Below are 57671 nucleotides of genomic sequence, written 5' to 3'. Positions count from 1 at the left end.
ATATCATAACCTGCTTTTTCAAGTGCTTTTAAACCAACACAGCCAATATCATGATAGGCAAATACTATTGCTTTCATTAGTCTTTTTCCTGATCTTCGTTGGGTTTATTAATACCAACCACTTTTTGGATAAAATACCGAGGACGCGCTCTTACATCATTATAAATTCGGCCTATATACTCACCTAATAAGCCCATTGCAACGAACTGCGCACCGATAAACATAAATAAGATTGCAAAAAGTGTGAATACACCTTCAGCAGCCCACATTGCACCGAAAATAATACGTAAAATAATCAACAGTAAGGCTAAGACAAAGCCAGATACAGCGATCACACTGCCGACAATGCTTAATAAACGTAATGGTGCCGTGGTTAGACAAGTTAATAGGTCGTACATTAAATTAATCAGCTTTAAAAAACTGTATTTTGAATCGCCATATTCACGCTCTGCGTGTGCAACATCAATTTCAATAGTACGACGAGCGAATGTGTTCGCAAGAATTGGAATAAATGTACTTCTTTCGTGACACTGTAACATCGCTTCAACAATATGGCGACGATAAGCACGCAACATACAACCGTAGTCTCCCATAGAGCGACCCGTTGCTTTAGTGATCATTGAGTTGATCATTTTTGAAGCGGTTTTGCGAAACCATGAATCTTGGCGGTTACGACGACGAGTTCCGACAACGTCATACCCTTCTTCAGCAGTCGCCACAAGTCTTGGGATCTCTTCAGGTGGATTTTGTAAATCAGCATCCAATGTGATCACTAAATCACCATCAGCCTGATTAAAACCAGCCATAATTGCGGAGTGTTGGCCGTAATTACGGTTTAAAATAATTGCAATAACGTGATTTTCTTCAATGGCAGCCGCTTCTTCTAACATCTTAGCTGAATTGTCACTACTACCATCATCAACAAGGATCAGTTCATATTCTTGTTCTAATTGTTTACAGCTTTTAATTGTACGTTCTAAAAGCTGAGGAAGGCTCTCTTCTTCGTTATAAACGGGGATTACAACCGATACTTTCTTGATTTTATCAAATGTTGACACTTAAATATGCTCCGAAAGAATTTCATTGATCGCATCTACAACGCGAATAACATCTTCATTACTCATATCAGGAAACAGCGGCAGCGAGCATAACGTTGCAGAGTTCCATTCTGATTGAGGAAGGGATAAAGAAGGATAGCGCTCACGATAATATTTTTGGGTGTGCGCTGCGCGGAAATGAAGCCCTGTACCAATATCTTTTTGCTTCAATTTCTCCATAAAAGCATCACGATCGATACCACAGGCATTTTTATCAACTCTCACCATAAACAGGTGATTTGCATGTAAATGTGAATATTCAGGGACACTCAACATTTCTAATGGAGAATCTTTGAGTTTTTCACGATACAGTGCAACCAACTCAGCACGTTTAGCATTCATTTCATCTAAACGCCCTAATTGCACCACAGCAATCGCCGCATGAATATCAGATAAGTTGTATTTATAGCCAGGTTCAACAACTTCTGCTTGAGGTTTACGACCTTGAATTTGTCTATCAAAGGCATCTACCCCTAAACCGTGGAATTTTAAGCAACGTACTCTATTGGCTAATTCGTCATTATCAGTAACAACTAATCCGCCTTCTGCACAAGTTACATTCTTAATCGCGTGAAAAGAAAAAATGGAGGTTCCTTTTTCACCAATCCATTCATTTTTATAGCGAGTACCAATAGCATGCGCTGCATCTTCAATAAGAGGAATGCCCGCATCTTGTGCAACTTTTCTTAATGCATCAAGATCGCAAGGTGCCCCCGCATAATGAACTGGAATAATTGCTTTCGTTCTAGGTGTAATCGCTTTTTTGACGTCTTCTGCACTCACCATCAAAGTATCACGGTCAACATCAATCATCACTGGCTCTGCACCAAGTAATGTAATGATGTTCATCGTCGAAACCCAAGTTTGTGATGGTGTGATAACTTCATCACCAGCGCCAATTCCCATCGCCATTAAAACAACATGCATACCCGCAGTGGCAGAGCAAATTGCGATAGCATGTTTGCTACCAAATTTTTCACAAAAATCTTGCTCTAATTGATGATTTTGAGGGCCTGTTGTAATCCAACCTGAACGCAGTACATCCTCAACGGCTTTGATTTCTTCATCGCCAATCGCAGGGCGAGAGAAAGGAAGGAAGTGACTCATAAAAATGTAGCCTAGTTAATGAATGAATAAAAAACAATTATATACAAACTATTGTTCGCCGACATCCGTCTTATTAAGAAAATATTAAAAAACCCTTAATAATTACTTGGGGATAAGCTTAACAATAGCCATATTATTGCAAAACCCGCCAATCAATATGATCAACATCATTGATGCACTTGATATTTGAATTAAATGTAGTTGATAATAATTTTTCGTCCAATAAGAGTGCAGATGCGCCAGAATTAACCAAATATCCATTTTTTATGAGCCAAACTCTGCCTGCTTTTTGATAAGAATGATTTAAATTATGTGTACTCATAATAACGGCACCACCTTGTTGGCAAAATTTATCAACCCATTTATCCAAAATTGCCAACTGTACGACATCTAAATTATTCGTTGGTTCATCAAGTAACATTAATTTTCCTTTTAAATCATAACTTGACCATAATTGGATAAATGCGCCAACAATTCTAACCCTCTGCCATTCGCCTCCTGATAAATGATGAATGTTTTTTGACAATAATTTGTCAATTTTAAAATCATTTAACAGCATATTTAATTGTTGAACATCCATTTTCGACAATTTATGATATAGCGAGAGATAATGAAAAACAGGCATAAATGACAAAGCTTCCAATTGTTGTATAACAATGCTCTGCATTCTAGAAAGATCATCATATTTATAATGTCTTATTGAAGTTTCGTTTAGAATGATTTCACCATTAAATGGAAGCTCTCCTGCGATTGCCATTAAAAGTGTGCTCTTTCCTGCGCCATTTGCGCCAATTAAGTGAACACGTTCGCCATAATTTACTTGTTCTGTAAATGCGTTAAGTCGATCATTAACACTTAAATTATCAAGTTTAAGTAACGCCATATTACAAACGCCCCATCTCTTTTGTTGCCAATAACCAGATAAATAAAGGGGCACCAAGCGTTGCTGTAATCACTCCTATCGGAACTTCTGCACCATTTAAAATCAAGCGAGATAGCAGATCAGCAAGCAATAACAATCCGCCACCAGCAAGCGCGCACGCGGGTAATAACGTTTTATAATGGGTTATTCCACATAGTCTTAATAAATGCGGTACAACAAGCCCTACAAAGCTTATAGCGCCCGCTAAAGCAACGCTCAACCCTATCAATATCCCAACGGCTAAAATAAACCAATTTCGCCATTGATTAACGGATATACCTAATTGCTTTGCCCTGAATGACCCCAAAGATAAATAATTAAGAACATCAGCTTGTAGAATAAGAATTAAGACAATAGGGATAAGAGCCCAAAATAAGATTTGATGACGCCAATCAATGCCACTAAAACTCCCCATCAACCAATACATTAATTGTCTTAAATCCAAAGCTGAACTGAAATAAACCAACCAAGTCATTATCGCGCTTGCCATAACACCTAATGCCACGCCAATTAATAATAACTGAGCATTAGACAGCTTTCTTATACGGGTAAAAAACATTAATAAGAGAGTGATCCCTAATGCACCGAGTATCGCCGCACTACTTATTAACCAAGGACTTAAACCAATTTGTAAAACAATGATTAATACAACACACACTCCCGCACCACTGCTTACTCCTAGTAATCCTGGCTCTGCGAGTGGATTTTGGAATAGTGCCTGCATAATAGCGCCTGCAATTGCTAGGCTGGCACCAATAGTCACTACTGCAAGTATTCTTGGTAAACGGATCTGCCAAACAAATAAATGGGCTTCATCTGTTAACCATTGATGTGGAAATAACGTAATCTCACCAACAGAGAGGGAAAAAACAAACAAGAAACATAATACAAATGCCATTAGAAACAGCTTTTTTCTGTCGTCAATGCGTTGTCTTTTAGTAAATTTAATCAGAGGATTTATTTCTTTATTCATTTCATTCCCTATCCATGCAACAACGGCTCTTACTGTTTTTATTTATAAAATAATTTTTTAGCAACATAACATGTTCGTATTCAATGATGAAAAACTAAATTTAGAACATGTAAGCCAGTCTCTAATAATAAAGAAAAAATTGGGATTAACTATCACAGTGTTGATATAGGCAAGAGATGAAAAGAAAGAGTCAAAATAAGAAATGAGAATAAAAAGAAAGATAACTAAAAAATAAAAACCTTCCATCCAAATAGAAATATCCATTCAGACTATATCGATAAATATAAACATCCTAATGCGTTTATCATCAAAATTAAATACAGACAATAATGATAAAAAAACGGCTTTCAAAGAAAGCCGTTTTGGATGTTTTTTAAATCTTATTCTTTTGGTGTTGCGCTCTCAACCCGGCTTTTTAACTTTTGTCCTGGGCGGAAAGTAACAACACGGCGAGCTGTAATAGGAATGTCTTCCCCAGTTTTCGGATTACGACCTGGGCGCTGATTTTTATCACGCAGGTCAAAGTTTCCGAATCCAGACAGCTTCACCTGTTCTCCATTTTCAAGAGAACGACGCACTTCCTCAAAAAAGGATTCTACAAGGTCTTTTGCATCGCGTTTGCTAACACCAAGTTTTTCAAACAGATTTTCTGCCATTTCAGCTTTTGTAAGCGCCATAGGTCTAGTCCCTCAAGGATGCTTGGAATCGCTGTTTCAATGCTGCTACACAGTTACTCACTGTTGCAGCAATCTCATCTTCTTCCAGTGTATGCTCGATATCCTGCAAGATTATGCTAATAGCGAGGCTTTTATAGCCCTCTGCTACTCCCTTACCACAATACACGTCAAATAAGTTTATGCCAACTATTTGATTTCCGCCAACTTTCTTACATTCGGCTAAAATATCCTCTGCAGCAACATCATTCGGAACAACTACAGCGATATCTCTACGATTCGAAGGGTAACGAGAAATTGCTTTTGCTTGTGGTAAACTGCGATTTGCAATTGCATTCCAACGTATTTCGAATACTACCGTACGACCGTTTAAGTCAAGTTTACGTTCAAGCTCTGGATGAACAACGCCAATACAGCCAATATATTCATTTCTCAGATAAATCCCAGCACTTTGTCCCGGATGAAGTGCTGAATGATTAGCTGGTTTAAATGTAATTTCATCTAGCTGGCCTGTCAATTCCAGAATTGATTCAATATTACCTTTCAAATCAAAGAAATCAACAGTTTGCTTCTCTAAACCCCAATGTTCTTCATTACGGTTGCCCGCGATCACACCAGCTAACATAAGTTCCTGACGTATTCCATATTCTGCTTGATTATCAGGAACAAAACGCAGACCTGCTTCAAATAACCTAACTCTAGATTGTTGACGGTTCTGATTATATACAGTCGTAGTCAATAATCCGGTTAATAAAGACAGTCTCATTGCTGACATATCCGCTGAAATTGGATTAGGCAGAATTAATGCTTCTTCATTTGGATGTAGTAAAGATTGGATCTTAGGATCAACAAAACTATAAGTAATTGCTTCTTGGAAGCCGTTGTCTACTAGCATTGTTTTAACGCGTTTTAATGACAAGTTCGCTTCGCGATGATTAGTCATCACCAAATCAGCGCGTAATGGTACATCTGGAATATTGTTGTAACCATAAATACGAGCAACTTCTTCAATCAAATCTTCTTCGATTTGAACATCAAAACGCCAAGAAGGAACTGTTGCTAACCAGCCATCATTTTCAACAGAAACGTTGAAACCTAAGCGAGTTAATGAATCCAGAACTTGTGCATCATCAATTACGTGACCTAATAAACGGTCTAATTTTTTACGTGTTAATTTAACTGGTGCAATATTTGGTAAATGTGCTTTATTGGTTACATCAATCACTTCACCAACTTCACCACCGCAAATTTCTAACAGTAACTTAGTTGCGCGCTCAATTGCGTTGTATTGCAGCTCAAAATCAACACCACGCTCAAAACGATGAGAGGCATCAGTATGCAAGCCATAACGACGTGCACGGCCTGTGATGGATAATGGAGAGAAGAATGCACACTCTAAGAAAACATTTTTCGTTTCTTCATTAACACCTGATGATTCACCACCGAAAATACCAGCCATACCTAATGCTTGTTTTTCGTCAGCAATAACTAATACATCTTCTTTTAATGTAATTTCATTGCCATCAAGTAAAGTCAGTTTTTCACCTTCTTTACCCATACGAACAACAACAGCACCTTCAACGCGATCAAGATCGAACGCATGTAGCGGTTGACCCATTTCAAGTAGGATTAAGTTGGTGATATCAACAATTGGGTCAATAGAGCGAATGCCACCACGACGTAACTTTTCTTGCATCCATAAAGGTGTTTTTGCTTTCACATTCATATTAGTGAAAACACGACCTAAATAACGTGGACACGCTTCTGGCGCTTCAACACGCACAGGGAATGTTGCTGAAGAAGTTGCCGCAACAGGCGACATATCAGGTACTTGGCATTCCATTTTGTTGATAACAGCGATGTCACGAGCAACACCTAAAATGCCTAAGCAATCCGCACGATTTGGTGTAATGCTAATTTCAATCGCATTATCATTTAATTTTAAGTATTCACGAATATCCATGCCAATAGGTGCATCAGCAGGTAATTCAATAATACCTTCATGATTTTCTGAAATAGCTAATTCAGAAAATGAGCACAGCATACCTTCAGAAGGTTCACCACGTAGTTTTGCTGCTTTAATTTTGAAATCGCCTGGTAATACAGCCCCAACAGTTGCAACTGCAACTTTTAGGCCTTGTCGGCAGTTAGGTGCACCACAAACGATATCGAGTAATCTGTCACCGCCTACGTTAACTTTCGTTACACGCAATTTATCGGCATTAGGGTGTTGTCCACATTCAACAACTTCACCTACAAACACACCGTGAAAATCACCGGCAACAGCTTCAACGCCGTCAACTTCAAGGCCAGCCATTGTCAGTTGTTCAGAAAGCGCCTCGCTACTAATCGCTGGGTTTACCCACTCACGTAACCAAAGTTCACTGAATTTCATGAGATAATCCCACCTTATTTAAACTGTTTGAGGAAACGAAGATCATTTTCGAAGAATGAACGCAAATCGGTGACACCGTAACGTAACATAGTCAGACGTTCCATACCCATACCGAACGCAAAACCTGAATAAATTTCAGGATCGATACCTACATTACGTAATACATTTGGGTGAACCATACCGCAACCCAACACTTCTAACCATTTACCATTCTTACCCATTACATCGACCTCTGCTGAAGGCTCAGTGAATGGGAAATAAGAAGGACGGAAACGAATTTCCATATCTTCTTCAAAGAAGTTTTTTAGGAAATCATGAAGTGTTCCTTTTAAATTGGTAAAGCTAATGTCTTTATCAACAATTAAGCCTTCAATTTGGTGGAACATTGGTGTGTGAGTCTGATCGTAGTCGTTACGATATACACGGCCTGGTGCAATGATGCGAATAGGCGGCTGTTTATCTTGCATGGTACGAATTTGTACACCTGATGTTTGTGTACGCAGTAAACGCTTCGCATCAAACCAGAAAGTATCGTGGTCGGCTCTTGCTGGGTGATGTGCAGGAATATTCAACGCATCAAAGTTATGATAATCATCTTCGATTTCAGGGCCAGATTCTACAGAAAACCCTAATTCGCCAAAGAAAGTTTCAATACGTTCAATTGTACGAGTTACTGGGTGTAGACCACCGTTTTCAATACGGCGACCAGGCAAAGACACATCGATTTTCTCAGCAGATAAACGTTCGTTTAATAATGCTGATTCAAGATAATCTTTACGAGTATTCAGCGCTTGCTGAACCTCTTGTTTAGCCTGATTAATGACAGCCCCTGCAGCTGGACGATCTTCCGCGGGTAAGTCGCGCAGCGTGGACATCTGAAGCGTTAAATGACCTTTTTTCCCCAAGTATTCAACACGAACCGAATCCAGCGCAGCAACATCCTGTGCCTCTTCGATAGCTGCTTTAGCTTGAGCAACGAGTTCAGCGAGATGTGGCATCGTTTCCTCTTCCTTTGACCTGATGAGGTCTATTAGTTGTTATCAATGATGACGAATAAAATTGCCCTTTTTGGTTTCTAACCCAGTATTGAGATCTGAAAACAAAAAAGCCTCCATATTGGAGGCTCAGGCGCTACTTTTCGTTTCTTTTCTTACGCGCAAAAGCCCTCTTGAATTAGGCGCTAAAGTAAAAAAAGAAACGGAAAAAAGCGATATTTAACATTGATAATGTCTCTTAAAATATTAACTTATTGAATTTATATCATTAAGCCACAAATTTAGACAAAATAAAAGAGGGAGAAAACTCCCTCTTCCATTGCTTAATAATAATTAAGCCAGAGCACCTTTCGCTTTTTCAACTAAAGCAGCGAATGCTACTTTGTCGAATACAGCGATGTCAGCCAGAATCTTACGGTCGATTTCAATGGATGCTTTTTTCAGTCCATTGATGAAACGGCTATAAGACATACCGTTCTGACGAGCTGCTGCGTTGATACGCGCGATCCACAGCTGACGGAACTGACGTTTTTTCTGACGACGGTCACGGTACGCATATTGACCAGCTTTGATAACAGCCTGGAAAGCTACACGATATACACGAGAACGTGCACCGTAATAACCTTTAGCTTGCTTTAAAATTTTCTTGTGACGAGCACGGGCGATAACACCACGTTTAGCACGAGCCATATTAAACTCCTAAATGTCTATATTCTGTTAAAAAAGTGATACTTATGCGTATGGTAAGCAAGCTACGACCAGACCTAAATCTCCTTTAGAGACCATGCCTTTTGGACGTAAATGACGTTTACGCTTAGTTGACTTTTTAGTCAGAATGTGACGGAGGTTAGCATGTTTGCGCTTGAAGCCACCACCAGCAGTTTTTTTAAAGCGCTTAGCTGCGCCGCGTACTGTTTTAATCTTTGGCATTTCTATAATCCACTTCGCATTGTTAATAACATAAAATAATAAGGCGAATAGCAATCAGCCTTTAAAGGCTGACGCTATTACTTGAATTGCCCGACTATTTCTTCTTCGGCGCTAACACCATGATCATCTGACGCCCTTCAATCTTATTAGGGAAAGATTCAACAGCAGCCAGTTCATCCAAATCTTCACGGATACGGTTAAGCATTTCCATACCGATTTGTTGGTGTGCCATTTCACGACCACGGAAACGCAGTGTGACTTTGGCTTTATCGCCATCTTCAAGAAAACGAATCAGGTTGCGTAGTTTGACCTGATAGTCGCCTTCATCTGTACCAGGACGGAATTTAACTTCCTTAACCTGAATAACTTTTTGTTTCTTTTTCTGTTCTTTGAGAGTCTTACTTTTCTCATAGAGGAATTTGCCGTAGTCCATAATACGACAAACCGGCGGCTCGGCATTAGGACTAATTTCAACTAAATCAGCACCTGCTTCCTCGGCTTTCTCAAGAGCCTCTTTCAGACTAACAACTCCAATCTGTTCGCCATCTAAACCTGTTAAACGAACTTCATGAGCGCGAATCTCACCATTGATGCGATTCTGACGCGTTGATTGAATTCTTTTTCCGCCTTTAATACCTTATTCCTCCAACTGATGAAGACTTCTGCTTCTAATTTCTTGCAGAAGCTTTTCTTTAAATTCGTTAACGTCGATACTGCCAAGGTCTTTTCCTCGACGAGTACGAACCGCCACTTTGCCTGATTCAACTTCTTTATCTCCACAGACAAGCATGTACGGAACACGACGTAAAGTATGTTCACGAATTTTAAAGCCAATCTTCTCATTTCTCAAGTCTGCTTTTGCACGAATTCCGGCATCTTGCAATTCTTTGACGAGTTTTTGTACATAATCAGCCTGTCCATCCGTGATATTCATCACGACAACCTGCTGTGGTGCTAACCAAGTTGGGAAGAATCCTGCGTATTCTTCTGTCAGAATACCAATAAAACGTTCTAAGGATCCCAGCACTGCTCGGTGTAACATAACAGGTACTTTACGCTCGTTGTTTTCGGCGACATAAGATGCGCCTAAACGACCTGGTAGTGAGAAGTCTAATTGTACTGTACCACACTGCCATGCACGATCTAAACAATCGTAAAGTGTAAATTCTATTTTAGGACCATAAAACGCCCCTTCGCCTGGCTGATATTCAAATTCAATATTGTTATCAGTTAAGGCTTTTGCTAAGTCTGCTTCAGCAACATCCCATAATGCATCTTCACCGATACGTTTTTCTGGGCGAGTAGACAGCTTAACAACGATTTTTTCAAATCCAAAAGTAGAATATACATCATAAATCAATTTGATGCAGTCATTTACTTCACTTAAAATCTGTTCTTCAGTACAGAAGATATGCGCATCATCTTGTGTAAAGCCACGAACACGCATTAAACCATGCAATGCACCTGATGGTTCATTACGATGACAACTACCGAATTCAGCCATTCGTAATGGCAAATCACGGTAAGAACGTAAACCTTGTTTGAAGATTTGTACGTGACCTGGGCAGTTCATTGGTTTGATACAATATTCACGGTTCTCTGAAGATGTTGTGAACATGTTTTCTTTGTAGTTTTCCCAGTGACCTGTTTTTTCCCAAAGAACACGATCCATCATAAATGGACCTTTTACTTCTTGGTAATCATATTCTTTTAATTTACAACGTACAAATGTTTCTAACTCACGGAAAATAGTCCAGCCATCATTATGCCAGAAAGCCATACCAGGCGCTTCTTCTTGCATATGATATAAATCAAGCTGTTTACCAATTTTGCGGTGGTCACGTTTAGCCGCTTCTTCTAAGCGATCTAAGTAAGCTTTTAACTGTTTCTTATCAGCCCAAGCTGTACCATAAATGCGTTGTAGCATTTTATTATCGCTGTTACCGCGCCAATATGCACCTGCGATTTTCTGTAATTTGAAGTTATGACAGAAACGCATGTTTGGAACGTGTGGTCCACGGCACATATCAACATATTCTTGGTGATGATAAAGACCTGGTTGAGAATCTTGGCTAATATTTTCGTCAAGAATAGCAACTTTATAGTCTTCACCACGAGAAACAAATGTTTCACGAGCTTCAGCCCAGCTTACGCGTTTTTTAATAACGTCATAATCTGTTTTCGCCAACTCTAGCATGCGTTTTTCTAGAGTGTCTAAATCTTCCTGTGTTAGCGAATGGTCTAAATCGACATCGTAGTAGAATCCATTTTCAATAACAGGACCAATCGCCATTTTGGTGTGTGGCCATAATTGTTTAATTGCATGTCCCAATAAGTGGGCACAAGAGTGACGAATAATTTCAAGACCTTCATCATCTTTTGCGGTGATAATCGCCAGATTTGCATCATGTTCGATTAATTCACAAGCATCTACCAGCTCACCATTAACACGGCCTGCAATACATGCTTTCGCAAGTCCAGGACCGATATCTGCAGCGACATCCATGACAGAAACTGCATTTTCAAATTGACGTTGGCTTCCGTCAGGAAGAGTAATAATTGGCATTTAAAATCCTTATTTACAGTGGTGACCCATACGCAAGATCACTTGTAAGCTTTTTATTTCATATATATTCAGTACGTTACGACAATTTCTCACTTTACCTCGCGAGGTTTGCACACAGTTATGTACACATATTTATTTTATAAATATCCATAGCATCACTGAGCCTTATCGTAACTCAGGGGGGATATTATCACAGACTATAAAGATTTATACATTTATCTCATCGGTAATTTTAACATCTCTTTTTTTAATACAGGGAGATAGATAGAATTTTTTCTTTAATTTGACTACCATAACGAGCAAGCGGAAACCGTGGCTTTTAAAATAACATTCTCTGGGGCGGACCAGAATCTTCATTGTTAATATAAAGGTGTGTAACGTGTTTTATCTAAAGCCCCGCTCTCGTAAATTAGTCTATGCCATTACCTTTGAAACTCTTGCGATTTTATTAAGCACTGTTTTACTAGCGATATTAAGCCAAAGCCAATCACATAATTCACTACCCGTTGCAATCGCTGTTTCTGTTATTGCCTTGATTTGGAATTATATTTTTAATTCTTTCTTTGAATTGATTGAATCAAAACTAAAAATCAAAAAGCGTACAGTTATGGTACGGCTTACTCATGCAATAAGTTTTGAATTAGGTCTGTTCTTCTTTACCATTCCACTTTATATGTGGTGGTATAACGTGGGTTTTATCAAAGCAATTAGTATGGAAATCACTATATTAGTGTTCTTCTTTGTCTATACCTATTTATTCACACTCGCCTTCGATAAATTATGCCCTCGAGTTTATTCAACAGGAAATAAAGTGGTGTAATGGCTTAATCTTGTCGATACTCAGTAGGACTTTTATTAAAGTATTGGCGAAATGCCTGACTAAAAGCAGAATGCGAGTCATATCCTACAACTAAAGCAATATTTTCAATATTTACTGATGTGTATTTTAATAATTCAGCGGCTTTGCTAAGTCGCTGTTGAGTGACATATTGCATCACAGATACTCCCACCTCTGCTTTCATTTTTCGTTGTAACGTACTCACTGACGTATTAAAAGCGCAAGCAATATCATATGTGGTTAATGGTGTATGTAATTTATTCACTAACCAAGCATCCAAACTATCGCGCCAACCTTTTTGTATTTTCATTTGAGCGAGTAATAAGCGTGTGATCGTTGAATATTGATCTGGAGGTTGAGGATATTGATGTAGCCACTCTAATAAACCAATGGCTGCTGGTGATAACACAAATTGTCCACCTTTCTCACTTAATTGCCATTGAGACGTTGCAGGGAGTTCTAGAATAAGATTTTTATTATCTATATTGCCTGAAAAGGCATGATGAATAGTTGGAGGGATAATCAAACAGTTTTGATTGGAAATCAGAAAATCTTCTCGATTGAAATTAACTTCCATCGAACCCGAAAGCCCGAAAATAATCTGCCATAAATTATCATGCTGATGAGATACCGTCTCTTGTGTATAACATCGCAAATGCAATTGAGGTAATAACAAAAGACACTCCTTTATATCCATCCTGCTATTGAATAATTACTATATCAAAACTCAGCCGAACATCACTATTTAAGAGTGTCTTATCAAGATACTTATTTACGCTAAACGCGAGCCATTTGGTAAAGGTAAGTTAAACTCAGTCAATACAATTGCTCCTGTTTCATCAGGTGCCCCTGTAATTAAAACTTCAGATTTTATACCTGCAATGCGTTTAACTGGAAAATTACATACACATAAAATACGACGTCCCACAAGCTCTTCAGGTGTATAGTTTACCGTAATTTGAGCACTTGAACGCTTTATACCTAATTCACCTAAATCAACTTCCATAACATAAGCAGGTTTATTCGCTTTTTTATTTATTTCTGCGCTAATAATCGTTCCTACTCTCATTTCTACTCGTAAAAAATCATCCCATTCAATTAAATCTGTCATTTTTTTACCAATCTATTGTGTTTATGGTTATATCACTATTACTGAATTATAGATTAACACGCATGATGCTGGCTCACCTGTGGCGAGACAGTCATTCTCTGTTGAGAAAGAGTCACTCACACTCTTTTTTCTCTATTTTCATCATTCTGAAATTTATCTACTTTTTAATAACTTTTTAAATAACCATATCAATTCATAAATTTGTTATGTATAAAAAGTATTCTTAAGAAATATGTTTTTATTCCCCCCAGAGAATATTTATGATGAAAAAAATAACAGAGTGGACAACATTAGAAGGAAAACTTGTGCGTTTAGTGCCCCTAAGTATGGAACACTACTCAGAACTCTATGAACTAATTGAAAAAGATAGACCCGATGAGCTTTGGTATACCACCGTTCCTTCAGTAACAGAATTACAACACGATATTGAGCATAAACTTCAGTTACAACAAAAAGGATTAATGTTACCTTTTACCATTATTTCTAAAGCTAATAGCCGTGTGGTTGGCATAACAACCTTTATGAATATTGATAGCCAAACTCCAAGATTAGAAATTGGTTCAACGTGGTATACCAAAGAAGTACAAAGAACAGGAATAAACACAGAAGCTAAATATCTCTTACTTAAATATGCCTTAGAAGACTTGCAATGCATTGCTGTTGAATTTCGTACTCATATATTAAATCAAACTAGCCGTAGAGCGATTGAACGACTTGGTGCAAAACTGGATGGTATTTTACGTAATCATAGATTAACGACGACGGGACAAAAAAGAGATACTTGCGTTTATAGCATTACTGATTATGACTGGGGATCGGTAAAAATGCATTTAGAATGGCTTATGAAAAAATACTAATAAACATTAAGAATATTACGAGGAAAATAACTTTTATCTCGTTTAATTTGTTATCATAATTACTCCTTAATTACCTGTTATTGGGAGCTTTTATATTCCATGCACTCTGTTTACCAGTTTTTTCAGGCTATCGGTCTTGGTCTTATTTTGCTTTTGCCTTTAACTAATCCATTAACGACTGTTGCTCTTTGGCTTGGCCTTTCAGGCAATATGACAAAGGAACAACGTAATCAACAATCCTTAATGGCATGTGTGTATATTTTCCTTATTATGACCATCGCGTTCTATGCGGGACGGATCATAATGACAACCTTTGGTATTTCGATCCCCGGTCTTCGTATTGCAGGCGGAATGATAGTTGCCTTTATTGGCTTTAGTATGCTGTTTCCAAATACACCTAATGTCGATGATCCTATTTCAGACGATAACAATCCACATCGTAATCCCAAAGAGCCTAATATTGCCTTTGTTCCTTTAGCAATGCCAAGTACCGCAGGCCCCGGAACAATTGCAATGATAATCAGTACGGCGGCTTCAATTCCCTCACGTACTGATATTGCACAATGGGTATTGTATATCGCCCCTGTGACAAGCTTCTTTTTAATTAGCGTTATTGTTTGGGTATCACTTCGCGGCTCCACCAGCATTATGAAGTATTTAGGCCACAGCGGTATTGACGCTATTTCTCGCGTAATGGGATTTTTATTAATCTGTATGGGCGTTCAGTTTATGATCAATGGCGTTCTTGAAATTATTGCTGATTTGCCAGCTTTATTAAAACAGGCTCAAGCCGCTGCTAATTTGCCAGATTAATTATCACCTGCATGGTAAGCCGCTCTCACTTTTGCTAAATAACGCGGCGCTTGAGAAGCTGGATGATTTTTTTCGACATAACGATAAAAATCATCCGCACTCATTGAATTAATTTTAGCGATGGCATTATCTCTATCTTTATCAAATGTTCTTAATAAAGCGCCTGCGCCATTCACATAAGCAAGGATAGTGGCGTAATAAAGAGTTTCAGGATCGGCAATACCAACAAGGTGGCGCTCTCTTAATAATTGAATATAAGCTGTACCCAAATCGATATTAATGGCGGGATCTTTTAGTTGAGCAGTTGTTGGCTGCCCTGCCTTACCTCTATTTTGGTAAACATCTCTTCCCGCAGTTGATGCTTTAATTTGCATTAATCCAACTGCATTTGATTTGCTAATAACTTCAGGTCTAAAGTTTGATTCAACTTGGATAATCGCCTTAATTAATGTTTCATCAACATCGTAACGGCTTGATGCTTGCTGTATATGGTTATCAAAAGGTGTTGATTTCCATTGTGCCGTTGAAATTGAAGCATTATTAACGCGGTTCTCTACTGGTTTTTGGCTTAAGAATCGTGATGTTTCTTTTTGAACAGGTTGACGAGCATGATCAGCACAACCAGCAAGAAGCAAAATTGCCAAAGAAAAGATGATGTTTACTTTCACGTTTTATCCTTTTGCATAAAGGGTTGTACGAAGACATGTTTTATATATCAATGATTTATAGATATATTATTCTATTTTCATGCAAAAATGCATGCTAAAATATGGCAAAACATGAGAAATAAATCAATCTATTACGACTTCTAGTGTGTGCGTTTTATCTCAAATCTATCCTATTCACAATATTATCTCCCAAATATATTAATCAGAATAGAATCTAGCCATAGCAGGTTTATATTGTGTTATTGCTTATTTTTTAATAAATAACGTGCGTTAAATGCAATGTAAAAGCGATATTGAAAGGTAGCGATAAAAACTGTAGAGACATAATCCACATTGGATTAATAAGGGAAAGTGTATTTTTATACGTAATAAAAATAACCTTTTACACAAATAGTTACGAACTATTGTTAATTTTTGTGACAAAACTCGACAATCTACTTAACATTTATTGGAATACATGTTGTTATCTTATTTCTGGTCGTTATCAAATGAAGCTTTTTACACAGAGATAACTTGACTTTTTTGAAATGATATTGATAATCATTATCAATTGAGAAAATAACTCTGCAACTATAAGGCAATAATAATATGGATATATTTCGCTCTGTAAACAAACTTTCACTTACGGCTTTATGCCTTATGGCATCCGTATTTTTAACAGCACCTACACAAGCAAAAGATAAACTAAAAGTCGTCACCACATTTACTATCATTCAAGATATCGCTCAAAATGTAGCTGGAGATGCAGCTATTGTCGAATCAATCACAAAACCTGGCGCTGAAATTCACGATTACCAACCTACTCCTAAAGATATTGTAAAAGCTCAAAAGGCTGATCTTATCTTATGGAATGGCTTAAACCTTGAACGTTGGTTTGAACGCTTTTTTAATGAGTTACGTAACGTACCTGCAGTTGTTGTCACTGAAGGCATCACACCAATGGCAATTAGGGAAGGTGCTTACAAAAACAATCCTAACCCACATGCGTGGATGTCACCGAATAATGCATTAATTTATATTGAAAATATTCGCAAGGCACTTGTTGAACACGATCCCGATAATGCGGCTATTTATAATCAAAATGCGGCACGCTACGCAGAAAAAATTAAACAGCTTGACGCACCATTAAGAGAAAGACTATCCCGTATTCCACAAGAAGCGCGTTGGTTAGTGACCAGTGAAGGTGCATTCAGCTATTTAACTAATGACTATGGCTTTAAAGAAGTTTATTTATGGCCCATCAATGCAGAAGAACAAGGCACACCACAGCAGGTTAAATATGTGATTGATACCGTTAGAGAACACAAGATCCCTGTTGTCTTTAGTGAAAGTACAATTTCAGATAAGCCAGCTAAACAAGTAAGTAAAGAAACTGGCGCAAAATACGGTGGTGTTCTTTATGTTGACTCACTTTCCGCTGAAGGTGGCGAAGTTCCTACTTATATTGATTTGATTACTATTACAGTAGATACAATTGCGAAAGGATTTGGGCAATGAACAATATAAAAGCTAATCCTACGTTGACTGTTGATAATGCCACAGTGACTTACAACAACGGTCATACGGCTATTTTCGATGCAAGTTTCTCTATCACTGGTGGTACTATTTGTGCCCTAGTGGGTATCAATGGTAGTGGTAAATCCACACTATTTAAAACCATTATGGGGCTGGTAAAGCCCTCTAAAGGAAAAGTGACGTTAAACGGTAGCCCAATCCAGCAGGCGTTAAAACAAAATATGATCGCCTATGTTCCACAAACAGAAGAAGTTGACTGGAATTTTCCCGTCCTCGTTTCTGATGTTGTAATGATGGGGCGTTATGGAAAAATGGGATTTTTTCGTATTCCTTCAAAACGTGACCATGAAGTTGTTGAAGCATCATTAGAACGCGTTGGCTTGTCAGGCTTAGGGCATCGCCAAATTGGTGAACTTTCTGGCGGTCAGAAAAAACGTGTTTTCTTAGCTCGAGCAATGGCTCAAGAAGGTACTGTTTTATTACTCGATGAACCTTTTACTGGTGTCGATGTTAAAACAGAAAATGCCATTATCGAGCTGCTGCGCAATTTGCGCGAAGAAGGCCACTTAGTTTTAGTTTCAACTCATAACTTGGGAAGTGTACCTGAATTTTGTGACCACGTTATTTTAATCAATAGAACAGTGTTAGACAGTGGTCCAACTGAAACGACATTTACACAGAAAAACTTAGAGCACGCATTTGGTGGTGTTTTACGTCACATTAGCCTATCGGGTTCTGATCTTCATGATGATGACGATCCTCGTTCACTCACTGTCATTACCGATGATGAACGTGCTGCTGTCTTTTATGGTCATCAAGAAGAACACACTCCAGCGCACCAAAGCCAGCGCAAACAAGGAGATTAGCCATGCTAGATTTACTCCTACAACCTTTTGAATATAACTATATGGTGAAAGCAATTTGGGTGAGTGCCTTAGTCGGTGCTGTCTGCGCTTTTCTTTCATCCTATCTTATTTTGAAAGGTTGGTCGTTAATGGGAGATGCCCTTTCCCACTCAGTTGTTCCCGGTGTTGCGGGGGCTTATATATTAGGTTTGCCTTATGCAGTCGGTGCTTTTTTTACGGGTTTGCTTGCCGCATTATCAATGACATTTATTCGTCATATCACACGCCTTCGTGAAGATGCCGTTATTGGTTTTATTTTCTCCACTTTTTTTGCCTTTGGCCTGTTGCTGGTTTCGCTTAAACCGACAGCCGTCAACGTTCAGACCATCATTCTCGGAAATATTTTAGGTATTGCTGATGAAGATGTATGGCAAGTTGTGATTATTACAGGTGTCTCTTTCTTAGTTTTATTTTGTATTTGGAAAGACTTGCTGGTGGTTTTTTTTGATGAAGTTCATGCAAAATCAATCGGCTTATCGCCACTAAAATTAAAAATTATCTTTTTTACTCTTTTGAGCGCATGTACTGTTGCGGCTCTTCAAACTGTTGGCGCCATTCTTGTCATTGCTATGGTAGTGACTCCTGGTGCAACGGCTTATTTACTCACAGACCAATTCAAACGACTTGCCATTATTGCTATCTGTATCGGCACAATCACAAGTGCAGTAGGCGCTTATCTTAGCTACTTCTTTAATGGTGCAACAGGTGGTGTGATTGTCACAATGCAAACATCACTCTTTTTGTTGGCTTTCTTATTTGCCCCTAAACACGGTATGTTAGCCGCTCGCCGTCGTGCTCGTCAGAGTTCACAACAGTTGATCACACAATCTCATCAGCATAAAGGATCAACAAAACCAGAAGAGGTGAAACTATGAATGAGTTGATGGAGTTTTTCATTGAGCCTTTTCAATACCCGTTTATGCAACGCGCTATTATTGCAGCCATTATCATAGGTATCGCCTGTGCAATTTTATCTTGCTATATGGTATTAAAAGGCTGGTCTTTGATGGGAGATGCAATCTCTCACGCTGTTTTACCCGGAGTTGTTCTTGCTTATGTCACCGCAATCCCGTTAACAGTAGGCGCCTTTCTTTCAGGTCTATTTTGCTCTTTTGCCACGGGTTATTTAAAAGATCACAGTCGCATTAAAGAAGATACTGTGATGGGAATTGTGTTCTCAGGTATGTTTGCAGTGGGTTTGGTCATTTTTGCCAGTGTCGATACAGACCAACATTTAATGCATATTTTATTTGGTAATATTTTAGGCATTACACCTGATGTATTAACTCAAATTAGTATTATCTGTGTAATCACCATCACTATTATGCTTGTTAAGCAAAAAGATTTTATGCTTTATTGCTTTGATCCTAACCAAGCAAGGATTGTTGGTTTACCTGTCACATTATTGCACTATGGATTGTTGTCTATTTTGGCATTAACTATTGTTGCTTCAATGCAGGCTGTTGGGATTATTTTAGTTGTCGCCATGCTTATTTCACCGGGGATCACCGCGTATTTATTAACACGCAGTTTTTCACGCATGATTATGTTAGCAATTGTATTTTCTGTCGCATCTAGCGTTATAGGGACATTTATTAGTTTCCATATTGATGGAGCAACAGGCCCATGTATTGTGCTAACGCAAGCTGTATTCTTTATTATTGCGTTACTCTGTAATCAGATAAAATTGGCAAAAATAAAGCGACAAACAAAACCCGCTAACGCCTGATAATATTCTTTATCTTAGCAAAAACGGGATAATCATCCCGTTTTTTAGCTTTATACTTTATTGGTTTAATTAAAGTGTTATTGTCATAGTATAAACATCGCTCGTTATTATTTTATTTGGGTCTACTAAGTAAACAACTTTGCGAGGTGTAAGTATGTGGCAGAATATAGGTCGTTTACTGGAATCAAACTTAGGATTTTCAGCAAAGATAAACGAAAAAATCCACCTTTCTAGTGGCGATATTCATCATACATGGAAAATTTATTATGGTGAAACGCCAGTTTTTGTGAAATCTAATTTGCGTGAATTTCTGCCTAATTTTAAAAATGAAGCAGAACAACTCGAAATGTTGGCAAAAAGTCAAACCATTCGAACACCTCGGGTTCTTGGTATCGGTAATAGTAAAGATGCCAGTTTTCTACTCCTTGAATTTTTGCCTGTTCAACCATTTACACCTCATAGCGCCTACTGTTTTGGACAACAACTAGCAAGACTACATCAGTGGGAAGATCAACCTAGCTATGGCTTTGATTTCGACACCCAAATCGATACAACACCTCAACTCAATAGCTGGGAAAAACGCTGGAATCACTTTTATTCAGAAAAACGTATTGGTTTTCAGCTACAACTAGCTTCTGAGAAAGGCATGATTTTTGGGGATATCGACGAGATAATTCAAATCATCAATCATCGCCTTGCTGATCATAATCCACAACCCTCTCTGCTTCACGGCAACTTATGGCCTAAAAACTGTGCTGCGATTGGTCAATCAGAAGGTACGGTATTCGATCCTGCTTGTTATTGGGGAGATCGAGAGTGTGATATCGCGATGTTACCACTTTGCACAGCAGTGCCTGCAAATATTTTCGATGGTTATCAAAGCGTTTGGCCATTATCAGATAAGTTTTTATCACGTCAGCCTATTTACCAACTCTATTTCTTCCTCAACCGTTGTAATTTATTTGGGGGCGAAGAAAATTATTTAGAAGTCAGAAAAATAATTGATGACCTATTAGCAACACCTTAATAGGAAAAGTGTGAAGTAGCTCTGAGACAAGATACATAAACTAAAAAATATAACCTCGCCAGATTCGGTTGTGCGAGGTTTATTTTTCCCTTCAGTTAATATCAATGAACCGTCCTCGTTCACTTTAAAGCAGTATTACCATCCTAAAAATTTCATCAAGAAATAACCTATTGCAATAACAACCAAAGGTGACAGATAAAGCACCATAATTTGAGTAAAGATAGTATGTCGCGGTAATTTGATATTTTGTTGCAACTCCTCAGCCGTCACACCACTTTTCATTGCGCGTTCGATAATAAGCTGATCTTGTATATTTTCTTTCAAATATTTCACTTGGCGATAAATTCGTAATCCTGATGCGCTGAATGCTAAACCAATAAACATAAAAAGAAAAATGACAAAAAAAGTGATATTTTCTTGGCTAAACCCCATTTGAGTATTAGGGATAGGTGAATTTCTCCAGAAAAAACCTAAAAAAGGTGTGTTAAATTGCACCATTTCCGCTAATACACGAAAAAAGTCATTAATTACGGCATTTACACCATCACCACTTGGGCGTTGTATTGCAGCCAATCCTGTCAATGATACGGCTGTCGAAATAAAGGCAGGAATAAAAATAAGCCAGCCAAGTACACGCTTTAAAATGGCATACAATCCTGCATATTGATAACTCATCACATCCTCACTAGTAGAATTCGTCAATATTTATCTGTTTTGTTTATCGTAGTCTAATTAACGGCTAATACGACAATAAATTAATAGTAGCTATTCTCTCTATTTATTTTACAAAATAAATAAGAAACTGATTAAAAAGATTTTCCTTGTAACTCTTGCTACAATCGCCACTCGACAACATAGACCTTATTTATGGAGAGTAACATGTCTTTTAAATTTCCTATTGAAGCTGCAATATTTGATATGGATGGTTTATTAATCGACTCTGAACCATTTTGGCAGCAAGCAGAACATGAGGTCTTTGCTGAATTAGGCGTCGATTTATCCCTTGCATCGGCAATGCCCGATATGGTTGGGTTAAGAATAAATGAAGTCATTGATTTATGGTATAGAGCATCACCTTGGCAAGGCGTTTCAAAACAAGAAGCAAAACAAAAAATGGTTTCTCGTGTTGTCAAATTGGTTGAAGAAACAAAGCCACTATTACCAGGTGTTGAACATGCCTTAGAACTTTGCAAATCATCAGGGTTAAAAATTGCACTTGCTTCAGCATCTCCTGATTTTATGCTTGAGCGTGTACTTGAGTTGTTTAATATTCGTCATTACTTCTCAGCCGTCGTGTCTGCTGATGAATTACCACACAGCAAACCACACCCTGAGGTTTATCTAAACGCAGCTAAAGCACTTAATCTTGATCCTATCCACTGTGTCTCATTAGAAGATTCTCGCAATGGTATGATTGCTTGTAAAGGTGCAAGAATGCGCTCTATCGTTGTACCAGCAACAGAACAATTTAATGATAAACAATGGGGCTTAGCTGATGTAAAAATTGCATCACTCAATGAGCTAACACAACTGCATTTATTCGGCTAATTTCCATAAATAAAAAGGATATCTTGCCTTGTCAGATATCCTTTTTGTTCTATTTTTAATGTTTATCGCCTCGCGAGCCATTTTCTACTTTTAAGTATTCCTCTTATATATTTTGCTTACTGCCATTCGCTGTTGTCTTACTTTTTAGTTTCTTATCCTAAATTCGATCATTTTTAAATCAATCAAATAAAATACTCCCGTTATTCCTTAATATTTAAGACAATTTTTATCTTTTTTGTCTGTTAGTTATCGTCAAAACCTTTTATACTTCATTACTGTATAAATGAACAGCAAACGAACAGATATGGAATGACAGCAGAAGGACATCTACTTTTTTCTGTGGCAACACTTGTGTTAGCACAGAAGCTTGAAATAACACCAGCTCTTGCTGATGGTGATTGGTTTCACATGATCCCTGCTGTCTTATTAGGCTCACTTCTTCCTGATTTAGATCACCCTGGCTCTATTCTTGGGCGATTATTCCGTATTATTTCTCTGCCGCTATCAAAGCTCTGTGGTCATAGAGGTTTTACGCATAGTTTACTTGCGTTTTGTGGTTTAGCTATTTTGTGGGAAACCCAAGTTTCACCACGTTGGGATATTTCTGCCGATATCTTCCATGCCCTTTTATTGGGTTATCTTAGTCATCTCATTGCAGATATGTTAACTCCCGCTGGCGTTCCTTTTTTGTGGCCTTTAAAAATGCGTTTTGCATTACCTATTTTAGGTAAAAAGAATAATAAAAAAGGCGAGAGATTTATCTCTGTTTTGATCCTTGTTGGCGCACTTTTTTTACCTCCACACCTTACTGTTACACTGCCTTCGCAAGTCAACAACTGGTTACAGATGTACCACGATAAGCGCACTAATTTTTAACACACCCTGACAAAACCCTACATTTTTCTATTTATTTATAAATTCTTACATCTTTTTATTCCTACTTTCCTTGTTTTTATAACCAAACGATTATATAAAATAATAATTAATTATAAAAAGTTATTAACAATCCTGTTACCATATAACGAATTGATGCTGTTATATCCTTTCTTATTACCTAAGAACTCATATCGCATACAATCGTTGAAATTATATAAATAAAGATCTCGTTGGAGAGTTAAGATGAATTTTCCGTTAATCATTAACGTACTCGTCTTTGTTGTGCTATTACTCATCTTGGCTAAATTAAGTCAACGTCAGTGGAGCCTTTCAAAGAAAGTTCTTGTTGGTTTAGTTTTTGGTGTCGCTTTTGGACTAGCGCTACACGCATTTTATGACTCACACGATCCTATTATTAAAGAATCTATTCTTTGGTTTAATATCGTGGGCAATGGCTATGTACAGCTGTTACAAATGATCATTATGCCATTAGTATTTGCCTCTATTCTTAGTGCTGTAGCTCGTTTGCATCAAGCATCATCACTAGGAAAAATCAGTGGTCTCACTATTGGTACACTGTTATTTACCACAGCTATTTCTGCCTTAATCGGTATTGTTATTGCTAACCTATTTGGCTTAACAGCAGAAGGCTTAGTACAAGGTGAACAAGAAGCACAGCGCTTAATTGCGCTTGAACAAAATTACATGGGCAAAGTTTCTGACTTAACGATGCCACAGCTTATTTTGTCATTTATTCCTAAAAATCCATTTGCTGATTTAACAGGTGCAAGCTCAACATCGATTATTAGCGTTGTTATCTTTGCAACTTTCTTAGGCATGGCTGCATTGAAATTACTCAAAGAAGACCAGCCTCGTGGTGAGAAAGTTTTAGCCGCGATTGATTGCCTACAATCATGGATCATGAAGCTGGTTCGTATTGTTATGATGTTAACACCTTATGGTGTAATGGCTCTAATGACTAAGGTTGTTGCAAGCTCAAATATGCACGACATCATTCAATTAGGAAGCTTTGTTGTTGCCTCTTATGTTGCTATTGGCTTAATGTTTGTTGTTCATGGATTACTGGTCAGCTTCACGGGTTTAAACCCTATTAAATTCTTCAAAAAAGCGGGGCCTTTATTAGCATTTGCATTTACAAGCCGCTCAAGTGCTGCAAGTATTCCGTTAAATATTGAAACTCAAATTAAACGTGTTGGTGTACCTGAATCTATCGCAAGCTTCTCATCGTCTTTTGGTACAACAATTGGTCAAAATGGTTGTGCGGGTATTTACCCTGCGATGTTAGCTGTTATGGTTGCGCCTACCGTGGGAATTAACCCATTAGATCCAATGTGGATCGCAACTTTAGTGGCTATCGTAACTGTTAGCTCTGCTGGTGTTGCTGGCGTGGGTGGTGGTGCAACATTTGCAGCCCTTATCGTTTTACCTGCCATGGGCTTACCAGTGACATTAGTTGCCCTGTTAATCTCAGTAGAACCGTTAATTGATATGGGACGTACAGCATTAAACGTTAGTGGCTCCATGACAGCGGGTACAATTACCAGCCAAATTATGGGACAAACGGACAAAGCTGTCTTCAACCAAGATGAAGAAACTGAGCTTACCGTAAAATAAACGTTATCTACCTCTATTGATAAAGCCAGTTCATTTGAACTGGCTTTTTTTGTATCTATATTAAGTTACGTATCTTCTATCTATTTAATTCACCGATATCAATAAAAAACTTATAAATATAACAAGGTAAAATCGTGCAAAAAATGATGCGAGTTTTACGTAAACTCTATAAATATGAAAATAGTCAATATAATCCAGAACGTCAGGTTTCACTGTATTCCCTTGATATCCTGTCAGAAAAAGAAAAAGCCTTGTTGTCTGAGTCCAATTGGCAACCTAATATCATAGAAAAATTTGCTGATCACACTGATGTTATTTCGAAATTAAATAGCTTAAAGAATAATCCATTACTCACCCAAAAGCGTTGCTTAGATGCTTTTGTTGCAGGTGTTGGAGGCAGTTATCTTAGAGGTCGCTCTGTTCTAGGGGCTTTTCATAAATTACAAAATTTGCCATTACATAATTATGAAGAAAAACCTCAATATGCCTGCTGTTGGGTTTGTAGTGATGGGGATCAACAAAAACATATTAATGACAGCTATTTTCAATATTGCCTCTATTATGGTAATTCTTATACGGGCAATCCCTCTTATGCTTACTTAAATTTAAAACATCTACTGACCGTCGCGCCAGTCAGTCCAACATCCGCAGATAAAGAGATCTTTAAGCAATTACTCCATTTATTACGCCAATCTCCAGAAGATGAAACTCCGGGTAAGTTTGAAAAGCGGTTAAATGAAGCTAAATTAATTTCTGGTGATAAATATACCAAACGAGGTATTTTGCACTCACTTGCCTTAGTTGGTGTTATTCCCAATGCGTATATTCCATTATCTTTGGATCATTGGGCTAATTTCGGCGATATTACCATTGCAGAAAACCAACTTAATAACACAAAAGGTCGCTCTGATATGGAAATGCCGTGGGCAGGCTGGAAAGGCAGCCTTAAAATTGATGAGGAAAAAGTGGTGACATACTTTGGCGAATATTTAGATTAAAGCCCTATTCTTCACAAATAGAAAGCGCCCAATACTTTCATATTGAGCGCTTTAATTTTTTGAGAGTTGGCGATTAAAATCTCAATCTTATTTCAGATACTCACCATTGCGCAGTGCTTCAATACGCTTATCTAATGGCGGGTGAGATAAAAATAACTCGCTGAATGACTTATTACGGCCATTAATACAGAAAGCCATCATGCTACTTTCTTCTTGCGGCTCGTAACTCGTTTTCAAACGTTGTAATGCAGCTATCATTTTCTCACGGCCAACAAGCTTTGCAGAACCAGCATCCGCATGGAACTCACGATAACGAGAGAACCACATTGTAATAATGCTGGCAAGAATACCGAATACAATTTCCAGAACCATTGAAACTCCCATATAGACCCATGGGTTTCCATTGCTATTTTCGCTCTCTTCATCATTAGAAATAAAGTTAGCAACAAATTGAGCGATGATACGAGAAATAAAGATAACGAAGGTATTCACAACACCTTGCAGTAAGGTCATGGTTATCATATCACCATTAGCGACATGGCTAATTTCGTGGGCAATAACCGCTTCTGCTTCATCACGGCTCATACTAGCTAACAAACCAGTACTCACGGCCACCAGCGACGCATCACGACGAGCACCTGTCGCGAACGCATTAATATCAGGTGCATCATAAATTGCTACTTGTGGCATTTTAATACCGACTTGTTCAGATTGTCGTCTTACCGTATCTAATAACCAACGCTCTACTTCTGAAGTTGGGTTTTCAATAACTTGACCACCCACTGAACGTAATGCCATCCATTTTGACATTAATAGTGAAATGAATGCACCACCAAAACCAAATAAGCCCGCCATGATCATCAAGCCTTGAACACTACGACCTTGTATACCTGTTAAAGATAAGATGATCCCAAAAACAAACATAACGGCTAAGTTTGTTAACAGGAATAAAGCAATTCTCATCATATTGATACTGTTCCTATTTTATCTAATTATCACATTGCTAAAACTGTCTTATAAATAAGGCTTTTTTAGATTTTATCAAGCCTTTTAACTTATTTAATATTAAAAACGATATAACTTTACATTTTGATAAAAAAATAGCCAGTGAACACCTAATATTAGGCATCATTTAAAACTTAAGTATAAAGTGTGATTGATAATAGATGATATGAATTTTCTGTTTTGTCGAACGGAAGGAATTTATTTAAGAAAGGCTTGTATTGTTTAATATCATGACAATGGGTTTACCATAAAAAAACAGCGTAAGTTAGCATATAGACGCCATCTTTTACGATAATCGATAGAGCAGCTATCTCTGTATTTTTATGCACGACTCACAATGTATGCAAGTCGTGCATCTGATATGAGCAATAAACTCAATTAACGCTATAGGTTACATTTTAAAACGATATGTTGTTGTCATAGAGCCAGACAATGAGTGAGCTCGTTGTGAGTGACCATCATAAAGTTTTGGTGTGGTATAGTCGTTTTCTTGCTGGTGGTGCCAGCCGATACCACCGCTTAAAGAAACAGAAAGATTCGCGGTTGGTTTCCAGTAGCTAAATAAACCAAACTGTCCTTGTTTTAATCTTTCGCCAGAATAGCTGAATTCACTATAGTTGGTACGCGCACCAACAGACAGTTCTTTGCTAACTCTGTATTCAGCTTCCAATGCACCCATAACCTCACCATCACGTACATAGTCGATATCTGCGTAAGCAGGTGAGTTAAAGCGTCCACGGGTATTACCAATTGGATTACGAGCAAATTGACCAACACCATTAGCTTTTTCTGCATCGGTATATGTCACACCTGTACGTAACGTCCATGGTGACTCTGGAATGCGCCATTCCATAGTACCTGCAAAGTGCCATGCGTCATTATCAAAGTTACGTTTACCCTTATTGGCATCACTTAATGTACGTTTACCATCACTACCGTAATCATGATAATAAACAACACCGCCAACAGTAACATCTGAGGTTAATTTATATTTTGCTTCTAAACCATGTTGACGGAATACATCATCCGCTTGACCATAGAAATAAAATACTTTTAACGGTTTGGAGTTGTAGTTAATGCCACCAGTCAGCACATGGTCGATATTATGTCTAACGCCATTACCATCGCTAAAATACATTCTGTCGATATTTGGACTATCACGACGCATTACTTTACCGTCAAGGAATAGTAAATCTAGGCTCCAGTCGCCCATTGCAGTGTTAGTTGCATAACCATTGTAGCTGTTTAATGATAAACGCTGTGAGTTTGTAAAAATACCGGTATTTTTCAGAGTAAACCAACCCGCTTTACCGTTAATTAATACAGGATCTAAATCGAATTTAACTTTTGCAAAACGTTGACCAATTTTGTTATAGCCTTTTGCTTCGCCATCATCATTATATAAGATTGCACGAGAGGCGAAGTCTTTACTTGCACCTAATTTGATACCACCATAATAAGAGACATCAAATCCTAGAATGCCACCTAAATAACCTGATCTGAAATCAGCTTGGAAGTTTTGCCCCCAAGCATTAGCAACTTGCTTTCTGTAGCGTTGCTCTTCTTTATCAAAGCGGTTTTCAGTTTTCAAGTATTTCCACATATTGATTGTAGAAAGTTCAAGTTCTGAATCTGAAATAAACGCGCTTTCTTTAATTGAGTCTTCCCAATTCGCAGCATTAGCAGCGCTTACCGCTAAGAAGCAAGGAGACAACATAAACAATACTATTTTTTTTACTTTCATTTAAATGCAACCTGGTTAATAAATATTTGAATTAAGTTATACTGACTTATATTCAGCAAGTTTAATAAAACACCATTTCTTTATTTAGCTAAAAAATAACCTTTGATTAAATTTATAGTTGCACCATTTTCAAGCAATAGAGTCATTTTTTGGCATAAAAAATCCAATATGGATACTTCACCATATTTATATTCACTTATTTTTTTGCAATAAAATCCTATAAGCAAATTATAGATTATTTGCCTTTAGTCATTATCCCTTACGTAGAGAACCTTACTCTGAAAATATATTATTTTAGTTATGATATGTTGCTCTAAAAATATATTTTTGAACTTATAGAATAAAGATAACTCATCATTTAGGTAAGATTTTAGCTAACGCGTCAATATCCAAAAATGACGCAAATATTTCATAATCTGTATACTATAGTAATCTTATGTCAATTTTAGAGATCATTGTCACAACATGTTACATTTATTACAATAGACATGCCTTCAAATGAGATCTTAATCACAATAAATAATCCCTTTATCTTTTCATTCCACTTATTAGATAAGAAACTCACTTCTTATCTAAAAATTAACCTAGTATTCTCTCTTATAGCTTACAAAACTTATTCAAGATATATTTCGAATTAAAAATTAAGTGACATAAAGTAAAATTTAAATATCTATTTATTAATAATTATTTATATTACTGGTAACTTAATATAGTGAATAACTAAAAATATGAAGGGTTCTATCCAAGAAGATATTATTGGTTTTGTTAAGAAGATTTTTGATGAAAAGCCTGATGAGCATTGATTGGCAATGATAATCTTATATCTTGATCAATATATATACAAAACCCCCCAGCAATTGGTTATCCAACTATTGGGGGGTTACTTTAAGTATCCGTTGTTATAACTGATAACTTAATTTAATAATTTCTTAGGCTTAAGCACTTTTGAGAGATCAACCGCAATTGCAGCTGTTTCATCTAAATAAGGATCTGGCCCTTCATAATCCTTAGGCAAATCATCGAGTGATTTCAACGCAGGCTTACCCTCTAATTTAAAACGCTCATTAATGCGGTTTAATTTAATGGCTTCTAGCTCTTTGTTTTCTTTCTCTCTTTCAGCGAAGTTTAAGATAACAAATTTATCTTCACCTTTTGCTTTAGCATCGTTATAACGCTGAATATCAGTAAAGATGTATGAAAACTCTCTGTCATTTGCAATGCGCTTAGTATGCTGTTCAGTTAATGGTGCTAACGCCGCTTTCAGCTTGTCTGAATACTCAGATAGCTGATAACTTGCTGGAGAGATACTATCCCAAGGCAATGCGTTATCTTCAAAACTTTCACCCATTTCAGCACTATCAAAGCTTGGTAACAGCAAATCAGGTGTTACCCCTTTAAGTTGAGTACTACCACCATTAATTCGATAGAATTTTTGAATAGTGTATTGCACTGAACCTAAACCAGGCCAATCAGGGCTTAGCATTTGATCGTAAACACGGGTTAATGGGCGATATTGCTGAACTGTTCCTTTACCGAACGTTTGCTCACCGACAATTAATGCTCGTCCGTAGTCTTGCATTGCAGCAGCAAAAATTTCAGAGGCAGAAGCACTAAAGCGATTCACGATAACAACCAGTGGCCCTTTATAATACACGACATCATCTTTATCGAAATCTTGTCGTACACGACCATTATTATCTCTGACTTGCACAACGGGACCACTTGGAATAAATAATCCTGAAAGTGAAATCGCCTCGGTTAATGCTCCACCACCATTGCCGCGCAAATCAATGACCAAAGATGAAACATTATCTTTCGCCACTTTTTGTAACTGTGTTTTTACATCATTGGTTAAGCCAACATAGAAGCTTGGAATATCCAAAATTGCAACTTTATCACCGTTAATTACTTTTTCAGTTAGCTTAACCGCTCTGTCTTCTAAACGGATTTGCTCTCTGACTAACGTGATTGTTCTTGGTTTAGCGCCTTTCTCATCAGAAATAACTTCTAATTTTACTTGGCTACCTTTCGGCCCTTTAATCAAAGCAACGATATCATCAAGTCGCCAGCCGACAACATCAACCATCGTTTTATTTTGTTGCCCTACAGCAATAATTTTATCGCCAACTTTCAACTCTTTGCTTTTTGCAGCGGGACCACCCGTTACCATAGAGTTGATCATAGGATAATCATCATCCATCTGTAATACAGCGCCAATGCCTTCTAAGGATAGACTCATTTCAGAGTCAAAGGCTTCGGTATTTCTTGGTGATAGATAACTTGTATGAGGATCAATTTCGCGGGCGAATGCCGACATAATGATTTGGAAAACATCTTCGCTTTGGCTTTGCGTTTGACGACGTAATGCAGCTTTATAACGCTTAGTGAGTGTCTCTTTAACTTCGCTATCTGTTTTTTCAGATAGTTTCAGCGTTAGCCAATCATATTTTACTTTTTCATCCCAAAGTTTATCTAGCTCAGCTTGAGTTTGCGGCCACGGCGCTTTTGTTCTATCTAACTCAAACTTATCTTGACCAGTTAAATCTATGGGTTTATCTAGGCGGTTTAAGGCGTATTGAAAACGTTCAAAACGTCTTTTTTGCGCTAAATTAAAAAGATCATAAAGGGGCTGAAGCTCACCTTTTTTCAGATATTCACCTACTTTGGTTTTTTCTTTATCAAATTGGGCAATATCTGATGCTAGCAACACATTGTGGCTATAATCTAATAAATTAAGATAGCGATTAAAAATCTTTTCAGAAAAGCTCGCATCTAGCGAGAACTGACGGTAATGAGAGCGTTCAAAACGAGAGGTTACTCGCTCGCTCACGGTAGAATGCTGTGGCTCTTGCTTTAAGTCGGGTAACTGATCAATAGTTACCATTGCTGGGGTGGCTGGTTTCTCAGCCATCACAACAGAAGTGCCTGTTAACGTTAATCCGATTGCAAAAGCCACATTTAAAAGTTTGTTCATGCTCTGGTTGGCCTCCGTATCAGAACTTTAAATGTTCCGTGCGTACATTCATTGCCAAACCGTTAGGCAATTGTACACGTACACCCTCTTTCGCTATCTCTAGCACTGTCGCGTCCATCACGCTGCTACCAACGTTAACTTTCAGCGATTGACCAACAGTAAGAACTGATGTGTCTTTCACTGGAATTAACTTTTCAGTATTTTGGCGTGGTGGTGCTTTACGAGGTGCTTGAGTCGCTTTTTGAGGACGAGGCTGCCGTTTTTCACCCTCTTTAGGTGGCTGACGACGCGTATTATTTGGCTTTTTCGCTGCCGGACGTTTGCTGGTCTCCTTATCACCTTCAGCTTCGCGCTTCTTAGCACGTTGTTCTGCTCTCTGAGCTTGAACGCGCGCCTTAGCTTCTGCTAATTGTGTACGAGCATGTTCAATATGCTCAGCTTCCAGTTCGCCGCAGTCATTACCATTCAAATCGACACGTTTTGCTCCTTCTTTAACTCCATAAAGGTAGCGCCAACTTGAGGTATATAAGCGTAATGCCGAACGTAACTGTGTTTTACTCAGTTGAGTTTCATCTTTTAGATCTTCAACAAGATCTTGAAAAATGCCAACTTTCAAAGGGCGAGCTTCGCCCTCAGCGATAAAACACTTAGGGAAACGTTCAGCTAAAAAAGCGATGATTTCTTTACTACTATTCAACTTAGGTTGATTTTCCATGAAATTTCCTGATTACAACGGTTTTGCCAACCAGCGCAGGCATGAACAAGCGACATTATAATAGTGTTGCCAACAATTTCTATGGCAAACGCCTGTTAACTTACACAAAATTCACAATATTTTGCTGTATGACAAGTTTTTAAATGCTCGCAGAGCACGTCACACAACGCTTTAAGCCCATTTTCATCTTTTTTATCAAAACGATCAAAAATAGGACTATCAATATCGAGAACGCCGATAATTTGTCCATTCACTTCTAACGGGAGAACAATTTCAGACTGACTTGCACTGTCACAAGCAATATGACCACTAAATTGGTGAACGTCGCTTACTCTTAAAATTCTGTTTTCAGAGTATGCAGTTCCGCAAACTCCTTTCCCAAAACCTATTCTGACACAAGCAATTTTGCCTTGAAATGGGCCAAGGACTAATGAATCACCATCATTAAGATAAAACCCAACCCAATTTATCGTATCTAACTTCTCGTAAAGAAGTGCGCTGGTATTAGCAAGTGATGCGATAAGATCATTTTCACCAGACAACAAGGCTGACAAATTATCAGTGAGTTCCTGATAAAAAAGCGATTTTGGCATCATTAAACCCTATTTGCGTAACTAAAATAGATAACATACTCGTAATTTAGCCTATTTTATCTTGAGGTTGAATACTCCATTTTCAAGAATTGGGTAAAAAAACGATAATATCCCCTTAACACCCACAAAAAAAATCAGACACTTTGTATTGTAAAATGAAAGGCATAAATATAATAAAAATGATAACTTGTGAACCATTGAGTATAGGTACTTTTTTTTAGCTTAATCAAACGATAACTCTTGAGAAAACCAACTTAGGCGAATTAACGAGCAACATAGTGAACAATATCGCAACAAAGGAAAAAAAATCAATACGCTGTCAGGAGTGTGATCACCTCGTGACACTACCTCTCGCATTGAAGCGTGGAGAGGATGCCTATTGCCCACGTTGCCAAGCCAAACTCGCATCTTATCGATATTGGTCATTAACTCGTCTACTTATTCTCTCTATTACAATGCTTATTTTGGCATCAATAGCATTTACTCAGCCACTAATTAAAATTCATCTATTAGGCACGATGATAACGGCGAATGTGCTTGACGGTATTCGCATGATGTCAGAGCAAGGCTCTCCTCTTACAGCAACGATGGTAGCTTTTTGTGCTGTTGCTGCACCACTTAGCCTCCCCATCGCTATTTTATATCTTCATTTAGGATCTCGCTTACGCCTTAATCTTCGCCCAGTCTTATTAATGTTAGGGAAATTAAAAGAATGGGTAATGTTAGATGTCTATTTGATTGGTCTTGGTGTTGCAACAATAAAATTAGGTGATTATGCAACCGTCTATATTGGCAATGGCTTAATTGCTTTTGTTTCTTTAATGATACTCAGCTTATTAATGCTAATTAACATTAATATGGACCAACTTTGGCAACGCTTTTATCCACAAAAAGAAATAGAAAAAAGCCCTGCGACTTGCCATGCTTGTCATTATCATTTTAAAAGAACACCATCAACACACTGCCCACGTTGTAAATCTTGCTATACCCCAAGACAACCAATGAGTTTACAAAAAACATGGGCGGCATTAATTTCAGCAATAATTTTACTCATACCTGCAAATTTATTACCTATTTCTATTTTCTATTTAAATGGCCGACGTAGTGAAGACACTATTTTTTCAGGTGTACTTTCCTTAGTGAATTCAGGCAATACTCCGATCGCAGTTATTGTTTTTATTGCCAGTGTTTTTGTGCCTTTTTTCAAAATTATAATTATGCTGGGCTTATTATTAAGCATTCATTTTAATTCTCGTATTGACCCCCTACTTCGAATGAAACTATACCGTTTTGTCTCTTGGATAGGACGATGGTCAATGCTTGATCTCTTTGTGATTGGACTGATGATGTCATTGATTAATCGAGATCAATTGATGACTTTCACAATGGGACCAGCGGCTTTTTATTTTGGTACTGCGGTTATTCTTACTATCCTTGCCGTTGAATGGTTGGATAGTCGTTTACTATGGGATACTTATGCAACAAGAAGAAAACGACGTTCAGGACACACAAGCCCAAATACGCCGCAAGCGTAAAATTTCGACATTTTGGCTACTCCCTGTTATCGCCATTTTTATTGCTAGTTGGTTGCTTTTCCAACATTGGCAAGATAAAGGCGTACAAATCACGATTGATTTTCAATCCGCATCAGGAATTGTCTCTGGCAGAACACCTATTCGTTATCAAGGCGTTGATGTGGGTCTTGTTAAAGATGTCACTTTAAGCGATGACTTACGTCGAGTTATTGTTACAGCTGATATCCGCAAAGATCTATCGACTACACTGCGCAAAAACACACAGTTTTGGTTAGTTACACCTAAAGCCAGCCTTTCTGGCGTATCTGGGCTCGATGCTTTAGTTGGTGGTAACTATATCAGCATGTTACCAGGTGATGGTGAAAAGCAGTTTAAATTTATTGCTCAGGAAGTTCGTCCTCAAGCTAATATTGATAAAAATCAGCAGTTAATAACGCTAACGACAGAAAAACTAGGATCACTCAATGTTGACTCTCAAGTTTATTATCGCCAAGTTCCTGTTGGTAAAGTGTATAGCTATGCGATTCGCCCTGATAATCAAGGTATTTTTATTGAACTTAGTATTGATAAACAATATGCCCACTTAATTCGCCAAGATAGCCATTTCTGGAACGTCTCGGGCTTTCAAGGTAATTTCAATTTAAAAAGTGGCGTATCAGTAAAAATGGAAAGTGTTTCTGCTTTAATCAATGGTGCAATTGCGTTTGATTCCCCAGAAAACAGCCCTCCAGCACAAGAAAACCAGCAATTTGTTTTACAATCAGCAACCTCCGTAGATGCGGGTAAAGCAATATATGGCGAAGATGGATTAATCATTTCTCTAACCAGTGAAGAAAGTTGGGGCGTCGATGCAGGACAACCTATTCTTTTTAGAGGAATTACTATTGGACAAATCATTCAGCGTAATATGAGTGATGATGGAGTTATTTTTGATGCAATTATTGCCCCTGAATATAAACATTATATTTATGAAAATAGTAAATTTGTTGCTAATAGCCGAATTAACGTCAATATGGGTCTAAATGGCATTGAAGTTCAAGGCGCGACACCTCAAGAATGGCTTGAAGGAGGCATTCATCTTATTCAAGGTACTAAAGGAACACCTAAAGAACAGTATCGCCTTTATCGTAACGACTTTTTTGCTAAAGCCAGTGTTGATGGTAATGAATTACCCGTGACACTCACTTTAAAAGCAGCAAGCCTTCCTGGGATACAAAAAGGTTCAGTGGTTCTTTATCATCAATTCCAAGTCGGTGAAATTACTGATGTTCGACCTTTAATGGATGAATTTGATATTGATGTTTATATTTCAAAGCAATACCGCCATCTGCTTACAGAAAAGAGTGTATTTTGGACTGAAGGGGCAGCAAAAGTATCTGTTAATGGCTCAGGATTAACTGTTGAAGCAACACCACTAAATCGCGCATTAAAAGGCGCAATCAGTTTTGATAATTTCGAAAATATCAATAATAACGTTTCACGTTACAAACTCTATCCATCAGAAACTAGCGCACGAGCTATCGGTGCTCAAATTACTTTAAAAACATATGACGCAAGCAAACTCTCTGAAGGAATGCCTATTCGTTATTTAGGCATTGATATTGGACAAGTCGAATCATTAATCCTTTCACCAGATAGAAAAGCAGTGACTGTATCTGCTGTTCTCTACCCTGATTATGTCAAAACCTTTGCGAGATCAGGCAGTCGCTTCGCTGTTGTTACTCCCGAATTAACAGCATCAGGATTAGATAACTTAGATTCACTTATACAACCTTATATTAAAGCAGAACCTGGCAATGGTGGCGTATATCGTCAATTTGAATTGCAAACATCTAACATTACAGACTCACGCTATCTCGATGGATTAAATCTTGTGTTAAATGCCACTGAAGCGGGTTCGGTACAAATTGGTACACCAATTTACTACCGTGGTCTTGAAGTTGGCGCCGTAACAGGTCTTGAACTAGGAAACATGTCTGACAGAGTATTAATTCACATCCGTATTAGTAAAAAATACCAATACCTAGTTCGAAATAATACTGAGTTTTGGCTCTCATCTGGATATAACTTCTCGTTTGGTTTAACTGGCGGCGTTATTCGTAGTGGTACATTCAAGCAATTTATACGCGGTGGGATCACTTTTGCAACACCACCTTCCACACCATTACAAGCGAAAGCAAAACAGGAACAGAATTTCATTTTAAATGATAAAGAACCCAAAGATTGGGATGAATGGGGAACAGCAATACCTAAACCTTAAAAATTAGACAATTCTGCCCTATTTCAGATAATTTATTTAAAGCGGATCACAAAAAATGATCCGCTTTTTTTATTTCCAAAAAATATTTTGGAAATAGATTCCATTTATACTATGCTTAATTTTGTTCGGTCAAAAAGCATTCTTTAAAATAAATGCCACCAACAATACACAACAGAACACAACACGACATCGCTTAATCCGGAGTTTTATTATGAAAAAGACAACGTTGAAAATTGCTTGCTATGAAATTGAAGATATTACTTTGAAACACTCTTCTGATAACCAATTAACTTATATTCATATTCCATGTGATTATGACAAAGAGTTTTGCATGCAATTAGATGGATGGGATGAAAACACAAGTATTCCAGCCCAATTGAAAGATAAAAATATTCTGCTTTATCGTCATGCTTATGATAAAGATAATCACCACTGGATCTTAAAAGTGGCATAACGAGATGCTAAAGCGAAATAACATAAAAAAAGCCAGATAAATCATTTATCTGGCTTAGGGAAATGGCTCATTGCGAGCCGTGCGCTAAAAAGTAATTGTTGATTACTGCATAAACAAAAATCGAGGACTAACTCAGACTTTTCTATCTCACAACCTACTGTTAAATATTAGCTAACAATATGTAAAGATCCAGTAAGCAACCTAGTAGCACACCATTTTCTATTCAAAAAATCTTTGCTCTTAATTTTTATTATTAAAATCAATACGATAAAAATAAAAAACCTTAGTCATATTATCAATCACTTGATTAATTACTCTCACAGAGCAACTTAATCGCATTCTGTATCACTTCTACTGATTTTTTCTTTTCAGGTGCATTAGGATCTGGCAGTAAAATAACATCAATTAACTGTGCTTTTACTTTCCCACTTTCCATTTGTTTCATTGCAATTTCATTAAGTGGATACTGCATCAGTGTTGCTGGATTAATCACAAACCAAGCACCATCAGCACGGCAATTGAGCATCACTTCTTCTCGAGTAAATGGCCAATCGTCACCAAATTGAAGTTTACTGACCGTTGAAATAGGTGCCGCCGAGAATGCTTGAAAAGAGAAAAGCATTAACATTCCCGCTAATAAAAAGCGTTTCATGTGGATGTCTCACTTAAGAAATTAGGTTTTTTCGATTATATAACAATCTATACGGGTGAGTTAATCGCAAAGATGGCTACAGTAAAAATAACCATTGTTCCAAGTAATAGTTCAAACCAACTATTTACTAGCAACCATTGAAAGTTATTTTTCTTACGGATATGAGGAACTAAGACATAACGATTGATTACAGCTAGGCCAAGCATTAACACCACTAAGCTAATTTTAAGCCATAACATACTTTGATATTCAGATGATAATTGTACGGCTGGCCATCCTGGAATTAACATAACGGCACTGATAACACCGGTAATAATAACCAATAAAACAGCAATATGACCAAAAAGTGAAAATCGCTTCATTGTACTAATGATAGGTTTGATCATTCCATCTGCAAGCTCGTCTTTATTCCGTAAAAATTGCAAACAAGCAACAAATGGCCATAAACCACCAAACCAATAGGCAGCACTAATAAGATGAATACTTTGGTTAACTTTGTAAAATATCGCTTCTGATCCTGCAAACATGGCACCATGACCAATTGATGCATGTAAGATCAACATAATTGAAGCAACAATTAATAAAGAGAAGTTACGAATATAACGTTGGTGTATAAATAAAACGGCTAATGCAACGGTTGCTAATACCAATTGCCATTGCCAAACTTGACCAAAAGAAGTACCTAATACCGCTTTCCATATTTCGAATGACCAAGCGTCTTCCCATCCATTTCCCATAATACCAGATTGCACAACCATCCATAAATAAGTCGTAATAAAGACAGTGACGGTACTAATGGCTAATGCAGGGCGCAAACGGACTTGAATAAGAGGAATGAACTTATCTTTTGCAAGAATGGCAGCCGAGAAGCTCAGTCCGAACATAAACATGACTGCCACGAAATGGAAAAAACGGCATAAAATATAAACGTCTTCAGGTGTCATTATTTTACACTAAATTGATAAGAACCTTTTGTCTTGTGCCCATCAACAGAAACAACGTTCCAATTAACTAAATAATTACCTTCTGCTAAATCACTTTCTAAAGGCAATAATAATTTAGTGTTGTTAACAGGATCTAAACTCAGTTTTCCTACGGTAATTTCTTTACCGTCGCTATTAGTGACTTTAATTTTGCTAAAGGCTAATTCAATACCTTCAGAAAAGTCTAGTGTGATAACTTTAGGCGCTTGCGCTTGTTCAATAGCAGCACCTTCAGCAGGTAACTGTGATTTTAAGTGTGCGTGTGCTAATGCTTGTTGGTATGACATACCAAGGAATAAAACAGCAATAGCCGATAATTTACCCCAAGATGTCTTAAGTGTATTTAATGACATAATAACCTCTTAAATTACAGGTGATTTTTTTATTTATGAAAATATTTTATAGCAAATTTACGTCAAGATCTTCGCTTCTTGATATTAGAAATAAAAGGTTGTGAACTAGCACTCAAAATATATGTTATTTAGACCAGTTTCTGTTTCAAATATCACCCATTTTTACACTTTGAGAAAATATAATACCCATATTGACAGTCTAAACAGTTCAATACATAACCAAATACAACTAAAAGTAAAATAACCACTCTGTATAAATAACATGGGGTAGGTATTTTTTAGGGTAAAAAACAGACAATGTAAGTAAGAGAAGAGATAAGAATAGCAACAATAGAAAGGGAGGTAATATAGAAGAATAAAAAACGCCCTGCTATTCATTCACAGCAGAGCGCAATAATTCATTTATTAATTTAGGCTATTTAAAGCTTTATTAATAATTAGACATGTGCAGATGTTGATAATGTGTTCAGATCTTTATCTAACAAGAATAAAGCTTTTCCACTGTCACCAACCATTGCTAATTTATCAAGGATTGATTTGAATAATTTTTCTTCTTCATGCTGCTCTGCAACATACCATTGTAAGAAGTTAAATGTTGAATAATCCTGAGTTGTCATTGCAACATGCGCTAATTTATTAATCTCAGATGTAATATGTTTTTCATGTTCGTAAGTTTTATCGAATAACTCAGATAATGATGAAAACTCAGCAGGTGGAGCTTCAATCGCCCCAAGTAAAGGCATTGCACCTGTATCACTTAAGTAATCAAATAAGCGGTGCATATGTTCCATTTCTTCACGAGAGTGAGCTTTTAAAAATTTAGCAGCCCCATCAAACCCTTTATCGTCGCACCAAGCACTCATTTGCAAATACAGATTTGCCGAATAAAACTCTAGATTTAGCTGTTCATTCAATTTGTTGATCATATCTTGATGTAACATATTTTACGTTCCTTGCGATGAAAATTAACATTATGGATATTATGCACAGTTAAAAATAAAAATATAGCTATTTAAGTGTGCTTTTATTTATTTTTTTTAATTAATTAGCCGTAATAAAAATAAAAACCAATCTCATTTGTAATATGCTTTTAATACTATTAAAAAGCTAAATAGCATTTATTATCATTAAGATAAAACATGTATTTAACCATTACATAAAATAACCTAACGCATTGAAATATATAAATATAATATTTCACTTTTGACTTTTAATTTTAGTTTCCATATTTATTAACTTTTTCTTTATAATCCAAGAAATTAAAATTAGCATTAAATAAAAATCATATTCCAACCATTAAAAAATATTCAAAAATAAGCTTTACCATATATCAATAAATATATACAACGTAATATCTACAATAATCATCATTAGAAAAATAAAATATCCTTCTATTACTTGTTATCATTCCCTATTTTTTTATGATTTCTATTTGATATTGCTACATATTTATTTTTCAGACAGCAGTTTTTTTCACTCTTTTCACATAAAAAAATACATAACTCTCAAAAAATAAAAATAATTCCAATTTTTGTGCAGTTTTTCATTTTGACTGATAAGATTAGTAGGCAACTCATATTTGTATGCACAAAAAATTAATATAAAAGCCCTAATCATAATAAAAGGTTAATTAGGAGCCACTATGACAAAAACAGTGTTAGTACCCGTTGATTTTACAGAGCTTGGTTTATTAGACAAGGTTGTGTCTCATCTAAAAGCATTGTCTGTCGCTGACAAATTGAATATTCATTTTTTATCAGTCATTCCAAGTTATGAGTCTTTTGTCGGATTTGCATTCGCAGGCCAAGATAGACTAGCAAGTGACAAACAACGTATTGAAATTGCATTATCCACACTAAAAGAAAATTTATCGCACATTGATATTCCCAATAGTACAACTCAATTTTACGTGTCTATAGGCAATCCTCGCGATAAAATTTTAGAAACCGCAAAAAAAATTCAAGCAGAGCTGATTGTCATTGGTTCTCGTAATCCTGGTATGAAAACTTATCTTCTAGGTTCTACCGCATCTTCAGTGGTTAGTTACGCAGAATCATCTGTATTAGTCGTGCGTTAATCACTCACTTCCTACTTCCATAAGAAATCTGGTATTCGTCATAAGCCAGATTTCTTATTCTTTTCACCATAAAATCCATTCAAAATGATATTTTATTTTATCCTGTTTATTTTTAAGAGTAATTATTAAAAATATATTCTGAAGCAATAAGATAATTATTAAAAAATGACTAGAAATACAGTCACTTTAATGCTTTTTATATAAACTCTTATATTAATAATCTCTTAATAAATTTATATTGTTCATGATGTTAAATTATGTAAAGGATTCTCCCTCTCTCTATTCGTCGGCAGCGTCAGATGTGTATAAGCTTTTGTTTCTAATGATGCGCCCTCCGCCAATAACTGCTCCCTCTCCGTCGTCGGCAGCGTCAGATGTGTATAAGAGACCAGCACCTAAAACGCCAGAATTTAAAGCTGCTTATAAAGAACTCTCCTTTGGTAAACGTATTCTTATTGGAATGAATATCTGGGCATTTTTCTTTGGTTTTATTTACTTTCTTATTTTAGGTTTATGGCGCAAGGCATTAACATTATTTGCTATTAATATTGCCATTTTTACTATTATTGGTTTTTTACCTGTAAACAATGGTGTTATCAATGCTGTGGGTATCGCAGTTAACATTTTATGGGCGATAACAGCCAACTATGCATACTACTTAAAAGAAACCAAAAATGATCAAAGTTGGAACCCGTTCGAAGGTGTTCTGTAATAATAAAGGGGCAACGCCCCTTTATTTTCCCTTATATCTTTTTTTAATAACACTATATCCTCTTATCCTTATTTCATAGTAATTTTATCCATTACTCTATTTAAATATTTTCATCTAATTTACTAAAATAGAAAATAATGAAATAACACTAAAAGTTCGTTTTTATCTCAGAAGAGCACCTTGTTAATGCGCTATAATTCATTAACGCTAAATTGGGGAAAACGTATGTCTGAACACTTTCAAGGTAAATTTGAAGCTGAACTAAAATATCACCTTCAAAATCCACAAAATTTTATTAATGAATTAAAAAAATCAGGAGCCACATTATTTACACCTGAGAATAAAGAAACAGATTGGTACATGGAACATGATAATACTGAATTTTCAACTCCAACCATCAGTTTATGCGTAAGAAAAATGCTACCCTCAGGAATAAATCTTCTTATCGTTAAAGGCCCTGATTTATCACAATGTGAAGCCGTTCGCATCGAAGATGCAGAAAAAACAGTCTCTATGTTTACGACACTTGGCTACCATTGTATTCTCAATTATACAAAATCAAGAGAAATCTATTTTCTAGATGAGTTTCATATCACGATTGATAAACTAGATAAATTAGGCTCATTTGCCGAGTTTGCTATCATGACGGACGACCAAAGCAAACTATCACTCTACACGGTTCAATTAAGACATTTAGCCGCAAAATTTGGTTTTACAGAAAAAGATCTTGAGAAAGATAACTATAAAACACTCATGTTAAACAACCTCAAATCATAAACAATTTTATTCAGTAAACATCTCTATAAAAATAATTAAAAACTTTCTCATCTAAGCATCGATATGCTATCAACAGATATTGATGCTTTGTCATTTCTAATGCTTTTTATCCTACCCACTAACAATAAAAAATGGGGTTTTAAATAGAAGATTTATTTGAATCCTATATTTATTACATTTATCCAATAATTTTATTTTCCTTAGCTTAAATAAATCTCACTCTTAGTCAAAAAATGTCATTTAGATCTAATTTTAAAGATATTTTTGCAATACCACTTATATTAATACACTGTTTTTAATAGAATTAGTAAAAAAATATATTAACAGGAGGGTTTATGCTTGAAAATTACCTTAATATCTTTATTAAGGCAACTTTTGTTGAGAATATGGCATTAAGTTTCTTTTTAGGAATGTGTACTTTTCTTGCTGTTTCTAAAGAAGTAAAAACCTCATTAAAACTAGGTCTTACTGTTACTGTCTTACTTATTATTGCTACACCTATCAACAACTTAATCTATCATTTTATCCTAAAGAAAGACGCGATAGTTGAAGGTATTGATCTTAGCTTTCTTAGATATATTACTTTTATTGGCGTTTTAGCGGCACTAGTTCAAATTTTAGAAATGTTTTTAGATAAATTTATCCCTTCACTTTATCATTCATTAGGGATCTTTTTGCCTTTATTGACTATTCATTGCGCTATCTTTGGTGCCACCATTTTTATGGTTGAACGTGATTACACATTTACTGAATCAGTGATATATGGTGCAGGATGTGGCATAGGTTGGTTACTTGCGATTATAGCCCTCTCAGGTTTACGTGAAAAAATGAAATATTCAGACATTCCGAAAGGATTGAGAGGATTAGGGATCACATTTATCACAGTAGGATTAATGTCACTTGGTTTTATGTCATTCTCTGGCATTTCACTTTAATAACTTATTTTTATCTTTAATCTTATGTGAAATTTTCATACATCATTAGGATCATTCCTGATGTGATCTTTATTTATAGGCGGAGGGGTTATAACCCTCCCGCTTATAGCGATTTCGTCTGATTTCTTATTTTTTATCTATTGCAATCTTTTTATCTTCCTCTCATTTATAACGTTAAGTTCTCTTATTTGTTCTATTAAATAAACAAAAAATAATTTAATTTATTGCTGTTTTAATCATTATTAATTTTTTATTTTATAAATAGAAACACTGGCATTATTTAAATCTAATTGTTCAAAAATAAACTAGTCAATCACATAAAGTTAATAATAAATCAACAGGTTAACTATATTCCACGAAGGTGATCTCTTTTATATCATTTTTATTATTTATCTTTAACTTTTAATATTTAAGAAAAATTAATTAAAAATCAACGTGTTACAAAATAAATAAATACATTTAATAAATTTATTAATCAGAACAATAAATAAGCATAAAGAATATTTATAAAATGCCGATACTATTTTTTAGTATTTGAAAAAATCAAAAGGATATATGGCATTAAATCAAAGAGTGACCTAAAAACATATTTTCATTTGTTTTTTTAATTCTTTGTCTATACCAGTTACAGGAAGTAAAAATAAAACTTAAAAATCAATAAATTACACAGTTATATTTTTATGAAAAAGGAAATAACATTACATGTTTAAGAACTTCAAACAACGTTATTTGCCAAACGTCTCTTTTAATATGTCGAGTTTAAAAACAACCACCCTAGTTTGGCTTATTACAGGCTCTTTAATCTTACTTCTTGGGCTAGCTTGTGTTTTATTTCTCTCTTCAGTTAATGATTACAAGAGAAACTTAAACACACTAAATAATATCTACCATGAACAATCACTACTAAGTGATACTTGGGAAAATCTACTACAAACACGTAATACCTTAAATAGGGCTAGTTCTCGCCACTTATTAATCATTAATAAAATGGCTACCGCAAATACTGACATATCCTCATTATTACAACAAACTAAAGAAAAACTTCAGCACGTTGAAAATGGATGGGAAAGTTTCAAGAATTTTCCTCATAATGTTGAAGATCAAAGTTATATACAACAATTAGAGCAGAAATATACTGAGCTTAATGCAGCGCTCATTGAATTTTTAGCCTTTCTAGAACAAGGCAAAACATACGAGTATTTAAATCAACCAACACAAACCTATCAAGACAATTTTGAGCAAGCTTATACTAACTATCATCAACAGCTAGAAAATTATTACACGGCTTCATTGGGTGAAGGAGAATTACTGTACGATAAAATTATTTATAGCTTAATTGCCATTTCAATATTAATTGTTATTTTTTCTTTCTTAGTTCAAGTTGTACTACGAAAAAACTTTATTTCACCTTTAAACGCTATAATGAAAAATATCGAAGATATTAGTAATGGAGAATTAGCGACCGATGTCACCACAAAAGGTCTATATGAAATAAATATTCTCACTGCCAATATTCAAAAAATGCGAGATCAGATAAAACGGATCGTCAATAACATCAATCACAGCTCAGGTCTTATTAATTCAGAATTAAGTGATATTGCTGTTATGAACAATAATCTTGCTATTCGTGTTGAACAACAGTCAGCAGCTGTGCTCGAAACTTCCGCAGGAATACGACAATTAAGCGTTACATCAAAACAACATGCAGAAAATACACAAGCATCATGTGAGCTAGTAACAAAAACAGATACGATGATCCATCAAAGCAATGAAATGCTCGCTAACGTTGTTGAAAATATGCATGAAGTTGTCACGTTCTCTGAACAAATAAACGACATTACCTCTACAATCGATAATATCGCCTTCCAAACAAATCTATTGGCTTTAAATGCTGCCGTAGAAGCGGCAAGAGTCGGTGAACACGGAAAAGGTTTTGCTGTTGTTGCTAAAGAAGTAAGAGAATTATCTATTAGCTGTAATTTGGCATCAAAAGAGATAAAAGTACTTGTCGCTAATTCAAGTAAAAAAATAAATCAGTGTTTTCAGCTAGCCGCTGACGCAAACGATAATATGGTAGATATTTCTAAACATACTGAAAATATTAATGAAATGATCCACGATATTTCTATTTCTACAAATGAACAAAGTAATGGTATTGCCCAAATTGAAGATGCAATAAATCAATTAGATCAAACCACACAAGCTAATTCAACAATGACACGAGAATTAGTCAGTTCATTAGATTCTTTGCAAACACAATCAGATAGACTAAAACAAGAATTAACTGTTTTTCATCAGTAAATGTTAAGTCTACCCACAGCATAAAAGCTATCTTAATCTTAGGATAGCTTTCTTATTACTGATTTAACCCAATATTAAAAATGGCTAAATTCAGGGATCTCTTTTTTACCATGTGACTCTAGAAAATCTAATACCCTTCTTGGAGTTACATTTAATATACGCTCTTGTGGAAAATCTATTTGAGCTAATACTTCTAATACTCGATCAAAATTTCCTAGTGAAGAAGCAATGTGTGAGTCAGAGCCTAGTGCAATTAATCCTCCTGCATCACGTACTGCTTTCGCTATTTCTATGCAATTTTTCTCACTTCCTACTCTAGAATGAATAAATGATGAGTTATTCATTTCTAAAGCAACGTTGTAAGTAGCAGCTGCTTTTGCAACTTCAGCAATATCTATTGGATATTTCGGATTACCTGGATGCGTAATCATTTGGACACAGCCACTTGCTATTGTTGCAATTAACGCTTTTGTATTATCAACAAGGCCTAATGAGCTCATTACTGGATCATGAAAACCAGCAAGTACAATATCTAATTTCTTGCTCATTTTCTCACTACAATCTGTTTCACCTTTAATATTTTTAATATTCGCTTCTATACCATAAAGAATACCAACACCATCAATAATACGAGGGATCACAGGTAAGTTAGAAAAATGCCATTCATGAGGTGCATCATCCATATCTGGGCCATGATCAGTAATTGCAAACAACTGAATTCCCTGCTTTTTAGCTTGCTGGAAATATTCACTAACTGTACTGTAAGCATGTGTACTAGCAATAGTATGAGCATGTAAATCAACGGGATACATAAACAACTCCTTTCTAAAAACACCTTATGAACATCGATAAGATGGCTTTTCTTGAATATAAGATCTATCTAGAATTAATTATCAATTCCAGTAAAAATACGCAATAACCAACAAGCAATGTACTATCTACTGCACTTTTTCTTACATTAGCAAGAAATGAAGATAAATTTTAATAAATATGCTTTAATCTTTAACATACTATTTAATATCAAATAGATAAATAGAGTTTGACTTTAGTACTATACACAAGAATTTTGAAAACACATTATATTGTGTAATTTCATGTTAAACCTAGTTTTCAACTTTATAAAAGGCTATTTATGTTCAACTATCCAGCAGTCGCTCATTTTGATAAAGAAAGTGAAACTTACGAAATTACCTACCGTGATTTTGATAATATACACGCTGTTGCTTATACAGAAGATGATATTGAACTAGAAGCCTCTGATATTTTACATGTGGGTCTTGAGGAGTTTATTGCGAGTAAACAGCCTATTCCTGCTCCATCCAAAGCCCAAGATGGTGATTTTATTGTCTACTTACCTCTTATTAGCTGTTTAAAAATTGCATTACATAATGCGATGTTAGAAACAAAGACAAAAAAATCCGATCTTGCAAGAAAGATGAATTTAACGAGTGCACAAATAGAGCGTTTACTTGAAATTAATCAAACCTCAAAAGTAGATAGTCTAGAGCAAGCACTTTATTTATTAGGCTATGCTATTTCTGTCAGCGTTAATAAAGATATTAACCAACAATAATTAAAAAAATAAAAATGGCTCTAAATTGATTAGAGCCATTCGTACTAGATTATTTCATAACAAGTATGCAGGATGATTAAAGCTTTTTACTTGCTAAGAAATTCGCATGGTTTGTATAAATAGCGATGATATCTTCACCACGCCCTACTAACCCAGCAACCTGATTTACCATATCCAGATGATCTTCAGCATAATTATCTTTGATCAGTTTACCTAATCGCATACTTGTACGACCTACCAAGCCATCATTTTCACGCTCAGTAAAGAATGCACTTAATACACGCATTGCGGCATGAGTAGGATCCAGTAAATTGCCTCTTTCACCAGCAATCAAACCTTGGATATAGCTACCAAATGAATAGTAATGAACGCCATTTACGATTTCTTTACCTTCACCACCACGAACAGCTGGCAACCCTTGTGGGTACTTTTTATTAAATTCAGTTACATTTTCAGTTGTTAACGCTTCTAATGCAGCGACGGCATCTTGTGGATTGCCACGATTACCTGAAAATGCAGAAATAATAGTACCAATAGCTTTCATTACTGCATCAGCAATATATTCTGGCACACTATCCTTGCGCATAATACGTCGTACTAAATCTGCAATTTCTGAACCGTGGTTTACACCATTAACAGAAGTAACAGAAGCAATGCTCTTCGCATGTTTTGCAGCAACATAACGGCAAGCTAATGGGCCTTGGCTATGACCGATTAAATTTACTTTTTTTGCTTTCGTTTCTTTGAGAATTTTTTGCACAAATTCCCAAAGTTGTTCACCACGAACTTCGTTAGAATTAAATGCAGAAAGAGATGCGGTGAAAACTTTATGGCCATCTTTTTCTAAGGCATCGGCGATACCATAAAAATAAGGATAACCGACGATATCATCAAAACCAGATAAACCATGAACTAAAATAATTGGATATGTAGTTGACATATTTTCCACTCCTTGGGTTTAAATTAATCTATTTAATTTGCTAAACATCCTATTAGCAATACTTAAAACAACACTTAGAATACAAAATTTAAAATACAACTTTGAAGTACAAAAATTATAGTAAGCATCGTATTTTTATACCTTAATTATTCTAAGTGTTTTTAGCTTAATCTTTATTTTACGATCGTAAAGCATTATTTTGATTTTTTATTTATAGTCTTAATTAATACCAGAGAAAATCAGCATACCTTCAATCATACCTTCTGCTTTTTTCAGTTTTTTTCCAATATATGTATCCGAACATTGATCATATTTTGCAAGCTGAATAAACGTTTTACCAAAAATATAATAATTAATAAGCAATTGATAGTCCTCTTTATTGTGCGCCATCAATCTTTTCATTAAGTCATTAATAATATTAGCATTATGATGAGTACATTTTTCTCTCAACTTTATACGCTCTGGAATGATTTCTTTATTATTCAACAAATTAATAGCATTTTGATCATTAGCTACCCATGATCCCCACGCTTCTAAAATTTTTGAAATATTTTCCATATTAACATCCTTATTTTCCATAAAGTAATAATCGCATCCTGCAATCATTTGACAATGTTCCATTAACACTTAATGAATATTGATATTAATATAGTGAACAACGTGTAATTTACAACTCTGGTTTGTAAAGATATTGAGTTTTTAACTTAATTTATTGATAGGAATGGAAAATAAAATAGATGCAACTAGCCACTTCAATTAAAAATTTAAATATTTTTAAATTATAAAAAATATTTTCTCTTAAAATGGCTATAAATATAAAAGAGTAGCAATTATGGTAATACTTCTTCTGGACGTAAAGTGAGCACTTCATACCCTGTTGCTGTTACCAAAATAGTATGTTCTGATTGAGCAGATAACTTTTTATCTCTTGTTACAACAGTCCAACCATCTTTCTTGGTTTTTATTTTAGCGCCGCCTTGATTTATCATTGGCTCAATCGTAAAAGTCATGCCTTCTTTTAATTCAACGCCCTGTCCTTTAATACCATAATGTAGTACCTGTGGCGCTTCATGCATTTCTCTTCCTATTCCATGCCCACAGTATTCTCTCACTACACTATATCCATGACTTTGTGCAAAGCTTTGAATAGCATGACCAATATCGCCTAATGTCGCACCTGGTTTTACTTCCTTAATACCTTCCCACATTGCTTGATACGTTGTTTTTGCTAATTTACGCGCAATAGGAGATGCCTCTGGCATAATATACATTTTACTAGAGTCAGCAATAAATCCATTTTTTTCTAGTGTAATATCAACATTAACAATATCTTTGCTTTTAAGGCGCTCATCTGCTTTTGGCACACCATGACAAACAACTTCATTGATAGATGTATTTAGCACATACTCATAACCATATTGACCTTTACTTGCTGGTCTTGATTGAAGTTCATTGACAATAAAATCATCAACTTTATCGTTAATCTCTAGTGTAGAAACACCAGGTACAATAAAATCATCAAGCATTGTAAAAACTTTCGCCAATAAACGCCCTGACTCACGCATTAATTCAATTTCATCAGCCGTTTTAATCGTTATTTTATCCACTCTTCTTTCCTCTTATTCTACGTCTTGCTTGATGGCTTCTTTTTCCAGCATTTCATTGATAATCATTGGAAATGTCTTATCTGGGTTTAACTCTGCTTGAATGCCAATTTTTATCCAAAACTCTGCCTGAGCATTAACAGAGCGTGACATCACATTACTTGCTTTTCGCAAGTACTCATGTAATTCATCAGAAATTTTTACAATACCCACACCAATCCTTATATACAGATCATAATAAAACATATACGTTCTATAATAGAATTAAACTCTTCTTCTTTCAATTGCTATTCAATACCGCCATAGGCATAAAATGCCTAAATAAGAAAATAGGGAGAAATAGGAGAAAATAAAAACTCAAAATAATGAGATCATTTTTTTATTTTTATCTATTTTATTACGCCAACCCATAAATGAATAATATTTGGTCTCAAATTATCCTAAATTACAGCTGTTTATCTTAAATACGATTATCCTAAGAATTAGCTGAGAGACAAATTAGAAAGCACACGCTAATTTGGTATTAATAAAATTTAGAAACAAATCTCGCATAAATACTAAGGAAAGCAAGAATATGAATCTATTCAAAACAATCGCATCACTTTCGTTATTGAGTAGTATTTTAATACTAACCTCTGGTTGTACAACAATTGAGAGAAACTATCCCACTAGCTTAAGTATTGCCAATGAGCAAACTGAAAATAGAGCCCTTTCAACAAAATGGGGAGAAAGTTTATCTTCTGTTACTGAAAGTGTTGAAGCGTATCGATTATCACAAACACCTTCACAAACAACATCTATATTTTATCAAAGTGGAGTGCCTTCCAATTCTTATTCAAAAATTGTGCGTATTAGTGAAAGTCCAGTACAGATATCAATCTTGACTGAATACAGAAAGATAATGCCATTATATCACACACAGAATAATCAATATTTACTGTATGGAAAACAGAATGAGCGCTATATTATTTTCTTACATAACACTAGCCATAAAATAATATATGAAGCTGTTATTACTGTTGATGGATTAGATGTCATTAGTGGAACAGCAGGCTCTTATCAAAATAGAGGTTATTTATTAAGACCTGGAGATACTTTATTTGTTGAAGGTTTTAGAAAAAATCAGCAACAAGTTGCCGCTTTTCGCTTTGGCGCTCCTGATGAAGGATATGTAAATTATAGTGCTCAAGGTGATAAAAGAAATATGGGGGTAATTGGTGTTGCACTTTTTGAATCAGAAGAAGGCTCACAACAAATGATGAAGAAATGTAGCTATTTACCAAATCCTTTTCCAAATAGTAACTATGCACCAGAGCCTTGTATCCCTTAATCTTTATCCATTAAATTTCTTCTGCTAAAAATAGCGTAAATTATTACGCTATTTTTTTGAGCAACTATGAAATAAAGCGGCTTAAGATTTATATTAGCATTTAATGCTAGTGCACTTTTTCTAGCTCTATTTAAATCGTGTTAAATTCTAATAAGAAGCCATGATCTGCAAATCAGGTTTTTCTCCTCGCATAATAGCCCGCTGTTGTTCATGAACAGCCTCATTAATTGATTTTTGCTCTCCTGGTGTTCGAGTATTCTTACCACAAACTAATGTAGAACATACTGGGCTGCCTATTCTATGGCTCCCTGAATTACCCGTACTAAAAGTAACGTTATCAGTAGTACAACCCAATAATAGAAAAGATAATAATAAGGTGATTGCTATGCGCATAATTTATCCATATAAAATTAAATTTTAAATTGATATTAAAATATTAATAGGCATCAAAAGTATAATGTGGCTTTTGTTTCCATTTGAATTCAACAGTTTGTTTTTTTTCATTCCAAATAGGCTCAGCAACTGGCATAGTAAAACTTATTTTTTGAATAGGCTTTAATGTTGAATTATTATTTAAATACTGATCGTTGATTGATGGTTTTTTCTCATTTAAACCAACCTTAAAAACTTGTCCAAGCCTTTGTTTTTCTTCTTGAACTTCCATTTCAAAACGAGATTGCTTTCCTAACATAAAAACCAAGTTATTATTAACCGAGTGACTATCAGAAATGGAATTATCGGTGTGTGTTTCAATTAGTTTAGTCTGAGCTACTTTATTATTGGTACATCCAGAACTTACAAATACAGAAAGTAATAACAATAAAAAATAATGCATAAATTGAATATCAATAAGAAATAGGAGTAAATAATTATTCCATAAAATCGATTCATCAACAAAATAAATTTTCCCATTTATATAAAAATAAAGAAATCTGCTCATAAATCGATGACAGAAAATGATTTAAGCTATAACTTGATAAAAAATACAGGACAAACAAATAACTTAACTAAAATAATAAGAATAAACAAAAATACATCCAACGGAAATGTATAGCAACCAACTATATTAAATTATTAATCATATAGAAATAAGAAAGGACACCAATAAGGTGCCCTCCAAATTTAATAATTGATATTTAATTATGTTTTTTATAATGTGATTTAACAAAAGAATTTAAATACACTTCTGTTTTATGATGAGTAAATTCTATTTTTTTATCATTTGGAATAAATAACGGTATGCCCTCACCTAATAAAATAGGCATTCTAGTTATTATAAGTTCATCAACAAAACCTTTATTAATAAATCCTTGAATTGTTTTTCCACCGTCAACATACACTCTATTATATCCATCATCTTTAAGTCTTTTTATTATTTCACTAACATTTCCTGATAAGATATTTACATTACTAGGTAATGAGCTTGGTAATTCTTTAATGGTATTACTTAATACAAAAACAGGCTGAACATAGGGCCACTCAATATCAAAACCCATTATTGTTTCAAACGTTGTTCTTCCCATAATAATTACATCTATTTCACTAAGAAAGTCAGAAAAACCAAAGTCTAAATTTTCAGGGTTTTCAATACTGGTAAGCCAATCAATATTACCTTGCTTATCAGCAATATAACCATCTAAACTTGTTGCAATATAAACCACAATGTTCATTGTCAATACTCATTCTTAGAGAAGGCATTTGATATTAACATTAAATAAATAAAATTGAAAACAAACATAGAGGTAATGAAAATAAATTATTTTTTAATTTTAAATTAGATTTAATAAGAAGATATTGCGATATAAAAAGTATTTTTATCTTTTAGTCATAAAAAAAGCCTTATAACTTTAATTATTATAAGGCTTATCGAAATAAAATAAAACTTATTGACCTGCTGACATTTTTTTCATTTGCTCTAAAGAATCTAAAGCTTGCTTACAAGTACTTTCCTGTACATCTTTAGGTAATGCTGCAAATTGTTCTTTAGCTTGAGTATATTGCGCTTTCATCGCTTCTGCTTGAGCTTTAGTTGCATCATTTTTTGCCATTAATTCGACATAAGAGTCAGTTTCTTTAAAATAGTCTTCGCATGTTTTAGATAAATCAGCAGAAACAGCGATAGAAGAAATTGATAATAAACCCAAAGCTAAAATAAAATTTTCCATAAATATCCTTTAAGTATTGTTAACAGTTAGAGAGTTAGAGAGTTAGAGAGTTAGAGAGTTAGAGAGTTACTTCCATTATCTTTTAAGTCAGTATTATCTCAAAGAATAATAAAATGGGGATAAGTATTATCTTAATTAAAAAATAAATACCAATCTAATAATGATTATTATAATAAGTGGAATCAAAATATGATAATTGAATTTAGTTTATTATTTTCCGTATCAGCTAACACATTGGTTTATTCTTTTTAATTTAATCTGTTATTATTATCCACTGATAATTTTATTTTTATAGTAATGCTACTATTTGTATATCGATAACTTGTTACAATAAAATAATCTCCACTCACTAACACAGGTAGAAAAATGGCAATTGATAGAATCGACTAGCACGCTTATGGTGATTTTCCTGACGACCTTCCACCTGAAAATGGAGGTATACATATAGGGTTTTATTTAACTTGGATTATTGAAAATAACTTAGAAAGTGAGGATTTACAAGAAGATGCAACTAAAGAACTAGAAATGCTGCGTAAAAGAAAAATGGATGGTCTTGCATTTCTTATCCAAGTTTGTGACGAGAAATTTATTAGTGATGACTTGAGTGATGAAGGATATGCATTTACACAATATTATTATGAATCAGAAAATAATAGCTATTTTGAAGATTTCGAGCGTGTTTTAGCCCAAGGGTTATCTTCTTCATATTATGTTGAAAATACATGGGATAATGATGAAAAAATTGCACCTGTAATTACAAATGCATATACAAAGTGGAAAAAAGAAATAAATAGTTAAATTAATCCTTTTCTAAACATCATTTTATACTCTTCATTATTAGCAATAAGTTATTTAAACAATAATTAACTTATTGCTCATTAAATTAACATTCTTAGATTCTAAAAATTATCTTATCTAGTTTATTAATTTTGACGTGATCTATATAAAAGAATCATACGTTATTCTTATATATAGTTGCTCCGTACTTAATAGGTTCTATTAGTCAGGGGGCTTCCCCCATCAACGGAGGCATTTGATGTCTATAAAATGGGTTTTAATCCTATCTGGATTTATTATCGGTACTCTTGCGTTACTTCTTGGTATTAACGGAAATCCACCTAATATGGGGGGTTGTGTAGCGTGCTTTATTCGTGATAGCGCAGGAAGTATGGGCTTGCATCACACCGAAACGGTACAATATCTTCGCCCAGAAATATTTGGTTTTATTCTTGGTTCTTTTATTGCCGCACTTATCTTCAAAGAATTTCAACCAAAGGCAGGCTCTGCACCTATTATTCGTTTTACACTGGGTTTTCTAATGATGATAGGTTGCTTAGTTTTTTTAGGTTGTCCATTAAGAATGGTACTTCGTATCGGCGCCGGTGATTTAAATGCTGTTATAGGATTAGTTGGATTAATAATAGGAATTGGCATAGGTAGTTTATTTGTCAAAAAAGGATTTTCTCTACCAAGAAATTATAACCAATCTTCTATAGAAGGTTTTATTTTACCTATCATATGTATATTCCTATTTGCTCTATTCTTATGGAATAGTGATATATTTAATGCCAGTGTGAAAGGCCCTGGAGCAAGTCATGCGCCAGTGTGGATGTCTATCATCGCAGGGCTTATTATTGGTTTTATTATTCAACGCACAAGATTCTGCTTTATTGGAATGGCCAAACATGTATTTTTATCGCGCAATTACAATATGGCGTTTGGTGTAATCACATTAACACTCGTTGTTTTTTTGGGTAATCTCTATTTAGGCAAGTTTAATCTTAGTTTTGAAAATCAACCAATAGCCCACAGCGATGGTCTATGGAATTTTCTCTCTATGGCGCTTGTAGGCTTATGTGGTGTACTCATTACAGGTTGCCCATTACGACAACTAGCTAATGCTGGCCAAGGTAACTCAGATGCTGCTGTAAGCGTCATGGGTATGTTAGTGGGGGCAGCATTTGCTCATAACTTCACTTATGCCTCAAGCCCTGCTGGAGTTACTGATAATGGTAAGCTAGTTGTTATTATTGGTTTATTGTTTGCTGTCATTGTTGCTGCTATTTATACCTATGTCGCAAATAAAGCAAAAGATAATGGAATTAGTAAAAATGGCGCATAACTATTTATTCCTTTTTCATGAGCAATACGCTGTAAAAAAACTTCAGCAACAACTCCAACAAGATAATTTTTCCGCAAAAATTATTGATGCTCCACGAAAAATATCGTCAGAATGTGAGTTAGCCATATCCATTTATTTTTCTGACGATGAAATTTATAAACAGTATATTAATGATAACGTTAGAGCTGTTTATAAAATAGATTCAAACCATTTTGATGTGCTTTGGAAAGATGAGTTTTAACATAGTACATAACTAAGTTATTATATTTAGAACCTAGACAGTTAAAAGGCTACAATAGTAGCCTTTTCTTTATATATATAACTATATGGTTTATATAATTTTTTAATTAAAAATAAATTATCTTTTTAAAAATGAAAAACCATCCCTTTTTAGTTGGATGGTTTCTGCATCTTTATGTATTTATAGAGTAATTATTTTTTATTACTCACGCTTCTTCCGGTGGGTTTTTGAGGATCTGATGAATTTCCTCTTTCAGTTTTAGTTTTTGTTTTTTGAGCTCAACAACTTCTTCACCATATCCTCTTCTATCTTTATGTTCTAATCTAACAATTTTATGGTCAAGTTCGTTATGTTGTTCAAAAAGAGCACGAAAATGGGGATCAGTCTGACGAAGTTTTGAAATTAAATCACGATATTCTGGAAACATAAATAGCTACCTTCCTTATTAATAGTGAATTAAATACTCTTATAATATTTACTCAAACTGATTAATCTGTCATTGTCTTTATGTTAAAAATAAGACCAACATCAATTAATATTTTTAATTCTTAAAATAGCTCAATATTTTTATATTATATACTCTCAGCATAGTTATAAAATTCAATACGTAAGAGCATATAAAAATGTAAATCTACTTAATCTAAAAATTATAAAATAATGATAAATACTTATTAATTTATCTCTTCAAACCAAACATCTTCATATCCATCTCTATCAATAATAAAATTATATCCTTCTGGTAGATAAAGATAATTTATTACTTCAGGTAGTAATTCTTTCAAATGTTCTGTATGCAATGGTTGATAAAAGTCGTCCTTTGCACAATATTCCTCACAATAGAAAAACCAACTTATAGTACCACCTTCTAAGTGTTTTATGCGTGTACCGTAAATAGGATTACCATTTAGGTTATCCAAAGCAATCGCTACCATGTCTTCTGGCTTTTGAGGTAAAACACCATATCTTTCACACATTATGTTCTGTTGCTCAGAAATTAATAACTTATTGTTTTTATTCATATTATATCTTTAATTTTACAAAAAGCACTCGAGAAAAGAGTTTATAAGTTTTTGATTATAATTAACTTATCGTTATCTACCAAGTATTGATAAAAGAGCGCATCGCTCCCTCTATTCACATAGCCAAAAGTATGAAAACGAGTAGATCTACGAAACTCCACACAATTAAATAGAATGAAAAAACATCAATTTGCTTTAAAACTAGACGACATAAAGCATAACAGCACTTTTTACTTAAAAAAAAGCATTTATTGTTAATTTATAAAATGAAAATTCACTACATTTATACCGATCTCTAATAGTTTTTTATACCCATCTATTCGAGTCACTAAGCCCAATGCCGCCACATTGGGCTTTTTTATTGGCAATGGTTGTTGATATCATTTTCTCATTACAATTAGCTTTACATCTCTTTAACTTTACTCAAAT

General features: G+C 35.4%; 61 protein-coding genes, 1 pseudogene and 1 other annotated feature (1 of these 63 cut by a window edge). Of the genes and pseudogenes, 25 read left to right on the top strand and 37 right to left on the bottom strand.

Going from position 1 to position 57671, the window contains the following annotated elements; genetic code table 11:
* The 13 genes from arnA to thrS all read right to left on the bottom strand — a co-directional run.
* Positions 1-77 carry the 5' portion of a bifunctional UDP-4-amino-4-deoxy-L-arabinose formyltransferase/UDP-glucuronic acid oxidase ArnA gene (arnA, locus tag ACWPWK_RS18375; RefSeq protein ID WP_109372450.1) on the bottom strand. 1906 nt of this gene lie to the left of the window's left edge, so 77 of the gene's 1983 nt are visible here — the first part of the coding sequence; it begins with the start codon at positions 75-77; its stop codon lies beyond the left edge, outside the window.
* On the bottom strand, positions 77-1057 hold the full coding sequence (gene arnC, locus ACWPWK_RS18370) for an undecaprenyl-phosphate 4-deoxy-4-formamido-L-arabinose transferase (RefSeq protein ID WP_109372451.1): 981 nt from the start codon (positions 1055-1057) through the stop codon (positions 77-79). Before arnC ends, arnA begins: the two co-directional genes overlap by 1 nt.
* Positions 1058-2203, bottom strand: a complete 1146-nt coding sequence (arnB, locus tag ACWPWK_RS18365; RefSeq protein ID WP_109372452.1) for a UDP-4-amino-4-deoxy-L-arabinose aminotransferase — start codon at positions 2201-2203, stop codon at positions 1058-1060.
* A gap of 133 nt (positions 2204-2336) precedes the next feature.
* On the bottom strand, positions 2337-3086 hold the full coding sequence (locus ACWPWK_RS18360) for a vitamin B12 ABC transporter ATP-binding protein BtuD (RefSeq protein ID WP_109372453.1): 750 nt from the start codon (positions 3084-3086) through the stop codon (positions 2337-2339).
* 1 nt (position 3087) lies between these two features.
* Entirely contained in the window at positions 3088-4098 is a 1011-nt protein-coding gene (gene btuC, locus ACWPWK_RS18355; RefSeq protein ID WP_109372454.1) for a vitamin B12 ABC transporter permease BtuC, read from the bottom strand.
* Between the two features lie 380 nt (positions 4099-4478).
* The gene (gene ihfA / locus ACWPWK_RS18350) at positions 4479-4775 is read right to left on the bottom strand and encodes an integration host factor subunit alpha (RefSeq protein WP_023582381.1); all 297 of its coding nucleotides are present in this window, start codon (positions 4773-4775) and stop codon (positions 4479-4481) included.
* Between the two features lie 4 nt (positions 4776-4779).
* Complete coding sequence (gene pheT, locus ACWPWK_RS18345) at positions 4780-7167, bottom strand: phenylalanine--tRNA ligase subunit beta (protein ID WP_109372455.1); 2388 nt, start codon at positions 7165-7167, stop codon at positions 4780-4782.
* Between the two features lie 14 nt (positions 7168-7181).
* Positions 7182-8165 (bottom strand): phenylalanine--tRNA ligase subunit alpha, encoded by a 984-nt coding sequence (gene pheS / locus ACWPWK_RS18340; protein ID WP_109372456.1) that lies wholly within the window; start codon positions 8163-8165, stop codon positions 7182-7184.
* Positions 8166-8265: 100 nt separating this feature from the next.
* Positions 8266-8389, bottom strand: a sequence feature (Phe leader region).
* Entirely contained in the window at positions 8341-8388 is a 48-nt protein-coding gene (pheM, locus tag ACWPWK_RS18335; protein WP_120655563.1) for a pheST operon leader peptide PheM, read from the bottom strand. Its footprint overlaps the feature before it by 48 nt.
* Before the next feature lie 106 nt (positions 8390-8495).
* A complete protein-coding gene (rplT, locus tag ACWPWK_RS18330) occupies positions 8496-8852 on the bottom strand; it encodes a 50S ribosomal protein L20 (RefSeq protein ID WP_006537111.1) in 357 nt (118 codons plus the stop codon).
* Between the two features lie 42 nt (positions 8853-8894).
* Positions 8895-9092, bottom strand: a complete 198-nt coding sequence (gene rpmI, locus ACWPWK_RS18325) for a 50S ribosomal protein L35 (RefSeq protein ID WP_004263702.1) — start codon at positions 9090-9092, stop codon at positions 8895-8897.
* Positions 9093-9186: 94 nt separating this feature from the next.
* Positions 9187-9726 carry a translation initiation factor IF-3 gene (infC, locus tag ACWPWK_RS18320; RefSeq protein WP_036937410.1) on the bottom strand — a complete coding sequence of 180 codons (540 nt, stop codon included), beginning with the start codon at positions 9724-9726 and terminating at the stop codon, positions 9187-9189.
* Positions 9727-9729: 3 nt separating this feature from the next.
* The gene (thrS, locus tag ACWPWK_RS18315) at positions 9730-11658 is read right to left on the bottom strand and encodes a threonine--tRNA ligase (protein WP_023582384.1); all 1929 of its coding nucleotides are present in this window, start codon (positions 11656-11658) and stop codon (positions 9730-9732) included.
* A 379-nt stretch (positions 11659-12037) separates the two neighbouring features.
* On the opposite strand from thrS, the gene ACWPWK_RS18310 reads away from it, so the two are divergent.
* Positions 12038-12478 carry a PACE efflux transporter gene (locus ACWPWK_RS18310; RefSeq protein ID WP_109372518.1) on the top strand — a complete coding sequence of 147 codons (441 nt, stop codon included), beginning with the start codon at positions 12038-12040 and terminating at the stop codon, positions 12476-12478.
* Between the two features lie 4 nt (positions 12479-12482).
* Here ACWPWK_RS18310 and ACWPWK_RS18305 read toward each other — a convergent pair whose 3' ends face one another.
* The gene (locus tag ACWPWK_RS18305; protein ID WP_109372519.1) at positions 12483-13172 is read right to left on the bottom strand and encodes an AraC family transcriptional regulator; all 690 of its coding nucleotides are present in this window, start codon (positions 13170-13172) and stop codon (positions 12483-12485) included.
* Between the two features lie 96 nt (positions 13173-13268).
* The gene (locus ACWPWK_RS18300; RefSeq protein WP_109372520.1) at positions 13269-13607 is read right to left on the bottom strand and encodes a tRNA-binding protein; all 339 of its coding nucleotides are present in this window, start codon (positions 13605-13607) and stop codon (positions 13269-13271) included.
* Between the two features lie 263 nt (positions 13608-13870).
* On the opposite strand from ACWPWK_RS18300, the gene ACWPWK_RS18295 reads away from it, so the two are divergent.
* Positions 13871-14464, top strand: coding sequence for a GNAT family N-acetyltransferase (locus ACWPWK_RS18295; RefSeq protein WP_109372585.1), 594 nt, complete (start codon positions 13871-13873; stop codon positions 14462-14464).
* 99 nt (positions 14465-14563) lie between these two features.
* Complete coding sequence (locus ACWPWK_RS18290; protein WP_099075216.1) at positions 14564-15277, top strand: MarC family NAAT transporter; 714 nt, start codon at positions 14564-14566, stop codon at positions 15275-15277.
* On the opposite strand, the gene ACWPWK_RS18285 is transcribed toward ACWPWK_RS18290, so the two are convergent.
* Positions 15274-15945: a transglycosylase SLT domain-containing protein gene (locus ACWPWK_RS18285; protein WP_109372521.1), complete on the bottom strand. Its 672-nt coding sequence runs from the start codon at positions 15943-15945 to the stop codon at positions 15274-15276. The two genes, ACWPWK_RS18290 and ACWPWK_RS18285, sit on opposite strands and share 4 nt — an antisense overlap.
* A 639-nt stretch (positions 15946-16584) precedes the next feature.
* Here ACWPWK_RS18285 and ACWPWK_RS18280 point away from each other — a divergent pair.
* The 5 genes from ACWPWK_RS18280 (at position 16585) to ACWPWK_RS18260 (ending at position 21121) form a co-directional block, all read left to right on the top strand.
* Positions 16585-17442, top strand: coding sequence for a metal ABC transporter substrate-binding protein (locus ACWPWK_RS18280; protein ID WP_244185027.1), 858 nt, complete (start codon positions 16585-16587; stop codon positions 17440-17442).
* Positions 17439-18326, top strand: coding sequence for a manganese/iron ABC transporter ATP-binding protein (locus ACWPWK_RS18275; RefSeq protein WP_109372523.1), 888 nt, complete (start codon positions 17439-17441; stop codon positions 18324-18326). Before ACWPWK_RS18280 ends, ACWPWK_RS18275 begins: the two co-directional genes overlap by 4 nt.
* A 2-nt stretch (positions 18327-18328) precedes the next feature.
* A complete protein-coding gene (locus ACWPWK_RS18270; protein WP_099073583.1) occupies positions 18329-19240 on the top strand; it encodes a metal ABC transporter permease in 912 nt (303 codons plus the stop codon).
* On the top strand, positions 19237-20094 hold the full coding sequence (locus ACWPWK_RS18265; RefSeq protein WP_109372524.1) for a metal ABC transporter permease: 858 nt from the start codon (positions 19237-19239) through the stop codon (positions 20092-20094). The genes ACWPWK_RS18270 and ACWPWK_RS18265 overlap by 4 nt, the downstream gene beginning before the upstream one ends.
* 154 nt (positions 20095-20248) lie before the next feature.
* Positions 20249-21121 (top strand): fructosamine kinase family protein, encoded by an 873-nt coding sequence (locus ACWPWK_RS18260; RefSeq protein WP_109372525.1) that lies wholly within the window; start codon positions 20249-20251, stop codon positions 21119-21121.
* 135 nt (positions 21122-21256) lie between these two features.
* Here ACWPWK_RS18260 and ACWPWK_RS18255 read toward each other — a convergent pair whose 3' ends face one another.
* Positions 21257-21796, bottom strand: a complete 540-nt coding sequence (locus ACWPWK_RS18255) for a YniB family protein (RefSeq protein ID WP_109372526.1) — start codon at positions 21794-21796, stop codon at positions 21257-21259.
* Positions 21797-22000: 204 nt separating this feature from the next.
* Between ACWPWK_RS18255 and hxpB the strand changes: the two genes are divergently transcribed.
* From hxpB to ACWPWK_RS18235, 4 genes are all read left to right on the top strand, one after another.
* Positions 22001-22669 (top strand): hexitol phosphatase HxpB, encoded by a 669-nt coding sequence (hxpB, locus tag ACWPWK_RS18250; protein ID WP_109372527.1) that lies wholly within the window; start codon positions 22001-22003, stop codon positions 22667-22669.
* Between the two features lie 309 nt (positions 22670-22978).
* Entirely contained in the window at positions 22979-23545 is a 567-nt protein-coding gene (locus ACWPWK_RS18245) for a metal-dependent hydrolase (protein ID WP_109372528.1), read from the top strand.
* A 243-nt stretch (positions 23546-23788) separates the two neighbouring features.
* The gene (locus ACWPWK_RS18240; RefSeq protein WP_109372529.1) at positions 23789-25180 is read left to right on the top strand and encodes an L-cystine transporter; all 1392 of its coding nucleotides are present in this window, start codon (positions 23789-23791) and stop codon (positions 25178-25180) included.
* Positions 25181-25323: 143 nt separating this feature from the next.
* Positions 25324-26178 carry a hypothetical protein gene (locus tag ACWPWK_RS18235; protein WP_244185028.1) on the top strand — a complete coding sequence of 285 codons (855 nt, stop codon included), beginning with the start codon at positions 25324-25326 and terminating at the stop codon, positions 26176-26178.
* A gap of 87 nt (positions 26179-26265) precedes the next feature.
* Here the strand turns inward: ACWPWK_RS18235 and htpX are convergent, their stop codons facing one another.
* From htpX to ACWPWK_RS18210, 5 genes are all read right to left on the bottom strand, one after another.
* Complete coding sequence (gene htpX, locus ACWPWK_RS18230; protein ID WP_088495802.1) at positions 26266-27144, bottom strand: protease HtpX; 879 nt, start codon at positions 27142-27144, stop codon at positions 26266-26268.
* A gap of 430 nt (positions 27145-27574) precedes the next feature.
* On the bottom strand, positions 27575-28927 hold the full coding sequence (locus ACWPWK_RS18225; protein WP_109372530.1) for an OprD family outer membrane porin: 1353 nt from the start codon (positions 28925-28927) through the stop codon (positions 27575-27577).
* A gap of 913 nt (positions 28928-29840) precedes the next feature.
* The gene (gene prc, locus ACWPWK_RS18220; protein ID WP_109372531.1) at positions 29841-31901 is read right to left on the bottom strand and encodes a carboxy terminal-processing peptidase; all 2061 of its coding nucleotides are present in this window, start codon (positions 31899-31901) and stop codon (positions 29841-29843) included.
* Positions 31902-31920: 19 nt separating this feature from the next.
* On the bottom strand, positions 31921-32616 hold the full coding sequence (gene proQ / locus ACWPWK_RS18215) for an RNA chaperone ProQ (RefSeq protein ID WP_023582406.1): 696 nt from the start codon (positions 32614-32616) through the stop codon (positions 31921-31923).
* A gap of 95 nt (positions 32617-32711) precedes the next feature.
* Positions 32712-33209 carry a GAF domain-containing protein gene (locus ACWPWK_RS18210; RefSeq protein WP_088495806.1) on the bottom strand — a complete coding sequence of 166 codons (498 nt, stop codon included), beginning with the start codon at positions 33207-33209 and terminating at the stop codon, positions 32712-32714.
* Between the two features lie 278 nt (positions 33210-33487).
* Here ACWPWK_RS18210 and yebS point away from each other — a divergent pair, with 278 nt between their 5' ends.
* The 3 genes from yebS (at position 33488) to ACWPWK_RS18195 (ending at position 37458) form a co-directional block, all read left to right on the top strand.
* Complete coding sequence (gene yebS, locus ACWPWK_RS18205; protein WP_109372532.1) at positions 33488-34744, top strand: membrane integrity lipid transport subunit YebS; 1257 nt, start codon at positions 33488-33490, stop codon at positions 34742-34744.
* Positions 34686-37004 carry a PqiB family protein gene (locus ACWPWK_RS18200; RefSeq protein WP_109372533.1) on the top strand — a complete coding sequence of 773 codons (2319 nt, stop codon included), beginning with the start codon at positions 34686-34688 and terminating at the stop codon, positions 37002-37004. Before yebS ends, ACWPWK_RS18200 begins: the two co-directional genes overlap by 59 nt.
* A 211-nt stretch (positions 37005-37215) precedes the next feature.
* Positions 37216-37458: a DUF1480 family protein gene (locus tag ACWPWK_RS18195; RefSeq protein ID WP_023582410.1), complete on the top strand. Its 243-nt coding sequence runs from the start codon at positions 37216-37218 to the stop codon at positions 37456-37458.
* A gap of 307 nt (positions 37459-37765) precedes the next feature.
* On the opposite strand, the gene ACWPWK_RS18190 is transcribed toward ACWPWK_RS18195, so the two are convergent.
* From ACWPWK_RS18190 to ftnA, 4 genes are all read right to left on the bottom strand, one after another.
* Positions 37766-38110, bottom strand: coding sequence for a YebY family protein (locus tag ACWPWK_RS18190; protein WP_109372534.1), 345 nt, complete (start codon positions 38108-38110; stop codon positions 37766-37768).
* 47 nt (positions 38111-38157) lie between these two features.
* Positions 38158-39054, bottom strand: coding sequence for a copper homeostasis membrane protein CopD (copD, locus tag ACWPWK_RS18185; protein WP_109372535.1), 897 nt, complete (start codon positions 39052-39054; stop codon positions 38158-38160).
* Entirely contained in the window at positions 39054-39446 is a 393-nt protein-coding gene (gene copC / locus ACWPWK_RS18180; protein ID WP_023582413.1) for a copper homeostasis periplasmic binding protein CopC, read from the bottom strand. The genes copD and copC overlap by 1 nt, the downstream gene beginning before the upstream one ends.
* 437 nt (positions 39447-39883) lie before the next feature.
* The gene (ftnA, locus tag ACWPWK_RS18175; RefSeq protein WP_075673382.1) at positions 39884-40387 is read right to left on the bottom strand and encodes a non-heme ferritin; all 504 of its coding nucleotides are present in this window, start codon (positions 40385-40387) and stop codon (positions 39884-39886) included.
* A gap of 701 nt (positions 40388-41088) precedes the next feature.
* On the opposite strand from ftnA, the gene ACWPWK_RS18170 reads away from it, so the two are divergent.
* The 5 genes from ACWPWK_RS18170 (at position 41089) to ACWPWK_RS18150 (ending at position 46248) form a co-directional block, all read left to right on the top strand.
* A complete protein-coding gene (locus ACWPWK_RS18170) occupies positions 41089-41523 on the top strand; it encodes a universal stress protein (RefSeq protein WP_072062602.1) in 435 nt (144 codons plus the stop codon).
* A 376-nt stretch (positions 41524-41899) separates the two neighbouring features.
* Entirely contained in the window at positions 41900-42235 is a 336-nt protein-coding gene (locus tag ACWPWK_RS18165) for a DUF2628 domain-containing protein (RefSeq protein ID WP_454209229.1), read from the top strand.
* 225 nt (positions 42236-42460) lie between these two features.
* Positions 42461-43012 carry a class IV adenylate cyclase gene (locus ACWPWK_RS18160; protein WP_109372587.1) on the top strand — a complete coding sequence of 184 codons (552 nt, stop codon included), beginning with the start codon at positions 42461-42463 and terminating at the stop codon, positions 43010-43012.
* A 335-nt stretch (positions 43013-43347) separates the two neighbouring features.
* Complete coding sequence (gene nqrE, locus ACWPWK_RS18155; RefSeq protein ID WP_109372536.1) at positions 43348-43947, top strand: NADH:ubiquinone reductase (Na(+)-transporting) subunit E; 600 nt, start codon at positions 43348-43350, stop codon at positions 43945-43947.
* Positions 43948-44649: 702 nt separating this feature from the next.
* Positions 44650-46248, top strand: coding sequence for a methyl-accepting chemotaxis protein (locus ACWPWK_RS18150; RefSeq protein WP_167392480.1), 1599 nt, complete (start codon positions 44650-44652; stop codon positions 46246-46248).
* Between the two features lie 74 nt (positions 46249-46322).
* Here the strand turns inward: ACWPWK_RS18150 and ACWPWK_RS18145 are convergent, their stop codons facing one another.
* Entirely contained in the window at positions 46323-47060 is a 738-nt protein-coding gene (locus ACWPWK_RS18145) for a phosphatase (RefSeq protein WP_109372537.1), read from the bottom strand.
* 320 nt (positions 47061-47380) lie between these two features.
* Between ACWPWK_RS18145 and ACWPWK_RS18140 the strand changes: the two genes are divergently transcribed.
* Positions 47381-47821 (top strand): type II toxin-antitoxin system HicB family antitoxin, encoded by a 441-nt coding sequence (locus tag ACWPWK_RS18140; protein ID WP_109372538.1) that lies wholly within the window; start codon positions 47381-47383, stop codon positions 47819-47821.
* Positions 47822-47897: 76 nt separating this feature from the next.
* Here ACWPWK_RS18140 and ACWPWK_RS18135 read toward each other — a convergent pair whose 3' ends face one another.
* The 4 genes from ACWPWK_RS18135 to ACWPWK_RS18120 form a co-directional block, all read right to left on the bottom strand.
* Positions 47898-48761: a lipase family alpha/beta hydrolase gene (locus ACWPWK_RS18135; protein ID WP_109372539.1), complete on the bottom strand. Its 864-nt coding sequence runs from the start codon at positions 48759-48761 to the stop codon at positions 47898-47900.
* 219 nt (positions 48762-48980) lie between these two features.
* The gene (locus ACWPWK_RS18130; RefSeq protein WP_244185022.1) at positions 48981-49319 is read right to left on the bottom strand and encodes an antiterminator Q family protein; all 339 of its coding nucleotides are present in this window, start codon (positions 49317-49319) and stop codon (positions 48981-48983) included.
* Positions 49320-49591: 272 nt separating this feature from the next.
* The gene (map, locus tag ACWPWK_RS18125) at positions 49592-50368 is read right to left on the bottom strand and encodes a type I methionyl aminopeptidase (RefSeq protein WP_100158067.1); all 777 of its coding nucleotides are present in this window, start codon (positions 50366-50368) and stop codon (positions 49592-49594) included.
* 12 nt (positions 50369-50380) lie between these two features.
* Positions 50381-50578 carry a ParD-like family protein gene (locus ACWPWK_RS18120; RefSeq protein ID WP_109372589.1) on the bottom strand — a complete coding sequence of 66 codons (198 nt, stop codon included), beginning with the start codon at positions 50576-50578 and terminating at the stop codon, positions 50381-50383.
* Between the two features lie 361 nt (positions 50579-50939).
* Between ACWPWK_RS18120 and ACWPWK_RS18115 the strand changes: the two genes are divergently transcribed.
* Positions 50940-51695, top strand: a complete 756-nt coding sequence (locus ACWPWK_RS18115; RefSeq protein WP_109372540.1) for a hypothetical protein — start codon at positions 50940-50942, stop codon at positions 51693-51695.
* Positions 51696-51842: 147 nt separating this feature from the next.
* On the opposite strand, the gene ACWPWK_RS18110 is transcribed toward ACWPWK_RS18115, so the two are convergent.
* The 4 genes from ACWPWK_RS18110 to ACWPWK_RS18095 form a co-directional block, all read right to left on the bottom strand.
* Positions 51843-52088 carry a hypothetical protein gene (locus ACWPWK_RS18110; protein ID WP_109372541.1) on the bottom strand — a complete coding sequence of 82 codons (246 nt, stop codon included), beginning with the start codon at positions 52086-52088 and terminating at the stop codon, positions 51843-51845.
* A 43-nt stretch (positions 52089-52131) separates the two neighbouring features.
* The gene (locus ACWPWK_RS18105) at positions 52132-52635 is read right to left on the bottom strand and encodes a hypothetical protein (RefSeq protein ID WP_109372542.1); all 504 of its coding nucleotides are present in this window, start codon (positions 52633-52635) and stop codon (positions 52132-52134) included.
* A gap of 196 nt (positions 52636-52831) precedes the next feature.
* Positions 52832-53365 carry a dihydrofolate reductase family protein gene (locus ACWPWK_RS18100; RefSeq protein WP_109372543.1) on the bottom strand — a complete coding sequence of 178 codons (534 nt, stop codon included), beginning with the start codon at positions 53363-53365 and terminating at the stop codon, positions 52832-52834.
* Positions 53366-53578: 213 nt separating this feature from the next.
* Positions 53579-53860, bottom strand: a complete 282-nt coding sequence (locus ACWPWK_RS18095; protein ID WP_109372544.1) for a DUF5339 domain-containing protein — start codon at positions 53858-53860, stop codon at positions 53579-53581.
* 402 nt (positions 53861-54262) lie between these two features.
* On the opposite strand from ACWPWK_RS18095, the pseudogene ACWPWK_RS18090 reads away from it, so the two are divergent.
* The 3 genes and pseudogenes from ACWPWK_RS18090 to ACWPWK_RS18080 all read left to right on the top strand — a co-directional run.
* Positions 54263-54658 (top strand): annotated as a pseudogene (locus ACWPWK_RS18090) (DUF7832 domain-containing protein); the annotation flags it as partial.
* 238 nt (positions 54659-54896) lie between these two features.
* Positions 54897-55982: a YedE family putative selenium transporter gene (gene yedE, locus ACWPWK_RS18085; protein WP_244185024.1), complete on the top strand. Its 1086-nt coding sequence runs from the start codon at positions 54897-54899 to the stop codon at positions 55980-55982.
* Positions 55957-56223 carry a putative Se/S carrier-like protein gene (locus ACWPWK_RS18080; RefSeq protein WP_160230305.1) on the top strand — a complete coding sequence of 89 codons (267 nt, stop codon included), beginning with the start codon at positions 55957-55959 and terminating at the stop codon, positions 56221-56223. The genes yedE and ACWPWK_RS18080 overlap by 26 nt, the downstream gene beginning before the upstream one ends.
* 205 nt (positions 56224-56428) lie before the next feature.
* On the opposite strand, the gene ACWPWK_RS18075 is transcribed toward ACWPWK_RS18080, so the two are convergent.
* Both ACWPWK_RS18075 and ACWPWK_RS18070 read right to left on the bottom strand, forming a co-directional pair.
* Positions 56429-56650 (bottom strand): DUF465 domain-containing protein, encoded by a 222-nt coding sequence (locus ACWPWK_RS18075; RefSeq protein ID WP_109372547.1) that lies wholly within the window; start codon positions 56648-56650, stop codon positions 56429-56431.
* Between the two features lie 244 nt (positions 56651-56894).
* A complete protein-coding gene (locus ACWPWK_RS18070; protein ID WP_162558367.1) occupies positions 56895-57242 on the bottom strand; it encodes an immunity protein Imm33 domain-containing protein in 348 nt (115 codons plus the stop codon).
* Between the last annotated feature and the right edge of the window lie 429 nt (positions 57243-57671).

It is taken from the genome of Proteus sp. Marseille-Q3619 (genome assembly GCF_965283115.1).
This window is presented reverse-complemented; position numbering and strand designations above follow the sequence as displayed.

What these genes read in the sequence shown, in the direction of transcription:
- ACWPWK_RS18160 (WP_109372587.1), top strand. Translation starts at nt 42,461, where the DNA reads ATGTCTGAACACTTTCAAGGTAAATTTGAAGCTGAACTAAAATATCAC.
- ACWPWK_RS18295 (WP_109372585.1), top strand. Translation starts at nt 13,871, where the DNA reads ATGAAAAAAATAACAGAGTGGACAACATTAGAAGGAAAACTTGTGCGT.
- ACWPWK_RS18115 (WP_109372540.1), top strand. Translation starts at nt 50,940, where the DNA reads ATGAATCTATTCAAAACAATCGCATCACTTTCGTTATTGAGTAGTATT.
- pheT (WP_109372455.1), bottom strand. Translation starts at nt 7,167, where the DNA reads ATGAAATTCAGTGAACTTTGGTTACGTGAGTGGGTAAACCCAGCGATT.
- proQ (WP_023582406.1), bottom strand. Translation starts at nt 32,616, where the DNA reads ATGGAAAATCAACCTAAGTTGAATAGTAGTAAAGAAATCATCGCTTTT.
- ACWPWK_RS18075 (WP_109372547.1), bottom strand. Translation starts at nt 56,650, where the DNA reads ATGTTTCCAGAATATCGTGATTTAATTTCAAAACTTCGTCAGACTGAT.
- ACWPWK_RS18225 (WP_109372530.1), bottom strand. Translation starts at nt 28,927, where the DNA reads ATGAAAGTAAAAAAAATAGTATTGTTTATGTTGTCTCCTTGCTTCTTA.
- ACWPWK_RS18210 (WP_088495806.1), bottom strand. Translation starts at nt 33,209, where the DNA reads ATGCCAAAATCGCTTTTTTATCAGGAACTCACTGATAATTTGTCAGCC.
- htpX (WP_088495802.1), bottom strand. Translation starts at nt 27,144, where the DNA reads ATGATGAGAATTGCTTTATTCCTGTTAACAAACTTAGCCGTTATGTTT.
- btuC (WP_109372454.1), bottom strand. Translation starts at nt 4,098, where the DNA reads ATGAATAAAGAAATAAATCCTCTGATTAAATTTACTAAAAGACAACGC.
- nqrE (WP_109372536.1), top strand. Translation starts at nt 43,348, where the DNA reads ATGCTTGAAAATTACCTTAATATCTTTATTAAGGCAACTTTTGTTGAG.
- yedE (WP_244185024.1), top strand. Translation starts at nt 54,897, where the DNA reads ATGTCTATAAAATGGGTTTTAATCCTATCTGGATTTATTATCGGTACT.
- arnB (WP_109372452.1), bottom strand. Translation starts at nt 2,203, where the DNA reads ATGAGTCACTTCCTTCCTTTCTCTCGCCCTGCGATTGGCGATGAAGAA.
- pheS (WP_109372456.1), bottom strand. Translation starts at nt 8,165, where the DNA reads ATGCCACATCTCGCTGAACTCGTTGCTCAAGCTAAAGCAGCTATCGAA.
- ACWPWK_RS18265 (WP_109372524.1), top strand. Translation starts at nt 19,237, where the DNA reads ATGAATGAGTTGATGGAGTTTTTCATTGAGCCTTTTCAATACCCGTTT.
- ACWPWK_RS18240 (WP_109372529.1), top strand. Translation starts at nt 23,789, where the DNA reads ATGAATTTTCCGTTAATCATTAACGTACTCGTCTTTGTTGTGCTATTA.
- ACWPWK_RS18280 (WP_244185027.1), top strand. Translation starts at nt 16,585, where the DNA reads ATGGCATCCGTATTTTTAACAGCACCTACACAAGCAAAAGATAAACTA.
- ftnA (WP_075673382.1), bottom strand. Translation starts at nt 40,387, where the DNA reads ATGTTACATCAAGATATGATCAACAAATTGAATGAACAGCTAAATCTA.
- ACWPWK_RS18360 (WP_109372453.1), bottom strand. Translation starts at nt 3,086, where the DNA reads ATGGCGTTACTTAAACTTGATAATTTAAGTGTTAATGATCGACTTAAC.
- rpmI (WP_004263702.1), bottom strand. Translation starts at nt 9,092, where the DNA reads ATGCCAAAGATTAAAACAGTACGCGGCGCAGCTAAGCGCTTTAAAAAA.
- ACWPWK_RS18140 (WP_109372538.1), top strand. Translation starts at nt 47,381, where the DNA reads ATGTTCAACTATCCAGCAGTCGCTCATTTTGATAAAGAAAGTGAAACT.
- ACWPWK_RS18080 (WP_160230305.1), top strand. Translation starts at nt 55,957, where the DNA reads ATGGAATTAGTAAAAATGGCGCATAACTATTTATTCCTTTTTCATGAG.
- ACWPWK_RS18070 (WP_162558367.1), bottom strand. Translation starts at nt 57,242, where the DNA reads ATGAATAAAAACAATAAGTTATTAATTTCTGAGCAACAGAACATAATG.
- copD (WP_109372535.1), bottom strand. Translation starts at nt 39,054, where the DNA reads ATGACACCTGAAGACGTTTATATTTTATGCCGTTTTTTCCATTTCGTG.
- ACWPWK_RS18150 (WP_167392480.1), top strand. Translation starts at nt 44,650, where the DNA reads ATGTTTAAGAACTTCAAACAACGTTATTTGCCAAACGTCTCTTTTAAT.
- copC (WP_023582413.1), bottom strand. Translation starts at nt 39,446, where the DNA reads ATGTCATTAAATACACTTAAGACATCTTGGGGTAAATTATCGGCTATT.
- hxpB (WP_109372527.1), top strand. Translation starts at nt 22,001, where the DNA reads ATGTCTTTTAAATTTCCTATTGAAGCTGCAATATTTGATATGGATGGT.
- ACWPWK_RS18255 (WP_109372526.1), bottom strand. Translation starts at nt 21,796, where the DNA reads ATGAGTTATCAATATGCAGGATTGTATGCCATTTTAAAGCGTGTACTT.
- ACWPWK_RS18190 (WP_109372534.1), bottom strand. Translation starts at nt 38,110, where the DNA reads ATGAAACGCTTTTTATTAGCGGGAATGTTAATGCTTTTCTCTTTTCAA.
- ACWPWK_RS18100 (WP_109372543.1), bottom strand. Translation starts at nt 53,365, where the DNA reads ATGAACATTGTGGTTTATATTGCAACAAGTTTAGATGGTTATATTGCT.
- ACWPWK_RS18245 (WP_109372528.1), top strand. Translation starts at nt 22,979, where the DNA reads ATGACAGCAGAAGGACATCTACTTTTTTCTGTGGCAACACTTGTGTTA.
- ACWPWK_RS18260 (WP_109372525.1), top strand. Translation starts at nt 20,249, where the DNA reads ATGTGGCAGAATATAGGTCGTTTACTGGAATCAAACTTAGGATTTTCA.
- rplT (WP_006537111.1), bottom strand. Translation starts at nt 8,852, where the DNA reads ATGGCTCGTGCTAAACGTGGTGTTATCGCCCGTGCTCGTCACAAGAAA.
- ACWPWK_RS18135 (WP_109372539.1), bottom strand. Translation starts at nt 48,761, where the DNA reads ATGTCAACTACATATCCAATTATTTTAGTTCATGGTTTATCTGGTTTT.
- ACWPWK_RS18095 (WP_109372544.1), bottom strand. Translation starts at nt 53,860, where the DNA reads ATGGAAAATTTTATTTTAGCTTTGGGTTTATTATCAATTTCTTCTATC.
- ACWPWK_RS18275 (WP_109372523.1), top strand. Translation starts at nt 17,439, where the DNA reads ATGAACAATATAAAAGCTAATCCTACGTTGACTGTTGATAATGCCACA.
- ACWPWK_RS18195 (WP_023582410.1), top strand. Translation starts at nt 37,216, where the DNA reads ATGAAAAAGACAACGTTGAAAATTGCTTGCTATGAAATTGAAGATATT.
- ACWPWK_RS18130 (WP_244185022.1), bottom strand. Translation starts at nt 49,319, where the DNA reads ATGGAAAATATTTCAAAAATTTTAGAAGCGTGGGGATCATGGGTAGCT.
- prc (WP_109372531.1), bottom strand. Translation starts at nt 31,901, where the DNA reads ATGAACAAACTTTTAAATGTGGCTTTTGCAATCGGATTAACGTTAACA.
- ACWPWK_RS18145 (WP_109372537.1), bottom strand. Translation starts at nt 47,060, where the DNA reads ATGTATCCCGTTGATTTACATGCTCATACTATTGCTAGTACACATGCT.
- ACWPWK_RS18300 (WP_109372520.1), bottom strand. Translation starts at nt 13,607, where the DNA reads ATGACAGATTTAATTGAATGGGATGATTTTTTACGAGTAGAAATGAGA.
- ACWPWK_RS18270 (WP_099073583.1), top strand. Translation starts at nt 18,329, where the DNA reads ATGCTAGATTTACTCCTACAACCTTTTGAATATAACTATATGGTGAAA.
- thrS (WP_023582384.1), bottom strand. Translation starts at nt 11,658, where the DNA reads ATGCCAATTATTACTCTTCCTGACGGAAGCCAACGTCAATTTGAAAAT.
- ACWPWK_RS18170 (WP_072062602.1), top strand. Translation starts at nt 41,089, where the DNA reads ATGACAAAAACAGTGTTAGTACCCGTTGATTTTACAGAGCTTGGTTTA.
- ACWPWK_RS18110 (WP_109372541.1), bottom strand. Translation starts at nt 52,088, where the DNA reads ATGCGCATAGCAATCACCTTATTATTATCTTTTCTATTATTGGGTTGT.
- ACWPWK_RS18105 (WP_109372542.1), bottom strand. Translation starts at nt 52,635, where the DNA reads ATGAGCAGATTTCTTTATTTTTATATAAATGGGAAAATTTATTTTGTT.
- ACWPWK_RS18290 (WP_099075216.1), top strand. Translation starts at nt 14,564, where the DNA reads ATGCACTCTGTTTACCAGTTTTTTCAGGCTATCGGTCTTGGTCTTATT.
- ACWPWK_RS18200 (WP_109372533.1), top strand. Translation starts at nt 34,686, where the DNA reads ATGCAACAAGAAGAAAACGACGTTCAGGACACACAAGCCCAAATACGC.
- ACWPWK_RS18235 (WP_244185028.1), top strand. Translation starts at nt 25,324, where the DNA reads ATGATGCGAGTTTTACGTAAACTCTATAAATATGAAAATAGTCAATAT.
- ihfA (WP_023582381.1), bottom strand. Translation starts at nt 4,775, where the DNA reads ATGGCGCTTACAAAAGCTGAAATGGCAGAAAATCTGTTTGAAAAACTT.